Below are 44,031 nucleotides of genomic sequence, written 5' to 3'. Positions count from 1 at the left end.
GTGTTCGAGATCACCACCTCCAACGGCTTCCGGCGATGAGTCACGGTGGAAGGCAACGATTTCGACGAGACCCTGCGCAGCCATGCCTACCTGTAATAAAATCGGACCTCGAACGCATGCCCGGGGTGGACAAGGTGCTCGCCATAAGCCTGTCCGATCCCGAGCTTGCAGATCAAAATTCCGCCCCGATGCACTACGGCCGCACGCGGGCTGAGCGCCGCCGACCTCGCCGATTCGGTGGTAGAAGCTGGTTCCGCGACTTGCCGTAAACGGGCCGGGTCGGGTGGGCGACGACGAATGGCTGTTGCGCGTGGTCGGGCAGGACCGCGACCCCGACTATCTGGCCGGACTGACCGTGTTTGGCCCCCACCCAGCGCCCGGAAAGAGATCCCGATAGAGGCGGTCGCGGAAGTGGCGCGCAGGCGCGGAAAATGCGTGATCTGTGGTGTCCCACAAAAGCCGCCCCGGCGTGCTGCTGGCCGTCAACAAGAAGAACTACACCAATACGCTGGAACTGGTGCGGCAGGTCGATCGGTATCTCGCGCAACAGGGCACGCGCATCGCTTCTTCCGGTGTGCAACTCACCCTTAACTCGACGACGCAGACCGTCCCCACCCGACAAGCCATCAGTCCTGATGGAGCGCAACGCCCTGCAAGGCCCTGATCCTTGTGCTGTTCTATCACCTGGCTGTTCCTCGGCAGCCGCATCCCCACCTGATCGCCCCTCCACGGCATCCCCTTCTCCCTGATCGGCACCATTCTTGGATATTGAACGGGCTCCGGTTACCCGCTCAATCTCACCGTCCTGCTCAGCGGCTCATCATCTCGCTCAGGCATGCTGGTGGATGATGCCATGGTGATCGTGAACGTATATTTTCCGCATCGCGCGCGCGGCGAATCCGCGGCAGGAATCCGCGCTCAACGCGATACGCAGCGTGGGCCTGCCCGATGCTCGCCTCGGTGCTCACCACCGTCGCCGCATTCCTGCCCGCTGATGCTGCTGCCCATCATCGGCGACTTCACGCGAAAGTGGACCCTTCGGGGTCGGGCTGGCATTGCTGATCGGCCTGCTCGAGGCCTTCTGGATGCTGCCCACTGCGCAGCGTGATCTGCACTGCGCGCCGGATTTCGTGCGCCCCTCGCGCCTGCGGATCTGGCGCACCAATTTCACCCACCTCCTGCGGTTGCGCTATTCGCGCTGGCTGCATCGGTCCTTGCGCCATGCCCGCAAGACGCTTGCCATCATCGTCATGCTGTTCGCGCTGGCGGTGGGCTCTGTCGTCAGGGGCTGGTCAGGACCAATTTCTTCGCCTTCGATCCGATGCGCCTGTTCTACGTCAGCTGGCCTGGACATGCCGCCGGGCACCGCAGTTGAGACTCCACGCTGCATGAAACCGAGCGACTGGAGGTCGCCGTCCAGGAAAACACCCGCGCCCCAGAAACGCGCCGTCTGCGCCTCCTACGCCGGGGTGAAGTTCACCGACACGGAGCCGCTCTGCAGTGACGCCTGGACAGACAGTTGTATCGCTATTGCCCCCCGGGTTGGCGACATGCGCGATGCCGACGTCATCGTCGAGGCGATGCGCAAGGAGATCGAATCCGCACGCTGAAGGGGCAAGGTGTCCTTCTGCGTCATGTCCGGCGGGCCGCCTTCCTCAAAAGCCCAATGGGGTCAAGCTGCGTCTGCGCGGCGACGATTATGCCGAACTGCGCCGCGCCGCCGATGCACTGCGCGCAAAAGGTGGCCCCGCTGTCCCGGGCATCCGCGACCTTGACGGTGACGACCTGCCGGGCCGCCATGAACTGGTGCTGCCAAGTGGACGGTGAAGCGGTCAAAGCCACACGCCTCGCGCCGAAGACCACAGCCCGTCGATTAAGCCTGCTGAGGGAACCGAGATCGTGCTGCTGAGCGCACCCAATGGGGCGAAAGATCGAAGGTGCGGATGCGCCCTGAGGCCGTCAACTGGACGATATGGAAGACCAACGCTGGCGTCGTAGTGCGCCGCCGGAGTGACCGAAGGAAAATACCCCGAAGCTCGCCAGTCTGGTCCCGACTGGCGGTCGCATCGCCGGGGTGATCAAGCGTTACGACCTGCGCCGCGCCGCTCTGCCAGGAGTTGATCTCAAACCGACCAGTCGCCAAACCGCGCTCGCCGCCGAAAATGCCCTGGCGCGCAGGCGTGAACAACCTCCTCGCCCGGGTTTCCGGCGCTCGGTCGATTATCTCCGGCGAAATGGACGACATCCAGAGTCTGGACTCCATGCCGCTGTTCCTGCTCGGCGTCGGCCTGATCTCACCTCATCCTCGCCACGCAGTTTCGCGGCTACTGGCAACCCCTGATGATCATCAGCACCGTGCCGATGGCGTTCAATGGCGTGCCTTCGAGCCTGCTGCTCCCGGGCAACCTGGTCGGTTGTACATATCGCCAGGGGTTATCGTGCTGGTCGGCATCGCGGTCAACTCCGCCATCAAGCTGATCGACGCCGCCAACCAGCGGCGCGACGGCACGACACCATCCACGCGGCGGTCTGCGGCGCGGCGGCGCGTGGTGCCCATCCTCATCACCACCACGACCACCACCAGGCGGCTCTCTCTGGCGCTCCGGCTGGCGGAAATCCTGATCTGGGGCCCGGTTGCTTCCTTCATCGTGTTCGGGCGGAGCATCTCTACCGTGCTCACCCTGTTCAGTCATGCCGCTGTCATGTCGTGCTGCGAAACCGCATCGGCATTCGTAAACAACCTTACCGGGGTTCCATGGCTGCACAATCTTGCGCACTCGTGTCATCAGATCGTGCAACGGCCGCGTTGTTTCCGTTTGGTGGGCACTTATACTTGCTTTAAGACAAATTTTTACCCCTCGAACGGGGGGACTATGTTGGAAAACTTGCGGTGTCCGGCTCTTAAGCCAACTGTTGTATTCTCTACTACCATCGCGTCCGTTTGCGAATGGGGAAATGTTGCCCCTGCAAGGCCCGCTGTCTTTGCAGGCGTGCATCGTTAACGGCGCGGTTGACGGTACGTTCACAAATCCTGATTCTCGAGCCAATTTCCTGATTTCCCAGTAAAACTGCGCCGCAGCCTGGATCGGCCGGGTTTTTTTTGACGGGATCGAAGTTGCGCGGAAAAGAAGGACCAATGCGACCAGCCGTGTTTACCGAATCTGCCAACAGCAACACTTGGCTAAATAGAACGCCTGTTAGGACTCCACCCTTCTGGGGCGGCGAACTGTTGATCCTCCGGAGGAACCAGCGACCTGGGATGCCGCCACTGCCCTTCCACAAAGGCGCGGCTACCAACACTGGCACGATTGCGGCAAATATCGGTACCGCACCTGTGGTCATACCGCTTCCGGGCATCCACTTAGACAGGCATGGGTGTGGCGGGAGCGACGCTGAGGTGGTGGCGGGGAACCCTCGATACGCGGCTACCCGCCGGGGACCTCCGATGCGGAGCGCGGTACGAGTCCTGCACGAGCGCATCACCGCCGCGCTCGAGGAATTGGCGGTGCAGGCGGAAGATGCCGGAAGCTTTTAGCGCGCACAGAGCGCATCGCCCGGCGCCGCGACACTGGGCAAGCCGACGCAGCTTAATTTGCGGCGCTTGAAAACCCTGGAACGCGGCTCGTGCCGGAAGCGGAGCGTTGGCAGCGAAACTGGAAACCGAAGTTCTCGGACGCCGGCCAGGCGGCATGTGTGGCCGCATCAGGGCGTACCTCTTGATGCGATGCGTCGCGCCTGGGCTTACCTGCTGTTCTTGCTGTTGCTGCCGTTTACCGCGCCGGCCTTGCGCGCTCAATGCGCCGCCGTTACTGATCGCACGCTGGGCCGGGACAGCGCTCCGGCCGACGGCATCAATACCATCGCGTTGTGGCGTCTGCTGGCGAGATTCTCCCCGCCTTGCCTCGTGGGCGCATTGTTGCTTCTGCGCAGCGCTGTGGGCGCGACTTCCATGGCTGTGGTCACCCTATCTCAAGTCAGCAGTCATCGGGATCCAATCGACTGCGCCGCGTGCAGAAACTGGCGATCACACCGCACACGCTGGGCGGCTGGCGCCCGCAATTGCGCCATCCGCTGTCAAACTGGCGCGCGTCGCTGGAGGATTGCATGAGGTCACGGAATGCCTAGCACCGCACGGACACTGCCCGCACTGTATGAACACGAGATGTTTTTTGGGGCGTTCTGCTCGTCACCATCGTGCTTCTCTCCGTGGGTATGTTCTGGGGCGATAATGCGCTGATGTTTCAAGCGCGGGGCTCGTCGCAGCGCTGATGCTGGTGGCCTGCCGACCGGCACTGCAACACCGTCGCCTCGATTGCGATGGCGTTTGCTGTTCTACCCGGTCGCGATGAACGTGCATTTCCAGCAAGGTGCGCTTGCCGTGCCAGACAATCTCCAGCAGCGAGGAAGATACCATATTGCGCGGCATCGACAGCGCGCTGCTCGGGCGACACCCTCCATGTTGTGGCAGCACCTGGTCACGCCGGGGCTCACTGAACTGATGAGGTCTGTTTTCCTGTTCTTCTTCCCCTATCTGATCATGGGGGGTAGTGGTGGAATTTTCTCGACCTGGATGTGGCGCTACAAGTCCTTCATCGCCGGCTCTGTTTTCGCTTCTATGGTGTCGGTTTCCTCGGCACACGCTGGTGCGCTGCCGGCCTGCCTCGCCTTCGGCGACGCATTCGCCACGCAGCTGACGCGGCGGGCCGCTGACGGTGTTCACTGCCCCGACTGGTAAAGATGGGATCAACAGGCGTGGACGTGGTTCCCCCCAGCCTGCATGTGGCGGTGTCTCTGTTCATCCTCGGCTTCGAGTTCCGGCACAACCGCCGCCGCTTCTGGATCTGCCGTTACCGTGCCTGGGCGCGGGAGCTCCAGCCCTGTACCTGCGCCACCACTACCTGATCGACGTACTCCGCGGGCACTGCTGGCCGCCTGGGCACTGTGGATCGCGAACCGGACCACCCCAACCACGGAGAAGTCCTGCAGGACCCAGGCGCTCGCGCTCACCGAACCTGATGCCTGCCGCCATGAGCGTTCCGGCGGCAGGGTGTAACCTCTCGCTGCTCACGCAACGCGGCCTTCCGGTCCCCTCCGGGTTCGTGGTGACAGCAAGCGCTTACCGCGGATACACCGCGGACCGCCGCGACCTTGGCACCGCCGGGTCGCGGCATTTGACTATGCCAACGCCGCAAAGCTGCAGGGACAGGCCGCACAATTGCGTGCCGAGCTCGAGTGGATGCCGTTACCTGTCTCGCTGGAGGCTTCCGTGCGCCAGCAACTTGCCCGCATTTCCGCCCGAGTGGCATTCTCCCGTGCGCTCTTCTCCACCTTCGAAGACCTGGCCAGTGTGGCGTTTGCCGGGCATCGCGACAATTGGGCCTCGCATCCACGGCGCGCAGACGCCATCCTCGAACGCATCCGCGCCTGCAAGCCTCGGCGTGGCAGGATCGTGCCATCGCCTACCGTCAGCGGCTCGGCTTCGACCAGTTGCAGGCGACCATGGCGGTGGTCACCAGGCGATGATCCCGTCGCGAATTTTGGGGTCGGCTTCGCCCTCAACCCGATCAGCGGCAACATCGCACGATGCTGGTCAATGCCAACTTCAGGTTTGGTGAATCGGGTGGTCAGCGGCGAAGGCGCGATCGACCAGTTCGTGCTGGCGCGCGACGGCAGCCTGCTCGGTAGCGCCATCGGCGAGGAAAAACCCAGCGCATCGTCAACACTCCGCGATTGCGCGGTCGGTCGAACAGTTTGGAAGGCGAGGATGCGAACCCGGGCCAGCATGGACGAAACACAACCGCCGGACTGGCCTTTACCTTTTTAAGCGGAGTGCCGTGTCGAGAGGCCTCGTACCAGTTCCGGGGCGATCGAATGGGCGATCAGTTCCGGCAAGCTGGGCTGCTGCAATCGCGCCCGATCACCAGCATCCGCCGCGCTGGACGCGGCAAAGATCCCGCCGGGCGCTTCCCTAACGTGATCACGCCGCTGGCTTGGGGAAATGGTCGAGGACGATTTCCACCGACTCACTCAACCACTCGTTCAGGCTGATGGGCTACCCGGCGTTTTCCGCGCAGTGGTTCGCAGTGATGTTCGATCACTGCATCTGCGGCAACCAGAACGCGGTGCAAATCTACGGCCTGCCGCATGCCGTTCCGCGATCCGCAACTGGAGGAACTCAGCCGCCATTCCGCACTTGCTGCAGTGACTATGCATGGGTGCAGGACCTGGCCGCTTGAATGGTCGCGCGACCTCGACCACTACCCTGCTGACGCAGCGCGAACTCAACGGCCGAAAACCTGCAAGGCGAGCCTGACCTGAGTGGTGGCATTACGTGCTGCGCAAGAACTAAGCTCGGCGCCGATTATTTCCTGCCCAACATCCCCATCTCCATCACCCGGCCGCACGCTTTATCGTCTGTTGCACGGTCTGCGCAGATGCTGACTACAAGCGAAATCCGCAGGAAGCGGCGGCGCTGTTCGATACACTTGATCGCTCCACCGAAACCAAGGCTTGAGTCATCGGCCAGGGAACTGGCCGCGCTTTCCAATGAGATCCGCAGCGATACCAATCTCAAAGGGTCAATTTCTCGTCGGCACCTTCACGCACGCGGATCGAGACGGGCCATCTGAGAGGGCGCATCCATTTTTCACCGCAACCTGAGAAATTCCTGCGCGACCACAGCCACCGCGAAGTGAGACTTTGACCCCTACCAGCCGACCTGGCTGGAAGCGCCCTGGCTGGTGCTGGACAACCTGCGCCTGATGGCCACGATGCCACGGTGAAGACGCTCCGGCGCGAGCGCGAACGCCAACCTCGGGCTGGCGATGCATGAAGCCGAACTTGCACTGTATGCGGCACGCATCCCGCAACGGCTGCATTTCTTCTTCCACGAAGTCTTGCGACTGGTGCGCGCCTACACCACACTGGACGACGTCGAGCATTACCACACCACCCGCCTCACGCTGCCGCTGCAAGGGATTACGCCGTCTCGGCGAACATTTACAGACGCGCAGGTGCTGGACGATCCAATGGACATATTTTTCGCCCACTACCGGGCGTTGCGGGAGGCCATCGAAAGCGACACCCCGGCGTTATGGTCAGCGCTGGCATCGGCCATCCGCGAAGAAAAGGCGGAATATCTGAAACACCGCGACAGCACGCCTGCATGGAACCTCAGCGAAGACACGCCAGACGATGTCGCGGCACGCGCCTCCGGCGACGTGCTGATTGGCCTCTGCCGGCAGCGTTGGCGTCGCCGAAGGCAGCGTATTCGTGGTGCGCTCCCCCGACGACTTCGCCAGCTTCCCCAAAGGCGCGGTGCTGGTCGCGCGCACCGCCAACCCCGCCTGGACGCCGCTGTTCTATAGCGCCTGCGCCGTCATCACCGAAAGCGGCGGCCCGCTCTCGCACGGCACGGTCACCGCGCGCGAAATGCGGATGCCCGCCGTGATGAGCGTGCGCGGCGTGCTGGCTCGCCTGAGCAATGGTCATGGGGTGAAGGTGGATGGCAGGAACGGGCGGGTGGAGATATTGGGCTGACGAGAAGCATCCGGGTGATCGTCTGAAGGGGGTCTGTTGTTGCCCGGTACTGATGCTCCATGTTGATCGGATCGGAATCGTTTCCAGCGGCACACCAGCATCACCTCCGGGTCGGCGGCAATGTCAATAAGCGGGATTCATATCCCTTCTGATTCCATCAGATGCGCACTCCCAATCTGGACAGGGCGCGATGGACGTATTCCGAACATACCGCCGCCTTTTTGATGCGCAGCCTGCGGAAGCGCAGGCCGATCAGTGCGGCCAGTTCGCGCAGTCCCATGCGCAGCACGGCGGAGCTGTATGGCTGCCCCAGCACATCGATCAGTTCCGACAGGAATATCTTCAGCATCTCTTCGCTTTTCAATCCGGGCCGCCATGGCGGCCGACGATCAAAATGCCCCAGATACGGTTTGCCGCTGCCATTCCAGTCGGTCAGATAACTGCTCAACGAAACCACGCGCACGCCATATGGCCATTCCGCCCCAGCAACAGGATACGGTCAACCGATAGCATGCGCACAACCAATGCGACGTGACTGTACGGACTGTTCGTTACCGCCTGCACGGCACGCGAGACGGGTTTGTTGCCGCTGCAAAACAGCAGATCGCCGTTACGTAACTCGTCGCGAATATCGTGATAATCCACCACAGGCAATAAGCTGATCCGGCATGTTTTTGCGGGATGGGAATCGAACAGTTGTTCCGGTTGCTCATTTTCTGATGCGCCTCATGTATGCCTTACAGCAGCGGTTTGATCGGCATCAGCTGCCAGAACCTGACTTGGCTGCGCCTGGAAAGCGGCACGTATTGATCCGGGTCGTCCGTGGCCGCGTTCCAGCTGTTGCCCGGCCGCATGTCGGTTTCTATCGCCGCCTCGACTTTGCGTGCAAGCGCCTCGTCGCGAATGATCACGCCGACTTCGGTATTGAGATTCTCCGAGCGCGGATCGAAATTGAAGGTGCCGATGAAGACTGTCTTCGAATCCACCACCATGGTCTTGGCATGGAGCGCGAACCCCGCGGTTTCTGTTTGGCATCGAGTGCGCGCCGGATCAACGGCTGCCGTTCTTCCGGGTCGGGTTTGTATTCATGAATCTCCAGACCCATTTTGAGCAATGAACGGCGCTGGTTGCGGTATCCGCTGGAAGCCTGGATGTTGTCGCTGGAGGCAAGCGGGAATTGGTGTTGATGCGCACACGCGCACGCCGCCGCGCCAGGGTTTGCCCGAACAACTCCTTCGCATCGCCGGACAGCACCAGGTAGGGCGACTGGATCACGATATGGTCGGTGGCCGACCCGACCAGTCTGGCCAGCGCTTCCGTAGTCAGGCCGCCGCCGCCCAAGCCCATGTGCTTATCGTTCTTGCCGGGCCGGTCGCTGATGAACTCGATCTCTCCCCAGCTATCTGGCAGGCCAATTGTTCAAACAAGCCGGGCATATTATTGATCGCGGCATGCACTTCCGGCGCAAAGTTGTCCGGCGAGCCGGCGTAGTCGTGCAGGTCGCGATAAATCTTCGCAATTTCCCCGTCGGTCACTTTCACGTTCTTCTGTATCAGGCCAAGCCCGTCGTAAAGTTCTTCCACAAAAGCACGGCCAGCTCGCTGCCCCAGAAATTTTCAAAGCTGGCCCGCATGGCCGTGACCACTTTGCCCAGCAGAAGCACATCGCGGTCGCGGAAATTGTATTCGTGGTTGTAGTCGTAATATTCGGCGGCCATGTTCCGCCCAATGTTTGATCGCCACCTGGCCGTCGACCATGAAGGTCTTGTCGTGCATGCGCTGGTTGACGCCGCGAAAGTCGACGGCCACATTCAATATGCGCTTGAGCAATGGCACCCCCGACCGAATTCTTCGGGTTGTAGATGCGGATTTCGACATTGGGATGGTACGCGAGGGCAAGCAGGATTTGTCCGGCGCATCGATCAGCAGGTCATCCACGATGACGCGCACCTTCACGCCGCGATCGGCGGCGCGCAGCAGCGCCTCGGCAGCGAGGATGCCGATGTTGTCGGCGCTCCAGATGAAGTATTGCACCTCTATCGTGTGCCGGGCATGATCCGCCAGCCACGCACGCGCCTGTAAAGCGTCCGGATAGGTATCCAGTACATATGCACCGCTCCGGCCGTCATGCGCTGCGATCTGCGCCGATGAATTCCATGGCGGCATCTTCCTGTACCGCCAGCGAAGGAGTGGGCAGACCCAGCAGACCCAGCAACAAAAGCATCCATGATCGATCAAGCCGCATATCGGGATTCTCCGTCAGTACGCATGCATGCCGTCCCGCATGTCAACGCACCTCCCCGCGCAATGTTGCCACTATGCCTTGCAATTCCTTCAGCGACACACTCCGGAACTACGGGCTCGCCCACATTCAGTACCACCCTGCGGAACGGTCGCGCTTTCCAGGGTTTACTCAGCACCCCTGCCATCGGCGAGCGAGAAAATGCTGCCCCACAGACCCGACAGCGCCATCGGGATAACCGGCACCGGATCGCGCGCGACGATTTGCGTGACGCCGGGGCGGAAGGGAGAAATCTCGCCATTGGCTGTGACATTGCCTTCCGGAAAGATGCACACCAGTTCACCCGCCGCGAGCGCCTGAGAGATCTCGTCGAAGGCCTGCGCCTTGAGTGCGGCATCTTCCTTTTCCGGCGCGATGGGGATGGCGCGGCCTACCTTGAACACGAAGGAGAGGATCGGCCAGCGGAACACGCGGTGGTCGATGACGAAGCGCACCCTTAGGCGGCTGGCTGCCGCGATGATCAGCGCATCGACGAAGCTTGCATGGTTGCAGGCCAGGACTGCCGCGCCTTCATCGGGGATGTGTTCGACGCCGCGTTTGTCCAGACGATATACCGTATGCACGAGTATCCAGACGATGAAGCGCAGCAGGAATTCCGGCACCAGTTTGTAAATGTAAACCGCCACTGCGGCATTGCACACAGGCGGCCACGCCGAACAGCGCCGGTATCGACAGGTTGCGCCGAGCAGTGCCGCTGCGGCCAGCGAACCCACCACCATGAACAGGGCATTGATGATGTTGTTGCTGGCGATGATCCGCGCCCTGAATTCTGCTTTGCTGCGCGTCTGCACCAGGGCATACAGCGGCACGATGAAAAAGCCGCCGAACAGACCCAGCGCACCCAGATCGAACAGCACGCGCCACATGCCCGGTTCGGCCAGCAGCGCCGCCACGCTCAGCGGTTCGTTTACAGGCGGCATGGCGGGCGAGGCCCATGCCAGGTCGAGGGCCGAACAGCGTCAGCCCGATCGAGCCGAACGGCACCAGGCCAATCTCCACCATTTTTCCGGACATTCTTTCGCACAGCATCGAGCCGACGCCGATGCCGATCGTGAAAACCGCCAGCAATAGCGTGACGGCCGTTTCCGATCCGCCCAGCACGTTTTTGGCAAAGGCCGGGAATTGCGCGAGGAACATGGCGCCATACAGCCAGAACCACGAGATGCCGAGTATCGACAGGAACACGGTGCGGTTCTCGCGTGCGAAACCGATGTTGCGCCAGGTTTCGGTGACGGGGTTGGGATTGATGCGCAACTCGGCGGCAGGCGGCGGTGCCGACGGAATCTGGCGGCTGGCAAGGTATCCTGCGGCAGCCACAAGCAACCCGCCGATGCTGATCCATACGGCACCCTGCGGCAGCCCGGCCATCAGTCCGCCGGCGAGCGTGCCGATCAGGATCGCGACAAAGGTCCCCGCTTCCACCAGCGCGTTGCCGCCGATCAATTCTTCTTCCTTGAGATGCTGCGGCAGGATGGCGTATTTCACCGGGCCGAACAGCGTCGAATGCATCCCGAACAGAAACAGCGCCCCCATCAGCAGGTTCAGGCTGTGCAGGGCGAAGCCCACGCTCGCCACCAGCATGATGAATATCTCCAGCAGTTTGACCAGGCGCGCGAGCTGCGCCTTGTCGTATTTGTCGGCAAGCTGTCCGGCAGTGGCGGAGAACAGGAAGAACGGCAGGATGAAAATCCCTGCCGCCAGGTTGGCCAGCAACTCGGGCCGCATCGTGGTCCAGCTCGCCGCCTGGAAGGTGAGCAGGACGATCAGCGAATTCTGAACAGGTTGTCGTTGAATGCGCCAAGGAATTGCGTGCCGAAAAAGGCAGGAAACGGCGTGTTTGCAGCAAGTGGAATTGCCCGCTCATATGGCGCTCCGCAGGAAAAAGTCACGGGTATGGAAAATGCCAGCCGGCAATTGCTGCGTGCCGACTCGCAATTGCCGCTTCAGCACGAAGTCGAACAGCAGCGGATTGTAATTCTGTATCTTGTTCAGCACCGGCACTGCCGCGCTGTCGAGCAGCCCGGCCTTGGCCCACCGATGCGGAGAAGTCAGCGGCAGCACGCCGGGCAGCGGGTAATCGGTGCCGTTGAGCAGGCGGGCATGCCAGTCGCGATGTTCGATGATCGCGCGCAGGATCCGGGACGGGCGGTTGCGCAACACGACCGCCGAGATATCCCCGAACAGGTGTTGCAGCGGCATAAAATGCATCGCACTTCGGCGACGCGGGATCGATGCCCATCGCGGACGGCAGCCACTTGACCGCGCGTGCGCCGTCCGACACGGCGGCCGCCAGTGCGTCAACGGCTTCGGGCCGGGGGATGAATCGAACACGCCCACTCGAAATGTTGCGGATAGTGGCGCGCAAGTTCGCGGGCATAGGCATTCGGAACGTGGAATGCGGTGCGTTCCGGCAGCGCCCTGCCCGATTCGTCGTATGCCTGTTCGAAGGCGAACAACAGCAGTTTGCAGCCGGGTTTCAGTTCCTCGACCAGATGCGCCAGACGCTCGACATAGCTCAGGTCAACCCGCGTTTTTTCGGCGCAGGCCGCATCCAGATAAAACTCGTGCTGAGCAAATTCCACCGGGTGCCATACGCTATCCATGTCTGGCGAGGTGTAAATCCCGCTGCCCGAATCACCCGTGCCCGCAATATGGGCATGCGCGTCCCAGACCCGCTCGGGCACGATTCCCGACCACGCTGCGGTGACAATCGGATGTTCGGCAAGGTATTTCGGGAGGATGGTTCCACAGGCGTTGAGCAGCCTGCCTTTCAGCAGACCGGCACTGGCGGGCGTAGCGGCCAGCGCAAAGCCGGCAGCCAGCAGTTGCTGCAGGAAACGGCGGCGATTCGCGTTCATGCTCTGCATCGGACTATGCCGTCTCCGCCCAGGTCTTCAGCGTCATGTAATCCAGTTTTCCGGTGCCGAGCAGCGGCAGCGCATCGACGCGCTGGATCTTGCGCGGCACGGCGATCTCCGGCCAGCCGTTGTCGCGCGCGACGGTTTGCAACACGTCACGGGTAAGTCCGGCATCGGTGGTGAACAGCACGATGGTTTCACCGCGCTGCGGGTCGGCTTGGGTGGAAGCGGCATGCGTGCCACCCGGTGAGGCAAGCACGGCCATCTTCTCCACCACCTCCAGCGAGACCATTTCACCGGCCACTTTGGCGAAACGTTTCACGCGCCCGACGATTTTCAGGAAACCGTCCCCGTCGATGTTGACGATGTCGCCAGGTGCTGTACCAGCCCGCCCCCATGCTGGAGGACGGCGGTTCCAGTTCGCCGGGTCTTTCGAATCGCAGGTACCCGGACATGAGATTGGGGCCGCGCACATGCAACAAGCCGCCATCCTCGATACCGGGCACCTAGTCGATACGGTGTTCAATGCCCGGGAGCAGGTGCCCCACTGTCCCGGTTCGGTAGGTCATCGGTGTGTTGACCGAAAGCACCGGCGCCGTCTCGGTCGCGCCATACCCTTCAAAAATACGGATGCCAAACTTTTCAAACCATATCCCGCGTACCGCGTCGGAGAGTTTTTCGGCCCCCGCGATCACATAACGCAGACGGAAGAAGTCGTATGGATGGGCAAATTTAGCGTAGTTTCCCAAGAACGTGCTGGTGCCGAACAGGACTGTGCAGTTGCGGTCGTAAGCCAGTTCCGGAATGACGCGGTAGTGCAGCGGCGTCGGGTAGAGGAACAGGTTGGCGTTATCAGCACCGGCAGCAACGCGCCTGGCGGTGAGCCCGAAGGAATGGAAGATGGGCAGGGCGTTGAGCACCTTGTCGTCCACCGAGAAGTCGATCACCGCGCGTACCTGCGCGATGTTTGACAGTAGCGCGCGATGCGACAACACCACGCCCTTGGGCTTGCCTTCCGATCCGGAGGTGAACAGCACCACGGCAGGTTCATCAGGGGCTGTGGGCAGCTCGATCGCGCGCGGGCGGCGCAAGGCATAGAGCACCAGCCACAGCTTGTCCGCCAGGCCGACCTGTTCGCGCAGGTCTTCCAGGTAGATAAGGCGTACCGCTTGCAATCCGGAAAGCTTGTCCGTGAGCTTGGCCTGCTCCACGAAGGCGCGCGATGCGACGATGGTCTGAATCTGCGCCGCCACGCAGGCCGCCTGCAGCCCGTCCGTGCCCGCCGTGTAATTGAGCATGGCAGGCACGCGCCGCAATGCAGTCAGGCCGAAAATCAGGCTCAGCGTCGGTGCGACATTAGGCAGCAGCAGGCCGACGCGCTCGGTTTCCGAAGTTTCCCTGGCAACCAGACGGCCCAGCACCAGCACCATCTTCAGCAGATCGTTGTAGGAATATTCGATCTGTTTCATGTCCTCCAGCAAGCGGCGCTTGCGGCCGAATATTTCGGTTGCATCGATAAACGCGGAGTACAGGGTCTGCTTGGGGTGCGAAGCAAAGATCATTTCCTGCATCAGGCGGCGCAGCGCTTCACCCGCCATGCGACGGCGCAGTTTTGCCGACGGTGCGTCCGGCATGGCGATACGCGTCGCAGGCAAAATGGAAATGGATATTTTCGGGAACAGTTGCTTGGGCATCTTGCCGGACACCCGTGAAAAATAGCTGCGTGCCCCGCCGTCCAGCCGGATGGCACCAGCGTTGCGCCAGTCTTGGCGGCAACGAACGCAGGCCCCTCGTAGACCTTCATCAGGTTGCCGGTAACGGTGATGCGCCCTTCCGGAAAATCATCACCGGCCGGTAGGTGTCGATCAGTTTGATGACTTTCTTCATTGCCATCGGGCTGGTCGGATCAACGGCCAGATAATCGACCAACGACAGGATGATCCGGAAAAACCAGAGCCGGGAGATGCCTAGGTATGGACTACAAACACCGGGTTGACCGGAAGGAACAGGCCGAGCAGCAAACCGTCCAGGAAGGACTCGTGATTGGCAATGATGAGCAACCGTTCCGTCTTTAAGACTGAAGCGTCTCCGCGCACCTGTAATCGAAACAATAGTTGCGCAATGATGCGCAGGATTACCCTGATCAGTCCCTTCATTCGCGATCACCAAGAAAAAATTCCCGAGGCGGGGATTGTATGCAAATTCCTCACCGTGTGTCAGGTTATGGTTTACCGGAAACTTGCTTTTGGCGTACCAATCCAGTACCTTGCGTCCCTCGCTAGGGGTCTCCGCGATGGCGGAGTGAGACACACCCTTTGAACCTGTACGGGTCATGCCGTCGTAGGGAAGCATCCATCCGGTGCTCCCAGCATTTGGAGCACCATCATGAACGCACCTGAGTTTCTATCCAAAACCGCCCACGTTGACGCAGCCGCCATCAAGCCGCTGCCGAACTCGCGCAAGATCTACGTCGAAGGCAGCCGTCCCGACATCCGCGTACCGATGCGCGAGATCACGCTGAGCGACACGCACCTGAACAACGGCGTGGAGAAGAACCCGCCCATCTACGTCTACGACTGCTCCGGCCCCTACACCGACCCGGACGTGAAGATCGACATCCGCTCCGGTCTGGAAGAACTGCGCGCACCGTGGATCGCCGAGCGTGATGACACTGAAGCCTTGCCGCGCCTGAGCTCCGACTACGGCCAGCAACGTCTGGGCGACCCGGCATTGGCCGGCATGCGCTTCAACCTCAAGCACACCCCGCGCCGCGCCAAGCCGGGCAAGAACGTGACGCAGATGCACTATGCGCGCAAAGGCATCATCACACCGGAGATGGAATACATAGCCATCCGCGAGAACCAGAAGCGCGACGGTCTTTCCGAGATGATGTTGCAACAACATCCGGGCGAGAACTTCGGCAAGGCCATGCCGAAAGAGATCACGCCCGAGTTCGTGCGCAGCGAAGTCGCCGCCGGACGCGCCGTGATCACCACCAACATCAACCACCCCGAATGCGAACCGATGATCATCGGCCGCAACTTCCTGGTAAAGATCAACGCCAACATCGGCAACTCCGCGCTCGGCTCCAGCATTCAGGAAGAAGTGGAGAAGATGACCTGGGCCATCCGCTGGGGCGGCGACACGGTGATGGATTTGAGCACCGGCAAGAACATCCACGAAACACGCGAGTGGATCATCCGCAACTCGCCCGTGCCCATCGGCACCGTGCCCATCTATCAAGCGCTGGAAAAGGTGAACGGCAAGGCCGAAGACCTGACCTGGGAGATCTTCAAGGACACGCTGATCGAGCAGGCCGAACAAGGCGTGGACTACTTCACCATCCACGCCGGCGTGCTGCTGCGCTACATCCCCATGACCGCTAAGCGCATGACCGGCATCGTCTCGCGCGGCGGCTCCATCATGGCCAAGTGGTGCCTGGCACACCACCAGGAAAACTTCCTCTACACGCACTTTGAAGAGATCTGCGAGATCATGAAAGCCTACGACGTGACCTTCTCGCTCGGCGACGGCCTGCGCCCGGGCTCGGTGTATGACGCCAACGACGAAGCACAACTCGGCGAACTGAAGACGCTGGGCGAACTCACGCAGATCGCGTGGAAGCACGACGTGCAAGTGATGATCGAAGGCCCCGGCCACGTGCCAATGCACATGATCAAAGAGAACATGGACCTGCAATTGAAGTGGTGCCACGAAGCACCGTTCTACACACTCGGCCCACTGACCCAAGACATCGCCCCCGGCTACGACCACATCACCAGCGCCATCGGCGCGGCGCTGATCGGCTGGTTCGGCACCGCCATGCTCTGCTACGTCACACCCAAGGAGCACCTCGGCCTGCCCAACAAGGCCGACGTGAAGGAAGGCATCATCACCTACAAGATCGCCGCCCACGCCGCCGACCTAGCCAAGGGCCACCCCGGCGCGCAGATCCGCGACAACGCCATGAGCAAGGCACGCTTCGAATTCCGCTGGGAAGACCAGTTCAACATCGGCCTCGACCCCGACCGCGCACGCGAATTCCACGACGAGACCCTGCCCAAGGAATCCGCCAAAGTCGCCCACTTCTGCTCCATGTGCGGCCCGCAGTTCTGCTCGATGAAGATCAGTCAGGACGTGCGCGACTTCGCCGCCGCGCAGGGCATCGCTGAAGCAGAAGCACTGGCGAAAGGGATGGAAGTGAAGTCGGTGGAGTTTGTGAAGCAGGGGGCGGAGGTTTATCACAAGGCTTGACAACTGCGGAAGCCACTCAAACCCGGGGCATGATATGATTTTCCCGGTTAGAAACACCGAGTTGCCAGCAGAGAGGAAGCAGCATGCGTCTTACACCGGATCAGGCACAGATCACCAAAAGCACCGTGGCCCGAGTACTGGGTACGGAGAGTCGCGTCTGGCTGTTCGGTTCGCGCGTGGACGACAACCTGCGCGGCGGCGACATAGATTTACTGGTTGAGACCGAAGCAAGGTTTCCCAACCGTGCCAAGGTCCTCTGCAATCTCTATGGCGCACTGATCATGGCGTTGGGCGACCGCAAACTGGATGTCCTGCTCAAGGATGGGCGCACCGCCGAGGCGCCGATCTTCGGCATCGCCAAACGCACCTAGGTGTGCTGCTATGACCCTTGCTTACTTGCCAGAGCACGCCGAGAACGCCCTGCTCGCGCTTAACCTGGCCAGGAAGGAAGCGACCCACCTCGCCTACACCCATCGCACTTTGTATGCGCAGCACATGGATTTGGAGTGGGTGTGCAACCTCACCCAGCGCGACGACCTCGCGGAAAAGATTGACGCATTCGTCAGCCGCTTCGGTAGACTGCAAGACCACATCGGCGACAAACTCATTCCGCGATTTGTCTTTCTCCTTGGCGGCACCCCAACATCCTTGCTGGACAACCTTGCCTATGCCGAAAAGGCAGGTTGGGTGGAAAGCACCGAATCATTCATCAGCGCGAGGAAACTCCGCAATCTCCTCGTTCACGAATACATGGCCGAAGCGGAGCTGTTCCTCGAAGCACTGCAAACAGCTGACGAAGCCTCTCGCATGCTCATGGACATCGTCGCCCGCATCGAACATCAGGCTCAGTCGCTTGGCCTCGATAAATCGCAGTAGCGGAACGCAAATTCTTCTCAGGAATCCGTCAAGGCGGCCCACTTCTGCTCGATGAAGATCAGCCAGGACGTGCGCGACTTCGCCGCCGCGCAGGGGATTGCCGAAGCAGAGGCTTTAGCGAAAGGGATGGAAGTGAAGTCGGTGGAGTTTGTGAAGCAGGGGGCGGAGGTTTATCACAAGGCGTGACAGGCTTCACGTCCGCGCTGTCCCCGCAGGGCGCAGGCCGTGGCTGCAGGGTCATTCGTCCCGGTGGCGCATGCGCAGATTGTCCGAGAGTGAAACCACAATAATCCTCCCGGCTCGTTATAATCGCGCCATTGAATCAAGACAAACAACGCCATGCGCCCTTCCATAGCACTGCAAAACCACCGCGAGGCCATACGCGAAATCGCCCTGCGCCATCGCGTGCGCAACGTGCGTGTGTTTGGCTCCGTGCTGCATGGCGAAGACACCGAAGACAGCGACCTTGATTTGCTGGTTGAACCACTACCGGAAACAACCCTGATGGATATTGCCAGGATACAGGTGGAAGTGGCAAAACTGCTCAACGTCAGTGTGGACGTATTGACCCCCAATGCTTTGCCCGACAAATTCCGCGCACATGTGCTGACCGAGGCCGTCCCGGTATGAGCAAATCCGATATCCTGCGCATTCCCGATTATCTCGAGCATATCCTCGAAGCCATCGAGCGCATCGACCTGTACCTTGCGGACACCGATGAAGTCGCATTCCTGAATGACCAGAAAACACAGGATGCAGTAATCCGCAATTTTGAGATCATCGGCGAAGCAGCGCACAACATCGAGCGCTTCCACGCCGAATTTGCAGCTGCCCACCCGGAAATTCCATGGACAGTCGTATATGCGATGCGTAACCGCGTCGCACACGGCTACTTCAAGGTTGATCTGGAAATGGTCTGGGAAACCATCCGCACCGATTTGCCGGAACTGCACACACAAATCAAACAACTGCTCGACGAAATCAAATAAGCCTGCGCGACTTCGCCGCCGCGCAGGGCATCGCCGAAGCCGAGGCGCTAGCAAAAGGGATGGAAGTGAAGTCGGTTGAGTTTGTGAAGCAGGGCGCCGAGGTTTATCACAAGGCTTAAGCTGCACTTACTCTGAATGACAAACGGGCCGCATTGCGGCCCGTTTCGTTTCTCCTTATTTTCCAGAAGCGTTCAAAGCTCTACGTATTCGGCCCGCAACCCGTGCGGAACTGTCGAGTTGATGCTGCCAAACGCGAATCACCTTCCAGCCCTCCCGGCGCAACTCTCGGCCGACTTTCCGATCCCTCTTCTGGTTGGAGGTGATCTTGGTATCCCAAAACACTTGGTTGCTGCTTGGCCGCTTGTAGCATTTCGGGCAGCCATGCCAGAAACAGCCATCCACAAATACAACAACCCGTTCCCGTCTAAAGGTGAAATCCGGCTTGCCGAAAAGCGGCTGGTTGCGCCGCCAACCGGTGATGCCGTTCTCACGAAATATTTCAATCAGGCGCAACTCGGTGGCTTTGTTTCCGCGCGAACGGATCAATGACATGACCTCCGAGCGTTTTTGTTTGCTCCAGATGTCGGCCATGAGTCTAGGTTAGTAGCGCATAGCGCTTGGTCACGGCTTCCCAATCCGCTGCTTTCATTAAATCGGCCGCTTGCACCAATTCAAATGGGAACCTACCGGATCGGGTACTCATCTTGATTTGCGACCCCAATGGCTGTGAATAGCCCAATTCAAACAGCCAATATTCATCACTTGAAGTACTTGCCTTGCCCGCCTGCTCGGCAGAAATTTCACATCGCTTCACAATCCGTACCGACTTGACCTCGTAGAGATGGGATATGAAGCGATCCTTTTTGTCCTTGTAATAAACTCCGGCTGCGAGGTAACGCACTTCACGCATCACGTTGCGTTCAACTGATTTTTTGTCGGTTGTAGTAACAGGCATGTGATACCAGCCCGCAGTGCCGCTCCTATACCGCTCAACGTATTCATCGCGCCGCCCCGGCCCAAGAGAAGTTGCCAGCGTTAAATCTTTATAGCGCCCGAGATAGGTTCCCATCGTCGCAATTCGTGCCGAGTCCTCAGCCAGATATTGATCCGTCTCGGGAACGACGTAATGTGCATCATGCTGCTGCGGGAAGCGCTCCGCCAAGAACTGTTTCAGCCAGCTGTTTGAACTACCCGGCAACAGCGGAAAGCTGCCGATGCCCACTTCTTCAATTGCTTCCGCATAAGGATTGCGACTATTCACCTCGTCGAAGCAACCCGGATACAACACAAATGCGCCCAAGATCGGGCGCGTCTTTTCAGGCCGATCGTCATCGGCTTTGTGCACATGAATCAGGGCGTCGCGATAGCGGTGCATCTGGTTGATTGCATCATTGGGCGGCACATCAGCTGCTTCGTTATCGGTGTCGATACGATATTTCGCGTCGAAGATCCACTGCACCTTTCCGCCGTCAGCCAGTGTCGCTTCAAGGTAAATATCCGGGCGTTGTTCGGTAGTCCATGAGTAGATTTTGCCGAATGCGGGATTGGCAGTGGAGGAGAAGGTCGGTTCGTGCACCAGTTTGATTGTTACGCCGTCATCTCTCGAAAAATGAAACGCTGCCCCCATGCCATCGATGAGCGTCTTTTCCAGCCGCTTGCCATTCAGCTTCGCGCGTTCGCTCTTGGTTTCATCAAAGCCCAATTCCAGCAACATCCGCCGCACTTCCAGCAAACACCAAACCTCGTACAGTTCCGCGACCGATTTCATGGAAATGGATGCGTGCCGCCCAAACGTATCCAGATACAGCTTCAGTTCCTGCCATATCCGGTACACGGCGGCATAACCCGCCCGCTGGTGCAGCACCAGGGATTCCGCCGTTAATCCATCGAACGCCCCCACCTCGGCAAAGAATGGTCGGTTCAGCAATTGCTCAAGCGGCTTTATCCAACCGCCAAGCTCGCAAATAAACGTGGGGGAAATGCGGCCCTGATCCGGCGACTTGTCTTCCCGCTCCACGCGTTCTTTGAAGCGAGCTATCTCCAGAATACTTTTGGTGAGCACCATTTTCACAAACCGGTTTTCCGGTGTGTCGACCGACAGGCGCTGCGAAGTGATTCGGTAACGGTGTTGGTACTCGCCGCTCTGCAAATCGGCGGTAACCCGCTCTTCCAGCTTGGGCGATAAGCGGCCGCGCAAACGTTCCGCCCGAACAGCATGCTCGTAAGGCAGCAACCTCGTATGCGGTGCATGGCAAATGCGCCGGACACCCTCTTCCAGCGCGGTGCGCAATTTCCCGAAGTGCGCCAGCCACAGCAGCGGAAAACGCTCGTGCGGCTTGCGCGATTTCGCCAGTTCCTGGTCGGTCTTTTGCGCCAGCGAGAAACGCCACAACGGATAACAGGCATCCACATCGCGGTGAATAACAGCAAGGTCATCCGCCATTACCATTTTGGTCGGCAATACCTCAAACGACACATACTGCTCAACCGTGCGCCCCGCCACCGCATAGCGCACACCCAATCGGAACCAGCCGATGTCGTTGCCGAAATTGATGCTGCCGCGCAGCGAACCGCGTTTGTAATGAAACCCCTCCTCCACGCCGCGCAAACGGTGAATGACAGCAGGCTCGACGCCGCTGCTCACCGCGCCCTTGAACAAGAACTCAAATTCGTATTGTTTGTTTTCAAAGAAAAGTGGCTCTGGCAAAGCCAACTCGGTTAGCGGCTGCGGGGGCAAAAGCACACCGCTTGGCGGCATAACCACATCGACTAAAAGGGCTGGATTAAAGCGGAGCGAACTGACTGGCAGGTTGGCTTTGCGTGCCTTGTGCGTTTTGTCGAGCAGGTCTTGCGCATTGGCAACCTCCTTCGTCCACACGGACAAATCAAAGTGCGGCGTTTTGAGGGTGAGGATCTCAGGCACGGTGGTGTGACCAGGGCATCAGGGCCAGAATGTAGTGAACCCGTTTGCATCCAGCCGCGTCTGCATCCATGCCAGCTTTTGTTCCGCACGCCAAGCCGTCATACACACGCCCCCGTCTGCAATCTTTTCGCGCAACAGATCGGGGCGGGTTTCCGCCTTGCCCGCAAACTGTTTAACAATCTCATCGCGCAATCTCGTCAGCAGACTGGCATCGTTCTCAAACCCCAATTTCTCCGCATCGCCGTCGATTCTCGGCAACACCTTGCTCATCAAAAAGTCATCCCACACTGCATACAACTCTGCCTCGTCTTTCGGGTTAAAGCACAGCACCGCCAGCAACAGCTCGTTCAGCGCGCGGTATGCCAACTCGAACGGCGAGCCTTTCAGCACCGCATTGATCGCCCCCATGAAGGCAATGCTCTTTGCCCCGCCCGCATCGGCGGCCATAGCGGCCAGTCCGTCTTTGGTCGCTTTTGACAAACGCGGGAAGCTTAGCGTCTTGTGCCGCGTAACTTTGTCTTCCGCAAAAAACTCGGCAAAGTCGTTGGGATAGAACACCCCGAAATCGATGGTGAATGCACGGTCGATCACCTTGCGTGAAAAACCGTGCGTGGTCTCATCCATGTTCACCGTGCCCGCCACGATCAAATTTGGGGGCAGCGGAATTCCCACTGCAACAAAGTGCGCCCACAGCCCGTCGAGTTGCGTATCCGCCAAGTCCAGTTCTGCACGCAATGCCTGTTGCCCGGCAGCGTCCAATTGCTGGATCGTGGCCGCCTTCAATAACGGATCGCAGGTGTAATGCCCCTCTTCCCACTTGCGTGTTTCCACCACCGCCAAATAGTCTGCAAAGTACTGCTCTACCGGCGCAAGGTTCATCTCATCCAAACACAGCCAAAACGGCATCATCTCGTCAGGCGATTTGCAAGGCAGCTCTTGATCCGATGCTGCTGGCAGCAGCGCCGCATCCTGCCAAGCTTGCACCACGAATTTCAGCAAATCCGTCACCACATATCTCGCTCCATTTGGTCCAATACGCGACACATAACCCAGCAAGTCAGACGGCTCGTGCCAATCGGGGCGCACTGGAATTAGGCAGTAATTTGGAACTGCACCCTCGTGATGTGACGCAGCGGCTTGCTCGCGTACAAAGCGGGTTTTCCCGGTGCCGGAGATGCCGGCTAGTAATAGGAATGGTTTGGGTAAGGAATAGGCAATATTGATATCACGCTTAATTGGAACATGTCGGATGTTTGATGCATCCTGCATTTCTCCAAGTTTGTGAATTTCATCGCGAAACCATGCAATTTTCTTTTGGGGAGAATTGTTATATTGAGTATTGCCGTTGTAGTACCCAACATTAGGAAGGTGAGCGATTATGGCTTCAATAGCTGATCGATCATTTCCACCCGCACCAAGTGCATCATTCACATCGACTAATTTACCTTGCGCAAGTTGATCTGCGACTGTGCGAAATCTATCAAAAATAATACTTATAGCCTCTTCGCCACGTTGGGCGTGCACCTTTTCTGAAAGGTGATCAACTTGAGTGATTTTTACTGAATTTCTTCGGGTTATATATTCCAAATTTTTATCTTTAAGTTGATCAAGCCCATCGATAATTTTCGTATATACGCTGTTATCCATTTTTATTTCCTAGAAATAAATTTTTTGATTGTTGATGCGACACCAAAAGCCAAGACATAAGGGACGCCATTGCCAATCGTTTTAAATTTTGCAGATAACGTCATTGTCGGCGGCAGCAGATATTCTTTGGGTAATGATTGGATAGCCAAAGCTTCTGCGGCGGAAATTCGCCTCGGCAGCCAAGGATGCAAATGTACTTCGTTGTTGCCATAAGCGGCGGTTGGTGAGTAGCGCCAGCGATGCAGTCGCTTGTATGATTTTTTTGAATCATCGCCTTCTTCGATTACTTCAAATTTGGCGAGACCCGCTCGAGGGGTAAAGTAGTCCGCCCCATTAGGATGGGTTTCAACGCTGTTCTTTTGAAACCAATAGTTAATCGTCAGCTCCTCCGGTGATTTTGTCTTAGTCGGTTTGCCCCCGAATTTATTGGTTTTCGGCCAGGTAAAGTTTAGCGCTTGCGTTCCTGGATAACTCATTTTCTCTTCCCAGTTGAATTGGGAAATTTTTTCGGCACATCTGTTCTTATTAAGTACACCAAACATCAAAATGCGCTGCCTATCTTGAGGCGCCCCGAACTCCAGCGCATTAACCAGCCTATCGGTAAAAACGTATCCGGCCTTGGTGAGCTCCTCCTGCAAATGATCATAAAATTCCCGGTGTATTTTTGTGCGCCAAAGCCCTTTTACATTTTCAAATAAAAACCAGTCTGGTTTGTTTTTAATAATCAGATTGATGTATGAGCTTGACAGCTTTCCATTTTCACCTTCCTTGCCCCTGTTTTTTCCACCTACTGAAAAATCTGGGCAAGGCGGTCCACCGATAAAGCCAACAGTCTGAAACTGTTTTTTTGCTTCTTTGACGTGCGCAGTCAATTTGTTCTTTTGGCTAGCCAGGTAATCATTTATTGATGCTTCGCTATATCCAAATGCAGGTACATCTTTATGCAGTTGTGCTCGGCTATATTTGTATGCCGCCATAAAATCTGGATTGATTTCGTTGACAAATACAACATCAAAGCCTGCTTTCTCGAACCCCAAGTCAAGGAATCCAGCGCCAGAAAAAAAGGAAAATACAGCGTGTTTATTCATAGTTGAGAAATATATTTTGTATATCGTTAGGTTGGGGTGTGCGCGCAGCAATGTATTTCAATGCGCCGAATTATGGACTGTGGTCGAATTACTTTCTTCAAATTTCTATTATCTCCAATCAAGCAAGGGCAGCCTGCCCAGGGTAGTCGTTGACTGATCCAGCGACGGTGGACTATCCATGCAGGTAATAAAACCCAACTTGATATAAAAGCTTTGGCCTCGTTGTGTAGCATAAGGGAGTGGTGTTGGGACAACCGTCATTTCTTCTGATTATCAACAAATATGTCTGCCCTATGCCGTGACAGAAATTCTGCACTTGGCATAAAGCGCTCCGGTAGCTCAATCGACTTTCCATGCAGCGGGACTAGCACCTCTCTTATGAATGACTCGTCCCGACGCTTAAGCTCATCTGACACAACGATCTTGAAACCATCATCGATGGTTATCAGCCCTTTATCGAAAGCCCTATCGTGAATCGCCGAAAGACACAGACCATTGCTTGGATTCAAACGATTCGCCTTGTCTTTGCTCCACGGTACGATGTGACTTGCGATCAATAAGCGTGGCTCGGACAAGCCAGACATACAGCAGCGTCCTCGGTAGCTACTCAGCACGGCGCGACGAAAGAAGCTTTGCTTGATGCGCTGTTCGGTTACGACTCTGCGGGTCTCTCCGGTGAAGTCTTCTGGAATGAGCTGTTCATCAGCATCGTCTATCGGCTGTGCATCGGCGTCCAGTTTTCGCCTGAGCAATTCGCTCTCTACAGCTAGCGCCTCCCAGTCGGCATGAAATTCTGCCCAAATCTCTCGGTCAAGATTTGATGCTCCCTCAAGACCTTTGCGACCTGTGCCCGTGATGGCGGGATCGAGACTGGCAAAGTTGCTCAGCTTCATCGCCACGGCACCGGGCGTCCTCCCAATCAAGCCAGCAAGTTTGATGACTTCCGGGGTGCGCATATCTAGTTTGCCGAATGGTAGTTGGCAGTACAGATGGAATGCGAGCTTAAGTTGTTCTTTCGTCCAACGGTTGGTAGCCATTATGCCCTCCGGCGATTCACATCATCTTCAGTCAGGCAAGCTGGCTGTCGGCGCGCCATGAGCTTGCGCAACGACGCTTTTGGTTTGGGTGGCTTTTCCATGGACGAGTTGAATGCCGCAAAGTCACGCTGGGTAATCATGAGTGTGTCGCAGTCCGACACCACACGACGCGCAGCTTCATATGCGCTCTGCAACATAAAGTTGGGAACGGTCATGCCCATCAACCCTGCGGCGTGTTCAATTATGGTTTTAGCCTCTGCGCTAGTGCGCAAACTGATTCGCAATGATTTACTGGTGGTGATTGCTGACATAGCGTGTTCCCCAACTTACAGATTCAAGTATTTTGCATCAAATTGCTCATACGATTTATTCAGCAGCGACGAAGCATACGCGGATTTAGTTGATGATTTGTGCTCTTGACCTGCCTAGAGATCATCCATCGTAACCTCGACAGCGCGGCCCTTTTGCTTGAAGCGCTCCTTGGCAAGGTACACGAGTTGCAAGCCATCGAGTTCTTCCAGCATGGCTTCGTATCGCTCTGGCGGCACCATGTCGAAAGCGGGCTTGTTGCGGTTGAGCACGGCGACCGTTTGCCCGCCCGACTTACGGAGGACATCGTTCGGATTCTTCTTGAATTCCGTCATGCTGACGGAAAGGTCTGAAAGTATCGTTTCCATTGCCATGATTCAGCTCCTTGATTGGCTCTGATCTATGGGTAGATTAAGCCAGTGGACGGACCTTGAATCAAGCGCGGCCCATGAACAATCGCCCTGCAGTTGATGGGCGGCATCACATTCCAAGCAGCGTCGCAATCTTTGCCCGCACCTCATCCAGTTCTTCATCAGATGCCTTGCCTTTTGGTGTGGCCTTGCGTGCTTTCCAGTCGAGGTTTTTTACCTGGTCGGATAGCACCGCGCCACTGACGTTTTTCGTCTGGATGATGACTTCAAACGGGTAGCCTTTGATCTGCGTGGTCATCGGACAGCACAGCATGGTGCCGGTTTTGCCGTTGTAGGCGGCGGGGCTAAGTACCAGCGCGGGTCGGTGGCCTGCCTGTTCGTGCCCGGCCTGCGGGGAAAAATTCGAGCCAGACGATGTCGCCCGCGTCCGGCACGAAGCGCTTCGCCATTACCAGACTTCCTTGCCGACCTACTCGCCTGTATCAATGGGCTTGTGCTGATTGTTGGTTGTGATTCCGCCCAATAATTCGTCCAGCTTGTAAATCTTGCGGCGTACCTACTGATGACGATGCGTCCCTGTTCTTCGCGCACTTCGACCGATTGCTCCAAAGCGACATGCGCCGCCGCCATGACGGATGGCTTATGCGCACCGCCGCGCTGTTGCCCCATTTTTTACAATGACTTCCATGATGAATGCCTTTCACAATTTATTTGCCGCAGTTTATTGGGGTACTTATGGAGTGTCAACATTGTTTATACGTTCTGCCGAATTACCTTTTGAATGGCAGGACTTAATTCCGCGCATGTAACAGGCACAGATATAATCGCGCCCCATGAACTGCCGCCCCTCCTGCGCCGCCTGCTGCATCGCGCCCTCGATCACCTCTCCCATCCCCGGCATGCCGGATGGCAAGCCCGCCGGGGTGCGCTGTGTTCAGCTGACGGATGACGACCGTTGTGCGATATTTGGCCGTCCCGAGCGCCCTTCTTTCTGTGCCACGTTGCAGCCTTCGGCGGAGATGTGTGGCGATTCGCGCGAGGCGGCGCTGGCGTGGCTGGCGCGTTTGGAACGCGCGACCAGGCCGTCGGTATAATCGGCGCATCATGCCGCCGCATTCCGCCATCAACCATCTCGAGGTTTCCGCCGCCACGCCCTGCACCGGGCATTGCACGACCGCGCTGGGCGACGATGTTTGCCGCAGTTGCCTGCGCACGTTCGACGAGATCACGCGCTGGGTGGAGATGAACGAGGAGGAGAGGAGGGCGGTGAACCGGCGTATCGCGCTGGAGCCCTGGGAGCAATCGGTAGGTTGAGGCGGGTATAATCCACAGCCTTTTAAACTTATGGATGCACTGAACAAGTATGGTTTTGTCGTTCCCGCGAAAGCGGGAACCCGGTTAAATCAACAAGCTGGATTCCCGCTTTCGCGGGAATGACGACTTGATCAGCGCATCCTCAGGGTTTCTACCCTCTCCCTGGCCCTGATGGGACTACCAGCCATTCGACTAAGCCCGCAAGCGGGCAAGTCGCTGGTTATCTCCCTGCAAGGAAGAGGGGATGGTGTGTTGGCGGGAATATTGAAAAACTTTTTTATCACTGGATTCCCGCCTTCGCGGGAATGACGCACTTTATGGACATCGTATTACTACTCAAAGCCGCCATCCTCGGCGTGGTCGAGGGACTCACCGAATTCCTGCCGATCTCGTCCACCGGGCATCTGATCCTTGCTTACGACCTGCTGAACTTCAACGACGAGAAGGGCCAGGTGCTCGAGATCGTGATCCAGTTCGGCGCGATCCTGGCGCTGTGCTGGGAATACCGCGCGAAGATCGCGTCGGTGTTCGGCGGATTGGCGCAAAAAGCAGGAAGCCGCGCAACGCTTCACGCTCAACCTCGTCATCGCGTTCATGCCTGCCGCGGTGCTGGGGCTGCTGTTCGCGAATGCGATCAAGGCGCACTTGTTCGCGCCTAGGCTTAGGTCGCGATCGCGCTCATCGTCGGCGGCCTGTTCATCCTGTGGGCGGAGAAGCGCGACCACAAGATCACCGTGGAGTCGGTGGACGACATGGGCTGGAAGGATGCGCTGAAGGTGGGTTGCGCGCAGGCTTTCGCATTGATCCCCGGCACGTCGCGCTCCGGCGCGACGATCATCGGCGGATTGTTCTTCGGATTGAGCCGCAAGGCGGCGACGGAGTTCTCGTTCTTCCTCGCGATCCCGACGCTGTTCGCCGCGACGGTCTACGAGATGGTGAAATATCGCGCGCTGTTCAGCGCGGAGGATCTGGGCATGTTCGCGGTGGGCGGCATCACTTCCTTCATCAGCGCGTTCCTGTGCGTGCGCTGGCTGCTGCGCTTCATCAGCCACCACGATTTCACAGTGTTCGCGTGGTACCGCATCGTGTTCGGCCTGATCGTGCTGGGCACGGCCTACAGCGGTTTGGTGAACTGGTCGGCGGGTTAATTCGCCGGCCCGTCATTCCCGTGCGGACGCGAATCCACGAACGACAGCTCCGGGAAGCCCCCGAAACCCCGTCATTCCCGCGCAAGCGGGAATCCAGTCGATTGAAAATGTTTCCGCGCAGCGGACAAAACCCCTTGGCTTTGTCCGCTACGCGGAATTGTTGTCTTGCTGGATTCCCGCTTGCGCGGGAATGACAGCAGCTTGCTTTAGAACTTCACAGTCACGCCCGCGTTGAACGAGCGCCCCATGCCGGGGACGCCGGTGCCGTAAGCCACGCCGGTTCCCATGGTCGCCCCCTGACCGACATAGGCGCCGCCCAGCGGATCGAGGTAGTACTTGTCGAGCAGGTTCTCCACACCCAGGTCGAAGCGCACCTGTTTCCACTCGTAGCTGCCGCGCAGGTTGACCAGCCCGTAGCCGCTTATCGCCAGTTCCTTGCGCGCCGCCTGCACTTGCGTCTTGCTGTCGACCAGACGCGCTTCCAGCGTGTTGGTCCAGCCGCCCATGCGCTGCTCGACGGCCAGTTTGGCGTTGAGCGGCATGATGTTGTAGAGGTTGTCGCCGGTGGTGAGGTTCTTGCCGTTCACGTAGCTCAGCACGCCGCTGGCGTCGAAGTCGCCGTATGCGCCGCCTTTGGAGATCGCCAGCTTGCCGGAAAGGTCCGCGCCATACAGCCGCGCGCTCTGGTTGGACAGCGTGAGGTTGAGGAAGCCGTCCGTCCGCGCCGGGCAGACGATGCCGACCGATGCGCAGGTGGCCGCGTCGATGTAGTTCTGCACGCGGGTGTAGTAGGGCGACACCTTCAGTTCCCAGCCTCCCTGCGACGCGTCGCGCCATTCGGCGGAGGCGCTCAGGGTGTGCGCGGTCTCGGGCTTGAGGTTGAGGTTGCCGACATAGCCGTTGCCGTCGCCGTACCAGTTGTTCATGTTCATCACCATGGTGTTGGTGTTGGACCATGCGAAACGTTCGTACAGGTTGGGCGAGCGGTTCTTCATCGCGTAACCCGCTTCGAAGCTGGCGCCCTCGCTCGGCGTGTAACGCGCCAGCGCGGTGAGGTCGAGGTTGTTGTCGCTGCGCTGGCGATTCTTCGCGTTGAACGCGGTGGCGGCGGCATTGTAGGCTGCGCCGTAACCCTGCACGTTGCTGGTATCCATCTTCACGTTGCCATAACGGGCGCCCAGTTGCGACACCCATTGCGGGTTCCAGCGCGCTTCCCATTCGGCGAAGATGTCGGTGCGGTCGCGCTGGCCGTTGTTGATGTTCCAGAAGGTGTTGGGCGACATCATCGGCGAGGGCGGGGAAGGATCCCACCAGTCGTTCAGCCGGTATTGCTGGTACTCGATCCCGGTGCGCACGATGTCGCGCTCGGACAGGACGATGTCGGCCTTGACGGTCGCACCGGTGTTCCTGCCGTCGGTGTCCATCGGCATGCCGGGTACGTTAAGCAATGCGCCGTACCAATAGGTCTTGTCGCCGAGGAATTGCATGCTGTGCCGGGTCTGTTCGCTGTAGGCGCGCGCGACCAGTCCGCCCCAATCGTACTGGCCCCGATAGCTCAGGTTGAATTGCTGGCTGTCGCTGGTTACCGTGTCCATGCGCTGGTTGGGAAAGCCCTGGTACGGGATGTTCTGCAAGCCGAGCTTGAGTTCGACCAGATGGTTGTCGCGGCGCAGCCCCAGCGCAAGCTGGTGATTGTCCGACTGGTAGCTGGAAGAGCCGACCTCGTCGCCTGCCACGGTGGCGTTGGTCAGCGAGTTGGTGATCGTGGCGGGCGCCTTGAACGCGCTTGCCGCCCGGTAGTTCTTCGCGCTGACTGTGGAGCCGGTATAGCGCATCGACAGCATGTCGTTGGCGATGGTCGCCGACAGGTTGGCGTCCTGCGTCGCATTGTTGCTGCGATAGAACGCGCCAGCCTGTCCCTTCAATAGCGTGGCGCCGTCCCGCGCGAACTCGGGTGCGGCGGAATCCACCTGTATCGTGCCCGCGATACTGTCGCCGCCGACGCTGACCGGGGCGATCCCCGCCATCACCTCGACACTGGCAACGTTGGCGGGATCGATGTACGACAGCGGCGGGTTCATGTGATTGGCGCAGGCCGAGATGATGTCCATGCCGTCGACCTTCACGCGCACGCGGTCGTCCGCCATGCCGCGTATCACCGGCAGGCTGGATACGCCGCCCGCGCGGTACAGGCTGACGCCCGGCTGCCCGTCGAGCAGGCCGGCGGTATCGCTGGTGACCGTCCGCTGGCGGTCCAGCGCGTCCCGGTCCAGACCGACATTGTTCAACGACGGCAGCGGCTGCAACCTTTCCGCCGTTACGCTGACTTCCGGCATGGTCGCCGTCTCCGCGGCGAAAGCGTTCGGCGCGACGGCCAGTGCGACATATAAAGTAATCCGTTTGAGTTGCATTGCTCGATCTCCCTGAAAAAAATGCGCGGCGATTATCGGTGCAATGCGCTTCCTTGAAAATGCGGCATATTGTCGCACCCGCATGTTTTCTGGGTTGCGGGCTGGTGCGCGCAAAAATACCGGCACGGTGTCATAATTGCGGGGCAGACAGTTCGACCCGGAGAGATACGACATGACAAGAATGGTGCAGTGCGTGAAACTGGGGCGCGAGGCCGAAGGGCTGGAGCGTCCGACCTATCCCGGTCCGTTGGGCCAACGGATATTCGACAACGTTTCCAAGGAAGCCTGGCAGGGCTGGATACGCTTCCAGACCATGCTGGTGAACGAGAACCGGCTCAATCTGGCCGACGCGCAGGCGCGCAAATATCTCGCCACGCAGATGGAGAACTATTTCTTCGGCGCGGGCACACAGATGCCCGAAGGCTACGTCCCGCCCAAAAACTGACAGGCCGCTCCGTGTCGAAAAAATTCGTCCCGCAACAATTCCTCAACCGCGAGGTCGGCCAACTCGAGTTCAACAGGCGCGTGCTCGCCCAGGCCGAAGACCAGAGCGTCCCGCTGCTGGAGCGGCTGAGATACCTGTGCATCGTCAGCAGCAATCTCGACGAGTTCTTCGAGATACGCGTGGCCGGCCTGAAGGAACAGATCCGGCTGGGCGGCATCGCCACCGGCGCGGACGGCATGACGGCAAAACAGACGCTCGAACTGGTACGCGATCAGGCGCACCGGATGATCGAGCGCCAGTACCAGTTGTTCAACAAGGACATCACGCCCGCGCTCGCGCAGCACGACATCAAGTTCCTGCGCCGCACCCACTGGAACGAGGCGCAGCGCGCATGGGTGAAGGACTTTTTCTTTCGCGAGGTCATCCCGGTGCTGACGCCCATCGGGCTCGATCCCGCCCACCCGTTCCCGCGCGTGCTCAACAAGAGCCTGAACTTCGCCGTGGAATTGCAGGGCAAGGACGCGTTCGGGCGCAACTCGGCGCGCGCCATCGTGCAGGCGCCGCGCGTGCTGCCGCGCTGCATCCCGATGCCGCCGGAGGTGAGCGGCTGCGCGCACGGCTTCGTGTTCCTTTCCTCCATCCTGCACGCGCATGTCGGCGAACTGTTCGCCGGCATGGAAGTGCTGGGCTGCTACCAGTTCCGCGTGACGCGCAACAGCAATCTGTTCGTCGACGAGGAAGAGGTCAAGAACCTGCGCATCAGCCTGCAGGGCGGATTGCCGCAACGCCATTTCGGCGACGCGGTGCGCCTGGAGATCGCCGACACCTGCCCGCCGCAGATCGCCGAACTGCTGCTCAAGGAATTCAACCTGAACACTGAGGACCTGTACCGGGTGCATGGCCCGGTGAACCTGGTGCGATTGATGGGCATCCCGGACCAGGTCGCGCGCGACGACCTGAAATTCCCCGCCTTCGTGCCCAGCGTCCCGCCCGTGCTGCGCAAGAAGGGCGAGAACATGTTCAAGGTGATCCGCAAGGGTGATGTGCTGTTGCACCATCCTTACCAGTCGTTCAAGCCGGTGATCAATTTCATCCAGCAAGCCTCCAGCGACCCGAACGTGGTGGCGATCAAGCAGACCGTGTACCGCACCGGAACGGATTCGGAACTGATGGAGGCGCTGATCGCCGCAGCCAAGCGCGGCAAGGAAGTGACCGTGGTCGTTGAGTTGCTGGCGCGCTTCGACGAGGAAGCCAACATCAGCTGGGCGACGCGACTGGAAGAAGTGGGCGCGCATGTGGTGTACGGCGTGGTCGGCCACAAGACCCACGCCAAGATGCTGATGGTGGTGCGCCGCGAGGACGGCAAGCTGCGCCGCTATGTGCATCTGGGCACCGGCAACTACCATCCGCGCACCGCGCGGCTATACACGGACTTCGGCCTGTTCACCGGCAACGACGAGGTCTGCGCCGACGCGAACGAGGTGTTCAGCCAGCTCACCAGCCTGGGCAAGGCGCGCAAGCTCAATCACCTGTGGCAGTCGCCGTTCTCGCTGCACAGCGAGGTACTGCGTTCGATCCGGAACGAGACTGCGCTGGCCAGGGCGGGCAAGCGGGCGCACATCATCGCCAAGATGAACGCGCTGCTGGAACCGGAAACCATCACCGCGCTGTATGAAGCCTCGCAGGCGGGCGTCAAGGTGGACCTGATCGTGCGCGGCGTGTGCGCGCTGCGCCCCGGCGTGCCCGGCCTGTCCGAGAATATCCGCGTGCGCTCGATCATCGGCCGCTTCCTCGAACACACGCGCATCTTCTATTTCCGCAACGAGCTGAAGCACGATGTCTATCTGGCCAGCGCGGACTGGATGGATCGCAACTTCTTCCGCCGTATCGAGGTCTGCTTCCCGATACTCGACGCGAAGCTCAAGAAGCGCGTGATCGACGAGGGGCTCAAGACCTACCTGCGCGACAATTCCCAGGCGTGGGAAATGGACGGCGACGGACGTTACCACCTCAAGAGTGCCAAGCCCGCCTTGCGGAAATGCGCCCAGACCGAACTGCTCAAACTGGATCGCCAGTTCTCCGGTAAAGGCGATCCCGCACGACACGGGCCGGACAAGTCCGGCCCGGCATGTTCGGTTGCAGAGACTTCAGTGCTTCCTGGGGCGGCCGGTCTTGATCTTTTCCAGCCCTTCCAGTGTCAGCTTAAGTTTCGCCGCATCGACCTCGGCCAGCATTTTCAGGCCGGCGCGCAATACCTCGCTCTTCTTCACATGCAGCCCGCTTTTCTGGCACAGCTCTTTGAGCTCCGCAATCTTCTGATATTCGTCGCGCGGCATGGTGAAGCTGTCTCGAACGACCTTGACCTTGCCTTCCTTCTTCGTTTTCCTGTCGCGCTGCTTCAGGATGTCGCTCGGCTTGAGTGCGGGTTTGGCGGTGGCCGCAGGTTTCGGCTTGCTCGCAGCAGGTGCTTTTTTTACTGCTGGTCTTGTTGCAGTGCTTGCCGTCTTTGCGACGGCCCCCTTGGTTGCCATGTCATTCCCCTCGCGTTAAAGTGGTAAAAGCAGTGTATACGGTATATGCTGACAAGTGAATAGATGGTCGGAGGGTATCGTGGAATTGATCCTGTGGCGACATGCGGAAGCTGAGGACGGCACGCCGGACATCACGCGCGCGCTCACCGCCAAAGGCAGGAAGCAGGCCGCAAAGACTGCCGCATTCCTGAAGGCCCATCTGCCCGCCAACACCCGCATCCTTGTCAGTCCCGCCACCCGCACACAACAGACCATCGCTCCGCTCGGCAAGCATTTCGAACTGGCCGATGCCATCGGCCCCGGCGCCTCTGCACAGGCGGTACTCCAGGCGGCAGGTTGGCCGGATGCCGACGGCACCGTCCTGGTCGTCGGCCATCAACCCACACTCGGCCACATCGCCTCGCAATTGCTCGGTTGCGGAAACGACTCATTAAGCATCAAGAAGGGTGCGCTATGGTGGTTCAGCCAGCGCGAAGGGGTTTCACAAGCCACCTTGCGTCTGGTCATCGCACCGGATCTTTTGTAGGTTTCATCTCTAAACATCGGGAGGGCATCATGTTTGAATCTGCTGAACTCGGACACAAGATAGACAAAGCCACCTATGACGCGGAAGTGCCCAAGCTGCGCGAAGCATTGCTTGAAGCACAGATGGACTTGGCCAAGCTGGCGAAATTCCCGGTCATCATCCTGGTCGGCGGCGTGGACGGCGCGGGGCGCGGCGAGACCGTGAACCTGCTCAATGAATGGATGGATCCGCGCTTCGTGGAAACGCACGGCATGGGCGAACCGTCCGACGAGGAACTGGACCGCCCGATGATGTGGCGCTTCTGGCGTGCATTGCCACCCAAGGGCAAGGTCGGCGTGTTCCTCGGTTCCTGGTACACCTGGCCGATACTCAACCGCGTGCATGGCATCACCAAGAATTCGCAACTGGACCAGAGCCTGGAGCGCGCCAAGCGCCTCGAGAAGATGCTGGTGGACGAAGGCGCGCTGGTGATCAAGTTCTGGCTGCACCTGTCCAAGGATAAACAGCAGAAACGCCTGAAGATGCTGGAGAAGGATCCCAAGACCCGCTGGCGCGTCACCAAGCGCGACTGGGAACATTACAAACTGTACGACAAGTTCAACGCCGTGCACGAGAGCGTGGTGCGCCATACCAGCACCGCCGAAGCACCGTGGATCATCGTCGAGGGCTACGACGCGCGCTACCGTGGCCTGACCGTGGGCAAGACCATCCTTGATGCGATCCAGAAACGCGTCAAGGAAGCCGGCAAGAAGACCGAGGTCTCCGCGCCGCCGCCGCTGCCGTCGATCGACCAGATCAATGTGCTGAAGGCGCTCGACATGAAGCAGAAGCTCGAGAAGAAGAAATACCAGTCCGAGCTGGAGAAATACCAGGGCAAGCTGGCCCTGCTGTCGCGCGATCCGAGGTTCAGGAACATCACCGTGGTCGCGATGTTCGAGGGCAACGATGCGGCAGGGAAGGGCGGCGCCATCCGGCGCATCACCAGTGCGCTGGACGCACGTCAATACAACATCGTGCCGATCGCAGCGCCGACCGAGGAAGAACGCGCCCAGCCTTACCTGTGGCGTTTCTGGCGGCACATCCCGCGCAAGGGCCGCGTGACCATCTTCGATCGATCGTGGTATGGCCGCGTGCTGGTCGAACGCGTCGAGGGCTTCTGCTCCAGATCGGACTGGATGCGTGCCTACAGCGAGATCAACGATTTCGAGGGGCAACTGGCACGTCACCGGATCGTGGTCGTCAAGTTCTGGCTGACCATCACCAAGGAAGAACAGTTGCGCCGCTTCAAGGAACGCGAAAAGATCGGCTTCAAGCGCTTCAAGATCACCGAGGAAGACTGGCGCAACCGCAAGAAATGGGACGAATATGAGCACGCGGTATGTGACATGGTCGACCGCACCAGCACCGAGATCTCCCCGTGGACGCTGGTGGAAGCCAACGACAAGTACTTCGCGCGCATCAAGGTGCTGGAAACTTTGTGCCAGCGCATCGAAGCGGAAATGAAAAAGAAATGACCTGAGGAACCCTCGCCGACCTTTATCGTCGAACCCGGTACGCTGCCATCCATAACAGGTGGCCTTCGTTACCGGGGCGGCGTCAAAATTTATCGCAATCCATCGTTCATCAAGAAAGGAATCATCATGACCAGACAACGCGTACTGGCACTGTCCATTGGACTGTTTGCCCTGTCAGCCGCTCCCGGAATGGCACTGGCTGCCGGCAGTAACGAACCGATCCAGCCCATCGCCGCGGTCAAACCCGGCAAACCGGCCGTCGTCGAACTCGGCAAGAAACTCTACTTCGATCCGCGCCTGTCCAAATCCGGCTTCATCTCCTGCAATTCCTGCCACAACCTCTCGATGGGCGGCACCGACAACCTCAAGACCTCGATCGGCCACAACTGGCAACAGGGCCCGATCAATTCGCCGACCGTGCTGAACTCGGGCATGAACCTCGCGCAGTTCTGGGACGGCCGCGCAGCCGACCTCAAGGCGCAGGCGGGCGGCCCGATCGCGAATCCGGGCGAAATGGCCTCCAACCACGAACTTGCCGTTGAAGTCCTGCAATCCATCCCGGGTTACGTAAGGGAATTCAAAACGGCTTTCGGCTCCGACAAGATCGACATCGACAAGGTCACCGAGGCCATCGCCGCCTTCGAGAAGACGCTGGTCACGCCAGACTCGCGCTTCGACAAATGGCTCAAGGGCAATAAGAATGCCTTGAGCAAGGATGAGTTGGCCGGCTACAAGCTGTTCAAGGACAGCGGTTGCACCGCCTGCCATAACGGCCCCGCTGTCGGCGGCAACTCGTTCCAGAAGCTCGGCGTGGTCGAGCCGTACAAGACCGACAATCCCGCCGAGGGACGCATCGCCGTCACCGGCAAGGATGCCGACCGCTTCTATTTCAAGGTGCCGACGCTGCGCAACGTGGAACTGACCTATCCGTACTTCCACGACGGCGGGGCTGCCACGCTGGGCGAAGCGGTGAACACCATGGGCCGCATCCAGCTCGGCAAGGACTTCACCGAGGAGGAGAACGGCCGGATCGTCGCCTTCCTGAAGACATTGACCGGCAAACAGCCCTCGTTCCAGATGCCGATCCTGCCACCATCCGTCGACGGCACGCCGCGTCCGCAACCTTTCGGCAAGTGAACGCAGTGACGTAAAAAACAACGGGGGCCGCGAGCCCCCGTTTTCACTGGTGCGGCAACGGGACTATCGCGGTCCGTCCACAGATTGCACCAGCACGTAAGGCCGCGCCACCACAGCCCAGACCATGGCATCCTCTTCGTACCATGCCTTCGCCTGCTCGTCCGTCACACGCGCGACCCCGCCGGCGTCCATCCATTGCGACACCTGTTGCGCATCGTCTTCCGACACCCGGAACGCCACCTCCACCAGATCCAGTTCGGGGCTGACGGCGATCACGACACCGCTGGCAAAATAGCGCTGCAACTCGCGCCATGCGATCTGCGCGGTCTCCATGTTCAACTTGGCGCGATAGATCTCGTCCCGTTCGGCCCGGCTCATTGGCGGCTCCCTTTCATTTCGTCGTCGGCCGCGCCGCGCGCATCGAGTTCCCGCCACATCGCCTGCGCCACGGCCGCCCACGACGATTCGTGTTTGGACAGCGTATCGAAATGCGCCATGTAACCCGGCCCGAAGGCGCGCGTGTTGGTCAGGTGCATCAGCATCGCCAGCCCGTACAGCTCGACCTTGGTGCGCGCCTGACGGTCGCCCCTGCAGGATGCATCCCGCAGCGCATCGATGTTCTGCAGCACATCGTGCGCGAACTTCCGCACACCCGGTTCGTCGCCGCAATTGATGCCGAGCGCCAGACATTTGCGCTCGATCGCCTGATCCATCTGGTGCCCGTTCATCAGCAGGGTATCGTTGCTCAACATCGCTATTTGCCCGATCCTTTCAGATAGTCGTCCTTCAGCCGCATGTAATGCTCGGCGGAATAGCGCAGATAGTCGAGTTCCTCTTCCGTCAGCTTGCGCACCGCTTTCGCGGGGCGCCCCATGTACAGCATGCCGCTCTCCAGCACCTTGCCCTGCGTCACCAGGCTGCCCGCTCCGACCACCACGCGGTCGTGGATCACCGCATCGTCGAGGATGATGGAGCCCATCCCGATCAGGCATTCGTTGCCGATGGTGCAGCCGTGCAAAACAACCGAATGGCCGATGGTCACATGGTCGCCGATGATCAGCGGCGAACCCTCCGGTTTGTCCACCGACTTGTGCGACACATGGCCGAGGCTCAGATCCTGCACGTTCGTGCCGCGCCCGATCACGATGCGATTCACGTCGCCGCGCAGCACCGCGTTGCACCACACCGAACTGTCGTCGCCGATGATCACGTCGCCGATGACCTGACAGGACGGATGCAGATAGACGCGGTCGCCGAGGGTGGGGGAGGCAGAGAGATAGGAAGATAAAGTCATAACAATAGCTTTCAGCGGGTTCGGTATTTCAGTATCACTTCGTCTGCGCTTGGTCCAGCTTTGCGCCTATTCGTAATGTGTCCACATGCGTAGCACACGAACCGTTCTCTCTTTTGCAAAGACCTCATACACGAGGCGATGCTGAATATTGATGCGGCGCGAATAAGTTCCAGCGAGGTCGCCAACCAACTTTTCAAAAGGCGGAGGATTTTGAAAAGGCTCGACGGCGATTACCGATAATAGCGCCTCCGCTTTTGGCTTGAGCCCACTGGCCGTGATCTTCTTGGCATCTTTGAGTGCCTGCTTCGAATACACCAGCGACCAAGCTACCACTTGATCGCCTTCGAACTTTTGGCAAGAGGCTCGGCCATACCTTGCTTGATCGACTCACGCATACCCGGAACGGAGAGCAAGTAGAGCGTCTCTTGGATGGCACTCCAATCATCTGCGGAAACAAGCACCGCACTGTTGCGCTTGCCAGAGATGGCGATAGGGCGATGCGACTCGGCGGCATCATCAATGAGTCGATAGAGATTGGCGCGGGCTTCGCTAGCGGTCAACGTATTCATAGCAAATCCTTTCAGGGAATGAGAGGAGCGTACGAAAATGCGTACCGTGTGTCAAATTTCTTTCGGTGCTATTTTGAGCCTGGGAAGTTTAGCTTTTCCTTTTGCCCGAAAATCGTGGTCTGCCCCCGATTGTTCCGTCGCCGATGACCTGACAGGACGGATGCAGATAGACGCGGTCGCCGAGGGCGGGGGAGGTATTCAAGTAGTTGGATAGCGGCATCTTCATTGTCGTTCCCACTGAATTTATTGATACCTTTTTCCTTTATGCTCTATCCATCCCGCCACATGAGATCCACTAGGGTCATTATGCGTCCAGTGGATTACCCCACCTTTTTCGTTCCATTCATATTGTCCATAAAATCTGATTGAGTCCCCCTCGGCAAGGGAGTCAATTCTTTGTGCCAGGTCGATGTTGTGAGCAACCAAGAGCGTCTGGCCCGAGTTAAGGCGCACAATAAACCTTTGATGTCGGCTTCCATCGTTGTCGTCAGACAAAAGCGTTACAACCCTCCCGCTTCCTTCAATTTGGAGATTGCTTGTTCGGGATTCGTATGCTTTGAAGAACTCAGAATCGCTATCATTTACTTGAGCTGACTCTGTGTTCCTGCTTGTTTGTGATGTGGCGGAAAGTGAGCTCTCCTGCAATGTGTTTTCGGTGTTCCTCGCCTCTGCTGAGTCGCTGTTTCGTTCTGAGTAGCTGGCATACCCGTAGACCACCAACACAACCAATAGAATTGGCATCAGGCGACCCGCTACGCCATGCTTATTGTAGGACGGCTTTATTTTGCTTTGATTTTGGCGCGATATCTTGGTGCGAGCAGAAAAGGAAATATCTATCGCCCTCTTTTTGCCTGATTTGTCTATTTCTATTTCGAACGACACTGGTTCACCAAGCTTCGGACGCTGCCCGTCATTTGGAAAAGCAGAAATATGGGCGAATATTTCCCCCTTTCCATGATTTGGCGAGATAAATCCAAAGCCGCGATCATCATTCCACTTGGTAAGCTTGCCGTCGATTCTCATTGTCGTTACATACAGTAATTACAATATTCACTTGCGATGTAGCATCGCCTCAACAACTTCCACTTCATCGTCTCCCCGCCCTCAGCGGCACCAGCTTGGAGCCGCCAAATTAGACTGCGTGCGGCATCTCCCATTCTTCCTTGCGCAGTGTGACCTAGTCGGTGTTTTGATTTCAATTGGGCTCCGCCCCCAGTATTTACTTTAATTTTACTGACTGAGCGCTTTGATCATGGCTGGAAGCAGGAATCCAATCAATAGCAACGCCATCGCCGGTCGCAGCAAGTTTACAGGTTTCATGTTTCTCTCCGTGATAGCGGTGATGGCATGATTTACCGCTGAGAAAGTAAAGAACATCAACATCGCAGTAACGATGGTCGCATCCGCATATCGCCCCCAATCCACGAGATATACAAGCAAGGCTGTCATGGCCGTGGCAGCATTGGCCAGACCCGATTGAATCTGATAAGCCCGATTGGGTGCATAGCCAATTTTCTCGGAGGCCACTTCTCCCAATATCAGAGATTCAAAGGCTACCGTGCCCGACATGAGCATAACGATGAATGGACCCATAATGTGAAATTGCGATATCGCATCATGGCCAAAATAGTAGGCAAAAAAGATAGAAAGCCCTATGCCGACAGGCCGAAGCCACTCCATTGCCATTGCCAGATTCTTCTTTGTCACTTTGCCTCGCCCCCCCCAATCTTAGTTATCCGCCGAACGAAGGTAAGGGGCTGCGCTTTAGCGCAGTCCCAGCCCGAAGGGCGAACTTGACCGCAGGGTTAGGCATTGACTTAAGTTCCGTAAGTGTTGAACGCAAGAAATACTCCCGTGAATAGAGATGCGAAGGTGGCTACGACGGTAGATGCAATATGAGCGCTATTTGTTTTGAATAGGGCAAAGGCCCAGTAGTAACCGACAGCGGCGAGAAGCGAAGAAGCACCTAGCCAAATTGCTATGACTACGTTGTACGGAAGAGCCAGGCCAAAAAAGTGGGAACCATAGAATGCAAATAGGAACGCACTGTGAACTACAAAAATGCTCGTTGCTCGTATTGAGGCGCTCATGATCGGTTCTGCCTAACGTTCGAGCTCACCGGCGTGCAAAAGCGGCGCGCCGCTTTTGCACGTCCGCATGGAGCGAATTGTTAGCCACTCCATCAGAGTCGCCTTATAAGTGTGCGTACCCATGACATTGCTGCCTCTATCGCCCAATCCGTTTGTGCGAGTGAAAGTTCAGGCATTGGTTCCAAGCCAGGACCGTGACCGACCGGGTTCCGAACCTTTCGAAAATAGTCTTTCAGTATTTCTCCCTCCCAGGCAGCTAAGTAGCCCCCATTGGTCTTGCTTACGAGGTTATCGATGTACTGCGCTGCACCTGTTTCTGTTCCACGTGTCCATCCTTTTGTGGTGGACACAATCTTTATGGCACTTTCGAGCGCCTTTGCTGCAAAGATGGCGGGATCTTTGACATTGGAATCTCGACGGTCCAGGGCCTCTTTCATATCAATGTCTACGTTCTTCCAAAGTGGGTCTGCGACCAGAGCCCAAAATGGCTTCGCGATGTTCTGTTCTATTGTTTCATCCAATGCGAGCTGGATGAAACCGTTATGGTAGGTTAGCGGTGCTTTCGCGCGACGAAATCGTTCGTTGAGCTCCGCGACTTGACTCTGGTAATTCGAATTTATTGTAGCGTTCCATGCTTTCACACCGTCTGCTACGCTTCCCGGAAGTCGGAGCCCACGATGCGGACCTTTATCTCGTATTACAGCTTCGGCCAATGCCTTGGGTAGCTGGGCATTTACTTCTGCGATTTCATCTCCTCGAAATCGCATTGCCAATTCTACGAAACTGAGTCGTTCTTTGATGAATCGATCAGGATCAGCCTGACCGTTAAATGTGGCGTTCACGAACTGGCCACAAACGTGATCCCATGAGAATGAACCGGAGATAGGGACCTCGTTACCAAGATAGTTCTTCTGCGTGTACGAGTAATACCGCTGAGAGAGTTCATTGACGCCCAACTCTCTTGCTACGCGGTCATGTAATGTTTTCCACTTGATTTTGTTCGCTTCGATCTCTTTGCCTTCCGAGTTGTAATAAGGCAAAGCGTCCTTAATGATACCGAATGCTTGATTTAGAAGGCGTCTTTCGAGTTCCGTGTACTCTGACCAGATGGGTCTGTCTAAATAGCGATGTGCAAAAATGTCGGTAAGCATGTCGTTATCGTAATTCCGTGCGGCTAACGTAATTTAGACACCCTTAAAAACGCCCTGAAAGGCACCTTCGAGGCGTCTAATCCGGCAATTTTGTTGGAATGCCTTTTATTAATTGTGCTCGAAATTTTGGAGCGCCCCAAATTGTCTGACCAATGCACCATCATCCTGCCAACTTCCACTGCAGCTTTTCGCCCGCCCGCAGCGGCACCAGCTTGGGGCCACCGAACTCGACGGTGTGCGGGATTTCCCATTCTTCCTTGCGCAACGTGACCTTATCGGTGTTGCGCGGCAGGCCGTAATAATCCGCCCCATAGAAACTGGCGAAGCCTTCCAGCTTGTCCAGTGCGCCCGCGTTCTCGAACGCTTCGGCATACAGCTCGATGGCTGAATGTGAGCTGTAACAACCGGCGCAGCCGCAGGCGTTCTCTTTGGTGTGTTGCGCGTGCGGGGCGCTGTCGGTGCCGAGGAAGAATTTCCTGTTGCCGCTGGTGGCGGCTTTGACCAGTGCTGCGCGGTGCGTCTCGCGCTTCAATATCGGCAGGCAGTAGTAGTGCGGGCGGATGCCGCCGACCAGCATGGCGTTGCGGTTGTAGAGCAGGTGTTGCGGGGTGAGGGTGGCGGCGATGGTGTCGGGTGCGCTCGTTACGAATTCAGCCGCATCTTTGGTGGTGATGTGTTCGAACACCACGCGCAGCCCGGGCAGGTCGCGCAGCAGCGGTTGCATCACGCGTTCGATGAACACTGCTTCGCGGTCGAAGATGTCGATGTCGGGGCTGGTCACTTCGCCGTGCACCAGCAGCGGCATGCCGCAGGCTTGCATGGCTTCCAGCGCGGCATAAGTCTTGCGGATGTCGGTCACGCCTGCATCGGAGTTGGTGGTCGCTCCGGCGGGATACAGCTTCACCGCATGCACCACGCCGCTGGCTTTGGCCTTGTTGATCTCTTCCGCACTGGTGATGTCGGTGAGGTACAGCGTCATCAGCGGCTCGAACCTCATCCCGGCGGGCAGCGCTTTGAGGATGCGCTCGCGGTAGGCGATGGCCTGTTCGGTGGTGGTGACGGGCGGACGCAGGTTGGGCATGACGATGGCGCGGGCGAACTGGCGTGCAGTGTCCGGCAGGACGGAGGACATCAGCGCGTCATCGCGCAGGTGCAGGTGCCAGTCGTCGGGGCGGGTGAGGGTGAGTTGCTGCATGGCATTATCCCGTCTGGATGGATGGGGAGATTGTAAATCAAAGACGTATGGGCTGCCTTTACCGCAGGACGCCTTTAATCAGCGCTTGAGGTTGCGGTAAAAATTCTCGTGCGTACCTACCAACAGCAACACACGGGTCGCAGGGTCGTATTCGTAAGCCAATAAGAACAGTTGATTCACGCAATCGAACTTGTAGACGTAAACGCCAGACAAGTCACCTTTCTTGGCTTCGCTGATGCCGGGATCGCGAACGATATCGACTACAGCTTGGTCAACTGCGTCTTTCTGGTTGTTGTGTAATTTTTGTAGGCTCGCAGAAATGCGTTGGCCTGCAAAACCCGAATATCAGCCACGGAACTGACCCGGCACAAAATCGGTAAGTTGCTTGCGATCTTCCGCCTTGGCCACCAGCAATTCGCGGACGAACTCTATCGGCAGGTCGGGATTGTCCAGCGCGGCCTTGCCGACCTTCGCCCAGAATTCCAGTTGACCGGCAATGGTGCGGCATTCGCCT

General features: G+C 58.4%; 43 protein-coding genes, 8 pseudogenes and 1 riboswitch. Of the genes and pseudogenes, 20 read left to right on the top strand and 31 right to left on the bottom strand.

The features are described from left to right. Window positions 1-445: 445 nt before the first annotated feature. The gene (locus IPM27_11590) at window positions 446-664 is read left to right on the top strand and encodes a hypothetical protein (GenBank protein ID MBK9162169.1); all 219 of its coding nucleotides are present in this window, start codon (window positions 446-448) and stop codon (window positions 662-664) included. 391 nt (window positions 665-1,055) lie between these two features. Continuing rightward, entirely contained in the window at window positions 1,056-1,610 is a 555-nt protein-coding gene (locus tag IPM27_11585; GenBank protein MBK9162168.1) for a hypothetical protein, read from the top strand. Window positions 1,611-1,632: 22 nt separating this feature from the next. On the opposite strand, the gene IPM27_11580 is transcribed toward IPM27_11585, so the two are convergent. Next, on the bottom strand, window positions 1,633-1,836 hold the full coding sequence (locus IPM27_11580) for a hypothetical protein (protein MBK9162167.1): 204 nt from the start codon (window positions 1,834-1,836) through the stop codon (window positions 1,633-1,635). Window positions 1,837-2,180: 344 nt separating this feature from the next. Here IPM27_11580 and IPM27_11575 point away from each other — a divergent pair, with 344 nt between their 5' ends. The 5 genes from IPM27_11575 to IPM27_11555 all read left to right on the top strand — a co-directional run bounded on the left by IPM27_11575 (window position 2,181) and on the right by IPM27_11555 (window position 7,539). Then, window positions 2,181-3,002 carry a hypothetical protein gene (locus IPM27_11575; protein ID MBK9162166.1) on the top strand — a complete coding sequence of 274 codons (822 nt, stop codon included), beginning with the start codon at window positions 2,181-2,183 and terminating at the stop codon, window positions 3,000-3,002. Window positions 3,003-4,324: 1,322 nt separating this feature from the next. Next, entirely contained in the window at window positions 4,325-4,735 is a 411-nt protein-coding gene (locus IPM27_11570; protein ID MBK9162165.1) for a hypothetical protein, read from the top strand. A 2-nt stretch (window positions 4,736-4,737) separates the two neighbouring features. After that, entirely contained in the window at window positions 4,738-4,902 is a 165-nt protein-coding gene (locus IPM27_11565) for a hypothetical protein (protein ID MBK9162164.1), read from the top strand. A gap of 334 nt (window positions 4,903-5,236) precedes the next feature. Next, window positions 5,237-5,824, top strand: a complete 588-nt coding sequence (locus IPM27_11560) for a hypothetical protein (GenBank protein MBK9162163.1) — start codon at window positions 5,237-5,239, stop codon at window positions 5,822-5,824. A 1,403-nt stretch (window positions 5,825-7,227) separates the two neighbouring features. Then, entirely contained in the window at window positions 7,228-7,539 is a 312-nt protein-coding gene (locus tag IPM27_11555) for a hypothetical protein (GenBank protein ID MBK9162162.1), read from the top strand. Between the two features lie 157 nt (window positions 7,540-7,696). Here IPM27_11555 and IPM27_11550 read toward each other — a convergent pair whose 3' ends face one another. From IPM27_11550 to aas, 9 genes and pseudogenes are all read right to left on the bottom strand, one after another. Beyond that, complete coding sequence (locus IPM27_11550; GenBank protein ID MBK9162161.1) at window positions 7,697-7,987, bottom strand: hypothetical protein; 291 nt, start codon at window positions 7,985-7,987, stop codon at window positions 7,697-7,699. Further along, on the bottom strand, window positions 7,984-8,193 hold the full coding sequence (locus tag IPM27_11545) for a hypothetical protein (GenBank protein ID MBK9162160.1): 210 nt from the start codon (window positions 8,191-8,193) through the stop codon (window positions 7,984-7,986). Before IPM27_11545 ends, IPM27_11550 begins: the two co-directional genes overlap by 4 nt. A gap of 83 nt (window positions 8,194-8,276) precedes the next feature. After that, entirely contained in the window at window positions 8,277-8,525 is a 249-nt protein-coding gene (locus IPM27_11540) for a hypothetical protein (GenBank protein MBK9162159.1), read from the bottom strand. 64 nt (window positions 8,526-8,589) lie between these two features. Continuing rightward, a complete protein-coding gene (locus IPM27_11535) occupies window positions 8,590-8,886 on the bottom strand; it encodes a hypothetical protein (protein ID MBK9162158.1) in 297 nt (98 codons plus the stop codon). Continuing rightward, a complete protein-coding gene (locus IPM27_11530; protein MBK9162157.1) occupies window positions 8,862-9,122 on the bottom strand; it encodes a hypothetical protein in 261 nt (86 codons plus the stop codon). Before IPM27_11530 ends, IPM27_11535 begins: the two co-directional genes overlap by 25 nt. A gap of 33 nt (window positions 9,123-9,155) precedes the next feature. Next, window positions 9,156-9,704 (bottom strand): hypothetical protein, encoded by a 549-nt coding sequence (locus tag IPM27_11525; GenBank protein ID MBK9162156.1) that lies wholly within the window; start codon window positions 9,702-9,704, stop codon window positions 9,156-9,158. A gap of 243 nt (window positions 9,705-9,947) precedes the next feature. After that, window positions 9,948-11,704 (bottom strand): annotated as a pseudogene (locus tag IPM27_11520) (MFS transporter). Further along, window positions 11,701-12,698: pseudogene (locus IPM27_11515) on the bottom strand (hypothetical protein). The pseudogenes IPM27_11520 and IPM27_11515 overlap by 4 nt, the downstream one beginning before the upstream one ends. A gap of 13 nt (window positions 12,699-12,711) precedes the next feature. Beyond that, window positions 12,712-14,854, bottom strand: a pseudogene (gene aas / locus IPM27_11510) (bifunctional acyl-ACP--phospholipid O-acyltransferase/long-chain-fatty-acid--ACP ligase). Between the two features lie 114 nt (window positions 14,855-14,968). Further along, window positions 14,969-15,062: riboswitch (TPP riboswitch) on the top strand. A gap of 21 nt (window positions 15,063-15,083) precedes the next feature. Between aas and thiC the strand changes: the two are divergent. The 5 genes from thiC (at window position 15,084) to IPM27_11485 (ending at window position 18,817) form a co-directional block, all read left to right on the top strand. Next, window positions 15,084-16,952, top strand: coding sequence for a phosphomethylpyrimidine synthase ThiC (gene thiC / locus IPM27_11505; protein ID MBK9162155.1), 1,869 nt, complete (start codon window positions 15,084-15,086; stop codon window positions 16,950-16,952). Window positions 16,953-17,035: 83 nt separating this feature from the next. Then, window positions 17,036-17,323 carry a nucleotidyltransferase domain-containing protein gene (locus IPM27_11500; protein MBK9162154.1) on the top strand — a complete coding sequence of 96 codons (288 nt, stop codon included), beginning with the start codon at window positions 17,036-17,038 and terminating at the stop codon, window positions 17,321-17,323. Window positions 17,324-17,333: 10 nt separating this feature from the next. Next, entirely contained in the window at window positions 17,334-17,828 is a 495-nt protein-coding gene (locus tag IPM27_11495) for a hypothetical protein (protein MBK9162153.1), read from the top strand. Between the two features lie 339 nt (window positions 17,829-18,167). Then, entirely contained in the window at window positions 18,168-18,458 is a 291-nt protein-coding gene (locus IPM27_11490) for a nucleotidyltransferase family protein (GenBank protein ID MBK9162152.1), read from the top strand. Continuing rightward, a complete protein-coding gene (locus IPM27_11485; GenBank protein MBK9162151.1) occupies window positions 18,455-18,817 on the top strand; it encodes a DUF86 domain-containing protein in 363 nt (120 codons plus the stop codon). The genes IPM27_11490 and IPM27_11485 overlap by 4 nt, the downstream gene beginning before the upstream one ends. A gap of 174 nt (window positions 18,818-18,991) precedes the next feature. Here the strand turns inward: IPM27_11485 and vsr are convergent, their stop codons facing one another. The 8 genes and pseudogenes from vsr to mazF all read right to left on the bottom strand — a co-directional run bounded on the left by vsr (window position 18,992) and on the right by mazF (window position 26,641). After that, a complete protein-coding gene (gene vsr / locus IPM27_11480) occupies window positions 18,992-19,408 on the bottom strand; it encodes a DNA mismatch endonuclease Vsr (protein ID MBK9162150.1) in 417 nt (138 codons plus the stop codon). A gap of 4 nt (window positions 19,409-19,412) precedes the next feature. Continuing rightward, window positions 19,413-21,740, bottom strand: coding sequence for a DUF2357 domain-containing protein (locus tag IPM27_11475; protein MBK9162149.1), 2,328 nt, complete (start codon window positions 21,738-21,740; stop codon window positions 19,413-19,415). Between the two features lie 18 nt (window positions 21,741-21,758). Next, complete coding sequence (locus IPM27_11470; GenBank protein ID MBK9162148.1) at window positions 21,759-22,958, bottom strand: restriction endonuclease; 1,200 nt, start codon at window positions 22,956-22,958, stop codon at window positions 21,759-21,761. A gap of 431 nt (window positions 22,959-23,389) precedes the next feature. Then, entirely contained in the window at window positions 23,390-24,475 is a 1,086-nt protein-coding gene (locus tag IPM27_11465) for a DNA cytosine methyltransferase (protein ID MBK9162147.1), read from the bottom strand. A gap of 257 nt (window positions 24,476-24,732) precedes the next feature. Continuing rightward, entirely contained in the window at window positions 24,733-25,512 is a 780-nt protein-coding gene (locus tag IPM27_11460; protein ID MBK9162146.1) for an HNH endonuclease, read from the bottom strand. Further along, window positions 25,512-25,823 carry a DUF1778 domain-containing protein gene (locus IPM27_11455; GenBank protein MBK9162145.1) on the bottom strand — a complete coding sequence of 104 codons (312 nt, stop codon included), beginning with the start codon at window positions 25,821-25,823 and terminating at the stop codon, window positions 25,512-25,514. Before IPM27_11455 ends, IPM27_11460 begins: the two co-directional genes overlap by 1 nt. Before the next feature lie 114 nt (window positions 25,824-25,937). Further along, a complete protein-coding gene (locus IPM27_11450; GenBank protein ID MBK9162144.1) occupies window positions 25,938-26,189 on the bottom strand; it encodes a type II toxin-antitoxin system Phd/YefM family antitoxin in 252 nt (83 codons plus the stop codon). 112 nt (window positions 26,190-26,301) lie between these two features. Next, window positions 26,302-26,641: pseudogene (gene mazF / locus IPM27_11445) on the bottom strand (endoribonuclease MazF). 384 nt (window positions 26,642-27,025) lie between these two features. Between mazF and IPM27_11440 the strand changes: the two are divergent. The 3 genes and pseudogenes from IPM27_11440 to IPM27_11430 all read left to right on the top strand — a co-directional run bounded on the left by IPM27_11440 (window position 27,026) and on the right by IPM27_11430 (window position 28,654). Then, on the top strand, window positions 27,026-27,286 hold the full coding sequence (locus IPM27_11440; GenBank protein ID MBK9162143.1) for a YkgJ family cysteine cluster protein: 261 nt from the start codon (window positions 27,026-27,028) through the stop codon (window positions 27,284-27,286). A 10-nt stretch (window positions 27,287-27,296) separates the two neighbouring features. Then, complete coding sequence (locus IPM27_11435; protein ID MBK9162142.1) at window positions 27,297-27,506, top strand: DUF1289 domain-containing protein; 210 nt, start codon at window positions 27,297-27,299, stop codon at window positions 27,504-27,506. Window positions 27,507-27,823: 317 nt separating this feature from the next. Continuing rightward, window positions 27,824-28,654, top strand: a pseudogene (locus IPM27_11430) (undecaprenyl-diphosphate phosphatase). 206 nt (window positions 28,655-28,860) lie between these two features. Here the strand turns inward: IPM27_11430 and IPM27_11425 are convergent. Further along, window positions 28,861-31,065, bottom strand: a complete 2,205-nt coding sequence (locus IPM27_11425; protein ID MBK9162141.1) for a TonB-dependent receptor — start codon at window positions 31,063-31,065, stop codon at window positions 28,861-28,863. Window positions 31,066-31,237: 172 nt separating this feature from the next. Between IPM27_11425 and IPM27_11420 the strand changes: the two genes are divergently transcribed. The 5 genes and pseudogenes from IPM27_11420 (at window position 31,238) to IPM27_11400 (ending at window position 37,218) form a co-directional block, all read left to right on the top strand. Beyond that, complete coding sequence (locus IPM27_11420) at window positions 31,238-31,510, top strand: oxidative damage protection protein (GenBank protein ID MBK9162140.1); 273 nt, start codon at window positions 31,238-31,240, stop codon at window positions 31,508-31,510. Between the two features lie 11 nt (window positions 31,511-31,521). Beyond that, a pseudogene (ppk1, locus tag IPM27_11415) lies at window positions 31,522-33,573 on the top strand (polyphosphate kinase 1). A 547-nt stretch (window positions 33,574-34,120) separates the two neighbouring features. Next, the gene (locus tag IPM27_11410; GenBank protein MBK9162139.1) at window positions 34,121-34,567 is read left to right on the top strand and encodes a histidine phosphatase family protein; all 447 of its coding nucleotides are present in this window, start codon (window positions 34,121-34,123) and stop codon (window positions 34,565-34,567) included. Window positions 34,568-34,596: 29 nt separating this feature from the next. Next, the gene (gene pap / locus IPM27_11405) at window positions 34,597-36,081 is read left to right on the top strand and encodes a polyphosphate:AMP phosphotransferase (protein ID MBK9162138.1); all 1,485 of its coding nucleotides are present in this window, start codon (window positions 34,597-34,599) and stop codon (window positions 36,079-36,081) included. 126 nt (window positions 36,082-36,207) lie between these two features. Next, the gene (locus tag IPM27_11400; GenBank protein ID MBK9162137.1) at window positions 36,208-37,218 is read left to right on the top strand and encodes a cytochrome-c peroxidase; all 1,011 of its coding nucleotides are present in this window, start codon (window positions 36,208-36,210) and stop codon (window positions 37,216-37,218) included. A gap of 63 nt (window positions 37,219-37,281) precedes the next feature. On the opposite strand, the gene IPM27_11395 is transcribed toward IPM27_11400, so the two are convergent. The 12 genes and pseudogenes from IPM27_11395 to IPM27_11340 form a co-directional block, all read right to left on the bottom strand. Next, a complete protein-coding gene (locus IPM27_11395) occupies window positions 37,282-37,596 on the bottom strand; it encodes a DUF2288 domain-containing protein (protein MBK9162136.1) in 315 nt (104 codons plus the stop codon). After that, a complete protein-coding gene (locus IPM27_11390) occupies window positions 37,593-37,970 on the bottom strand; it encodes a hypothetical protein (GenBank protein MBK9162135.1) in 378 nt (125 codons plus the stop codon). The genes IPM27_11395 and IPM27_11390 overlap by 4 nt, the downstream gene beginning before the upstream one ends. 2 nt (window positions 37,971-37,972) lie before the next feature. Continuing rightward, on the bottom strand, window positions 37,973-38,512 hold the full coding sequence (locus IPM27_11385; protein ID MBK9162134.1) for a gamma carbonic anhydrase family protein: 540 nt from the start codon (window positions 38,510-38,512) through the stop codon (window positions 37,973-37,975). Between the two features lie 66 nt (window positions 38,513-38,578). Further along, window positions 38,579-38,845, bottom strand: coding sequence for a Txe/YoeB family addiction module toxin (locus IPM27_11380; GenBank protein ID MBK9162133.1), 267 nt, complete (start codon window positions 38,843-38,845; stop codon window positions 38,579-38,581). Beyond that, entirely contained in the window at window positions 38,839-39,081 is a 243-nt protein-coding gene (locus tag IPM27_11375; protein ID MBK9162132.1) for a type II toxin-antitoxin system Phd/YefM family antitoxin, read from the bottom strand. Before IPM27_11375 ends, IPM27_11380 begins: the two co-directional genes overlap by 7 nt. A gap of 243 nt (window positions 39,082-39,324) precedes the next feature. Next, window positions 39,325-39,822 (bottom strand): DUF3465 domain-containing protein, encoded by a 498-nt coding sequence (locus IPM27_11370; protein ID MBK9162131.1) that lies wholly within the window; start codon window positions 39,820-39,822, stop codon window positions 39,325-39,327. Window positions 39,823-39,945: 123 nt separating this feature from the next. Next, window positions 39,946-40,098: pseudogene (locus IPM27_11365) on the bottom strand (cold shock domain-containing protein). A gap of 213 nt (window positions 40,099-40,311) precedes the next feature. Beyond that, window positions 40,312-40,788 carry a hypothetical protein gene (locus IPM27_11360; GenBank protein ID MBK9162130.1) on the bottom strand — a complete coding sequence of 159 codons (477 nt, stop codon included), beginning with the start codon at window positions 40,786-40,788 and terminating at the stop codon, window positions 40,312-40,314. A gap of 475 nt (window positions 40,789-41,263) precedes the next feature. Continuing rightward, window positions 41,264-42,322, bottom strand: a complete 1,059-nt coding sequence (locus tag IPM27_11355; protein MBK9162129.1) for a hypothetical protein — start codon at window positions 42,320-42,322, stop codon at window positions 41,264-41,266. Between the two features lie 160 nt (window positions 42,323-42,482). After that, entirely contained in the window at window positions 42,483-43,517 is a 1,035-nt protein-coding gene (gene pyrC, locus IPM27_11350) for a dihydroorotase (GenBank protein ID MBK9162128.1), read from the bottom strand. A gap of 78 nt (window positions 43,518-43,595) precedes the next feature. Further along, window positions 43,596-43,870: pseudogene (locus IPM27_11345) on the bottom strand (type II toxin-antitoxin system RelE/ParE family toxin). Next, window positions 43,863-44,031 (bottom strand): hypothetical protein (locus IPM27_11340; GenBank protein ID MBK9162127.1); only part of this gene is annotated, 169 nt, incomplete at its 5' end. The pseudogene IPM27_11345 and the gene IPM27_11340, both read right to left, overlap by 8 nt.

Source organism: Nitrosomonadales bacterium (genome assembly GCA_016716325.1).
In the GTDB taxonomy this organism is placed as follows: Bacteria; Pseudomonadota; Gammaproteobacteria; order Burkholderiales; family Gallionellaceae; genus Gallionella.
This window is presented reverse-complemented; position numbering and strand designations above follow the sequence as displayed.

What these genes read in the sequence shown, in the direction of transcription:
- IPM27_11565 (MBK9162164.1), top strand. Translation starts at nt 4,738, where the DNA reads ATGGGATCAACAGGCGTGGACGTGGTTCCCCCCAGCCTGCATGTGGCG.
- IPM27_11560 (MBK9162163.1), top strand. Translation starts at nt 5,237, where the DNA reads ATGCCGTTACCTGTCTCGCTGGAGGCTTCCGTGCGCCAGCAACTTGCC.
- IPM27_11535 (MBK9162158.1), bottom strand. Translation starts at nt 8,886, where the DNA reads ATGGGCTTGGGCGGCGGCGGCCTGACTACGGAAGCGCTGGCCAGACTG.
- IPM27_11525 (MBK9162156.1), bottom strand. Translation starts at nt 9,704, where the DNA reads ATGCCGCCATGGAATTCATCGGCGCAGATCGCAGCGCATGACGGCCGG.
- thiC (MBK9162155.1), top strand. Translation starts at nt 15,084, where the DNA reads ATGAACGCACCTGAGTTTCTATCCAAAACCGCCCACGTTGACGCAGCC.
- IPM27_11500 (MBK9162154.1), top strand. Translation starts at nt 17,036, where the DNA reads ATGCGTCTTACACCGGATCAGGCACAGATCACCAAAAGCACCGTGGCC.
- IPM27_11495 (MBK9162153.1), top strand. Translation starts at nt 17,334, where the DNA reads ATGACCCTTGCTTACTTGCCAGAGCACGCCGAGAACGCCCTGCTCGCG.
- IPM27_11490 (MBK9162152.1), top strand. Translation starts at nt 18,168, where the DNA reads ATGCGCCCTTCCATAGCACTGCAAAACCACCGCGAGGCCATACGCGAA.
- IPM27_11485 (MBK9162151.1), top strand. Translation starts at nt 18,455, where the DNA reads ATGAGCAAATCCGATATCCTGCGCATTCCCGATTATCTCGAGCATATC.
- vsr (MBK9162150.1), bottom strand. Translation starts at nt 19,408, where the DNA reads ATGGCCGACATCTGGAGCAAACAAAAACGCTCGGAGGTCATGTCATTG.
- IPM27_11465 (MBK9162147.1), bottom strand. Translation starts at nt 24,475, where the DNA reads ATGAATAAACACGCTGTATTTTCCTTTTTTTCTGGCGCTGGATTCCTT.
- IPM27_11460 (MBK9162146.1), bottom strand. Translation starts at nt 25,512, where the DNA reads ATGGCTACCAACCGTTGGACGAAAGAACAACTTAAGCTCGCATTCCAT.
- IPM27_11455 (MBK9162145.1), bottom strand. Translation starts at nt 25,823, where the DNA reads ATGTCAGCAATCACCACCAGTAAATCATTGCGAATCAGTTTGCGCACT.
- IPM27_11450 (MBK9162144.1), bottom strand. Translation starts at nt 26,189, where the DNA reads ATGGAAACGATACTTTCAGACCTTTCCGTCAGCATGACGGAATTCAAG.
- IPM27_11440 (MBK9162143.1), top strand. Translation starts at nt 27,026, where the DNA reads ATGAACTGCCGCCCCTCCTGCGCCGCCTGCTGCATCGCGCCCTCGATC.
- IPM27_11435 (MBK9162142.1), top strand. Translation starts at nt 27,297, where the DNA reads ATGCCGCCGCATTCCGCCATCAACCATCTCGAGGTTTCCGCCGCCACG.
- IPM27_11425 (MBK9162141.1), bottom strand. Translation starts at nt 31,065, where the DNA reads ATGCAACTCAAACGGATTACTTTATATGTCGCACTGGCCGTCGCGCCG.
- IPM27_11420 (MBK9162140.1), top strand. Translation starts at nt 31,238, where the DNA reads ATGACAAGAATGGTGCAGTGCGTGAAACTGGGGCGCGAGGCCGAAGGG.
- pap (MBK9162138.1), top strand. Translation starts at nt 34,597, where the DNA reads ATGTTTGAATCTGCTGAACTCGGACACAAGATAGACAAAGCCACCTAT.
- IPM27_11400 (MBK9162137.1), top strand. Translation starts at nt 36,208, where the DNA reads ATGACCAGACAACGCGTACTGGCACTGTCCATTGGACTGTTTGCCCTG.
- IPM27_11395 (MBK9162136.1), bottom strand. Translation starts at nt 37,596, where the DNA reads ATGAGCCGGGCCGAACGGGACGAGATCTATCGCGCCAAGTTGAACATG.
- IPM27_11390 (MBK9162135.1), bottom strand. Translation starts at nt 37,970, where the DNA reads ATGTTGAGCAACGATACCCTGCTGATGAACGGGCACCAGATGGATCAG.
- IPM27_11385 (MBK9162134.1), bottom strand. Translation starts at nt 38,512, where the DNA reads ATGACTTTATCTTCCTATCTCTCTGCCTCCCCCACCCTCGGCGACCGC.
- IPM27_11375 (MBK9162132.1), bottom strand. Translation starts at nt 39,081, where the DNA reads ATGAATACGTTGACCGCTAGCGAAGCCCGCGCCAATCTCTATCGACTC.
- IPM27_11370 (MBK9162131.1), bottom strand. Translation starts at nt 39,822, where the DNA reads ATGCCAATTCTATTGGTTGTGTTGGTGGTCTACGGGTATGCCAGCTAC.
- IPM27_11355 (MBK9162129.1), bottom strand. Translation starts at nt 42,322, where the DNA reads ATGCTTACCGACATTTTTGCACATCGCTATTTAGACAGACCCATCTGG.
- pyrC (MBK9162128.1), bottom strand. Translation starts at nt 43,517, where the DNA reads ATGCAGCAACTCACCCTCACCCGCCCCGACGACTGGCACCTGCACCTG.